This window comes from Chryseobacterium sp. MYb7 (genome assembly GCF_002979455.1).
Taxonomy (GTDB): domain Bacteria; phylum Bacteroidota; class Bacteroidia; order Flavobacteriales; family Weeksellaceae; genus Chryseobacterium.
The window spans coordinates 57,672-115,342 of record NZ_PCOU01000016.1 but is presented as its reverse complement, the minus strand read 5'-3'; the positions used below and the strand labels follow the sequence as shown (position 1 = coordinate 115,342).

Sequence of the window (57,671 nt, the reverse complement as noted above, 5' to 3'; positions counted from 1 at the left end):
GTTAAGAACAAGTTCTGTCGTTTCACTGAACTGACCATCATTGTTATAATCAATATAAGCTTTAATAATGTGAGAATTGTTGGTTCCGGGAGCTACAGTAAGGGTTGTTGCTGAGTTTTGAGGAATCGTAGTTTTGGATATTCCTGAGCAGTAAGTCCCTGTAAAGTTTTCATAAAAATTATTGACTGCCTGTTTGTAATTGCTTGAATAATTATTGATGTTTCCGAATTTTACAGAAGTAATTCCTACGTTGTATCCTCCTGGATTGGTGATAGAAGCAGGGGTACATGCATTCGTTAAAGTAGAACTGTTATTAATAGTTGCAGTAGAAGCAACCTGTGAGTTGATTAGTGACTGTCTGTACTGTAAAAGCTGAGCTGTTGCTCTGTCAGCCTGTCCTTGTGTAAATAAATTTCTGAAGCAGTAGGTATACGCCATCACATTTCTTTCCCCTCCATTATATAACTGGCTTGTACAAGGGTTAATTTGTCCCGTCTGGCATGATTGAGGAACTGTTGAGTGGTAAAGACTTTTCATGGGTTCCGTATCACAAACAAGATCTCCCTCTAACGTACAGTCGGCATTGACAGGGCAATCTCCTGTAGTTTCATTGTATCCCTGATGGGTATGTCTAAGCCCCAGAGCATGCCCAAATTCATGTGCTAATGTCTGTGCATTCACAGCAGAAGCACTTGTCGCCATAAAAGCGTAATCATTGCTTCCTCCAGGATAATAGGCGAAACCGTTCAGTCCTCCGGCATTGGAAGTCAGTTTTTTAACCACATAAATATTGTAATATTTTGAAGTATCCCACATTCCCATTGTAGTAATCTCAGAAGCGGTTACAGCATTGGTGGTATTATCATTATTAACCCCTCCGCTTACATATTTAGGAAGACCAGAAGCATTGATTCTGTTGATCCCGTTGGTTGCGTTGCAGCTAGGATCTTTAGTGGCGAAAACAAACTTTACAGGCAGAATAGCACTTGTTCCCGACATTCCACTGGTAGAGTTTCCTGCAAAAACACCGTTGGTATAATTGACCCATGCAATGATATCGGCATCAGACTTATTATTGGTAGTTCCCACAGCGCTTCCGTCCCCTACAACGTGTACAACAATGGGAATTTCATACACCTGATTGTTGAGTTTAGAAGCCAACTTTCCGCTTTTGATCATTTTTGATAACTTCAGATTGAAAGCATCGTCCTGAGCTTTCTCTTCCGGATACCTTTCATAATGTTTTTTCATTAATTCATCGGTTCCGCATTCCTGGAATTTCAAACTTTGTGAATAAAAATTGGAGCAGAATGCCCCTGAAATAAGCAGAAATAATAATTTTTTCATAGTATTTTTCATTTAAGAGTTGTGGATCTAAAAATAAATAAAAAATACACATAAATAATTAAAATTTTTTAAAACTACAAAAAACGAAATTCTGAACCGTCTCAAAGGGCGTGGTATGATCTTCTGTAATACACTGAATTTTTTTAAAACTTCTTTCAAATTTTTCTGATAATGACCCTTCGTCATATTGCTGAATATCCAATCCGCTGCATTTCGTAGGACCGTTTTTGGAAAAAGTTCCGAGGATCAGACAGTTCTTCACACTTTTTTCTGCGATGTCAATATATTTTGAAATCTGTTCCGGTGTTGTAAGAAAATGAAAAGCCGCTCTGTCATGCCAGATATCATAGGTTTCTAAAGGTTCGAAAGTGGTGATATCTGTAGCAATCCATTTTACTTTACTGGCCGATTCTCCCAGTCTTTCCTGTGCTTTCTCCAAAGCTTTGGCGGAAATATCAAGTACTGTAATGTTTTTATAACCTTCCTCAAGGAGAAAATCGACAAGATTGCTGTCTCCACCACCAATATCAATGATGCTGGCATCTTTTCCCAATCCGGAAGACCTGATAAAATCAAGCGATGTCTGAGGTTTTTTCTGAGTCCAGCTTACCTGATCCGGATTCTTGGTTTCATAGACGTTTTCCCAGTGGCTTTTGTTGTCTGAAGATATCATGATTCTTTTAATTGATTATTGATCTCTTCAAATTTATTAATTAATTCATCAAGTTTCCCTTGTTGTTTCTTTATGGTTCTTGGTCTCAGATAAAACCAGTTGAAAGCAATCCATGCCAATGTTACAGCATAGGCAAGAATACCTGATCCAAGAGTCATTCTTGAAGTGTATTCATACATATAAAAGCAAATTCCCAAAAACAGCATGATGAAATACAAGTTGAGTATCGTTGTCTGCATAAACTTCTGCTTGCTTTTTACCACATATAAGCTTTGGAGATATTCATTGTTAGACTGTGTCTGATCAATTTTGTAAAACACCATAAACATTTTGTTATACGCAAACAGGAAAATAACCATGGCTAGAATAACCATTATAATTCCTATTTTTGTGGTAATCATTTCAGGCTGATACCAGTACCAGATGAAAAGGATGAATAATGAAGTTGCTATTAATCCAATATTAGTAAGGATCAGCCTGCGCAGATTGTGGTTTCTGAATTTTTTCAGTTTTCCGAGAAGCTCTTCCATATTGGGTTTGTTGGAAGTCTGCTGCTTCCATATGTTTTTGAAATCTATATTAGTAGCCATTTTCTTTAAACTTTTGCGTTAATTTATCCTTTATCCTGTGAATCTTGACCCTGATATTGGATTCTGAAAGTCCTACGATATGAGCTATTTCCGCTTGTTTTACCTCTTCCAGCTCCAATGAAATAATGATTCTGTCTGTTTCAGGGAGCTCCGAAATAAACTGATAGAGCATTTGTATCTGAGGTTCCATAGACTCCTGCTTTTTCTCTTCCAGATTAATGGGGAGATCTGTTTTAGAAAATTTCTTTTCCTTTTCAATCTGTCGAAGGCAGTTATTGGAGGCAATTCTGAAAATCCAGGTTCCTATGCTGGATTCATTCCTGAATTTAGGAAGCTGCTGCCAGACAATAATAAAGGTTTCCTGAGCAAGATCCTGAGCAAGGTTAGTATCGTTCACGTATCCCATGCACAGACGGAATATCCTTTGCCAGTAGAGTTCATATATCTCTTCAAAAACCATTATTTTTCAGATAAAAAGTGAGTAAGCTGATTAAAATACCATTCTTTGTCATCATACATGATGAAATGTAAACCCTTTGAAGCGTACTGCATATTGGTGTTTTTCAGATTTTTATATTGTTCTTCGATCATGGGCTTTAAATTGACAAAATAAGACTCCAGAAGAATAAGAGAAGGACACTGTATATTTTTTATTTTTTCTCTGAGATCGGTATTGGAAAAATCACAGTACATTTTAGCAAATGTTTTTCGGTCAGATTTCATGCTCCATTCGATTACAGTTTCCTGCATAGAAGGATCTGCCAGAAGACGTGGCATAGCCTGAGTCTGCATTTTACGGAACTGTTCATCATTCATAGCGGTTAATTGAGCAATAGTAGAGGAGCAGTCATTATTTTCTTTGGATGTAAAATTAGGATCAGCCATTGCTGCCAGACACGGCAATGCGTCTACAACTATGATTTTTCCGACAAGTTCAGGATAGTCTGCTGCGATAGCCAGAGCAAGACCTCCTCCCATGCTGTGCCCGATGATTATAGGTTTGTCAATTTTATTATTCTTGATATAGGTGGCAATTCCTTTTTCCCAATCCTTAAAGCTGGCATCTGCCTGTAGTTTTGTTCCGGCAAATCCGGACATCGTTAAAGTATAACAGGTGAAATTTTTTTCAAATTTTGCCGTTGTTTCGTTCCATACATCACCTGAAGAGGCAAATCCCGGAATAAATAGTAGAGACTGATTTCCTTTTCCGGTTTTCTTTACTTCAAAAGGATATGCTGTTTCCTGTCCGAATATATTGCATACCGCTAAAAAAAATAACATGATGATAAGAAGGAATGTGAATTTTTTCATGATTTCTAAAGTTTTAAAGTTTATTTGTCTTTTAGAGACGAGCCTTAAAAAAATGTTACACAAAAATTTATTTTTTTTTGAAAAAAATATTTCTTCTTCTCCGAAATCCCTGTTGTCAGGGCGAAATCATATGAAATTTATTGTAGCAATTTGTTGTTAAATAGTAAAAATTCCAGAAAAATTAATCTAATATTCTTCCGTAAAACCTGCTGATATCAAAATAAAATCCTGGAATCTTATATTTCCCTTTTTCAAATTCCTGATAATCACATTTTCCATTATGACTTTGTGATTGGGTTTCCATTTGAAACCTGTTTAAAAGTACATATTCATCTGTAACGGAAATAACATGAAAACCGGTATCACATTTCAGTCCATCTCCGGATGTAAGAATGGCATTTAATAATCCATGAAAATTTCCGGCAATTTTTTCAGCAGTAACATCATCTTTATTTAAATGATACAAATAAGCCAGATAATTCATAGCACGCAGATCCAGTGGGTTTTCATCCAAAACATCCAGAAATAATTGGATTCCTTTGGACAGATCTTTTTGTGAAATACCTTCTCCGCGATAATATTTGACTACCTCTTCAGCTTTCTTCCCTATTTTATAGGGTTTGTATTCTTTTTGAAAGGTATAACCGAAGTAAAGATGACGGTATTGATTGCTTGTAAGAAGCGTATCGTTCTGTTTTAATCTTTTTAAAAGCTTCGGATAATAGAATTCTGAATTTTTATCCTCAATATTTTTTTGAATCGTAGCATAAACCGGTGCTTTAAATTCCATTTTCTGAGCATGAAGGAAAGTAAGCAGAATTAAAAAGAATAAAGAGAAAAATGCTTTAATATTCATGGTTTGTATAAGGTTGTTACAATTTTTTGACGGGTTAAAAATACGGAATATGTATCAATCGAATAATATTGACTGACTATTTGTAAAAAAAATAATAAAATATTGCCAAAGTGTTATTTTGTGTCAATAAATTTACTAACTTTATTCGGAATTTGAGAGATTACCCCCGGCATTTGAAGGGGTAAATGGAATTTTTAACTAAAAAACTAGAAATATTAATGAGCAGTAGTATCCAAGATGAATTTAAAGTCTTCAAAGACGAATTAAGAAAGTTGAATATCGAAGTACAGAAAGTTGTAAAAGTAGGAAACGGTAGTATGGATTTCCACGAGGTTTTCTACAAATCGCCGAGGTATGAAGAGGTAAAGAGTATATACGTCCAGCGTCATAATCTGGATAGTATGATTGAAAAATTTAAACAGGCCTATCATTAAAAAATAGAACGCGCCGCAGATCCTCTGCGGCGCGCGATTTTTATAAAGTTATCAGAAGCTAATCTTTATCCAGTGTAGAGGTTTTTCTGGTATCTTTCATTCCGATATAAACAACCAAAGAAAAGAGAATACATCCGGTAATATACCAGTAAAAATATTCTTCAGAACCAATCTTTTTAAACCAAAGCGCAATATATTCTGCCGTTCCTCCAAATACTGCAACTGTAATGGCGTATGGCAAACCTACCCCAAGCGCCCTAATTTCGGACGGAAAAAGTTCTGCTTTTACCACGGCATTGATGGAGGTATATCCGCTTACAATAATTAAAGCAGCCATAATCAGAAAAAATGCACTCCATATTGATGTGGTTGTACTCAATGCTGTAAGAAGGGGAACAGTACATAAAGTTCCCAAAATGCCAAAGCCTAAAAGAAGCGGTCTTCTTCCGATTTTGTCGGATAAACCTCCAAATACAGGCTGCAGACAGGCAAAAATAAACAGCGAAATAAATGACACCAATGTAGATTCTTCTTTCGTAAGGTGTACGGTATTGACCAGGAATTTCTGCATATAAGTGGTGTACGTATAAAAAGCCAGAGTTCCTCCTAAAGTTAACCCTACAACGGTAAGCAGCGCTCTAGGATGCTTCAGTAATTCTTTTACAGTTCCTTTTTTCTTTTCGCTGACTTCTTTTTTATTTTCAAAAGCTTCTGTTTCATGAAGGTTGGCTCGGAGGTATAATGCGATAATAGATAGCATCGCTCCGATTACAAAAGGAATTCTCCATCCCCATTCCTCAAGTTGTGCTTCTGTCAGTAATAATTTCTGTAAAATAAGCTGAATTCCCAATGCTATAAGTTGTCCGCCAATCAGAGTAACATACTGAAAACTTGAATAAAATCCTCTTCTGTCCTGTGTGGCCATTTCGCTGAGGTAAGTTGCAGAAACTCCATATTCACCGCCAACGCTCAACCCCTGAAGTAATCTTGCCAATAAAAGTAATAAAGGAGCCAGAATACCTATAGATTCGTAAGTAGGGGTAAGGGCAATCAGTAAAGATCCAAAAGACATCAGAAGAACAGAAAGAGTCATCGCTTTTTTTCTTCCCACTTTATCTGCAATACTTCCGAACATCCACCCACCGATAGGACGCATCAAAAAACCTACTGCAAATATTCCCGCGGTATTCATCAGTTGGGCATTCAGGTCAGAATCCGGGAAAAATGAATGGGAGAAATAAATAGCAAAGGCTGCATATGCATACCAGTCGTACCATTCAACAAGATTTCCGATAGATCCGCCTATGATGGCTTTGATTCTTTGCGCTGTGGTGATTGAGGTTGAGTTCATAAAATGTTTATTTTCCGGAAAAGTTTCTTTAATAATGGCATCCAAGATACAAATTTCAGAAAAAAATAAACCGCTCCGAAAAAGAACGGTTTATGTATTACAAGATTGTGTTTTTTAAAATCTATATCCAATGGAAAGTCCGCTTCTGAAGCCAGCCCACGGACCATCCACTTTTATTCTTGCTCCACTGGCATTGGTTTCTACCGTATACTTTACAAAAGGAATATCCAGATTTTCAATTTCTTTTTTAAGTTGAGCCTGCATATCAGGAGTCAGTACATAATCTGAGGTCATGGTAAAATCACCTTTTCCGGTTCCGTAGTGTGCTCCGGCGATCCAGAAATCCAAGACAAGATTCTGGCTTCTGGTCAGAAAAAACTGAACTCCGACCATTAATCCTCCACTGTTTCCATTAGTATCTCCCTGGCCTCTAAGAGGTATTTGATACGTAATTGAATTAGGACCATTGTAATCATAATAAAAATCAAAAGTATTGGAAGTAACACTTGAATATCTGTAATATGGTGCAAAATAAAATCCTTTTCCATAGCCTTTCCCTATATAAAACCTTGGTTCTATCGTAAAGTTTGTAGCTTTTACCCTAAGATTTTGGAATCTTTTCTCGTCTTTATCTTTCAAAAAGGCATTAATGAAAGGTACTTTTCCTTCTGTCATTGTTCCGAAACCGATGTTCAAAGAAAACCATTGGTTGATAGCTCGCTCATAAGACAGATTGATATTTCTGAATGCGTAGGCCGTGACATTGGTCTTGATAATATTCATCTTCTCAGCCGAACTGTTCTCTATTTCCTGAGCTCCTAATCCGGAAAACAGGAAACACGGAATTAATATGAATGCTTTTTTCATGACTCTATATTTTGTGATGTAAAAAAATACCAGCAAAAAACGGGCTGAATTTAACATAATAAATATAAATTAAAGAAAATTTATTGATAATTCTTTATTGGGTTATGATTATGAATGTAATAAACATCGGAGATTGATTGTCCTAATGGTATAATTCATCCTTAGACATGAAAAAAACGATATATACCATCTTTTTCCTTTGTGGTGCTTTAGCATTTTCACAGGAGAAGAAAAATGATACAGCTGATGCAGCACCCACCAAGGAGATTCAGGAAGTTATTTTGAAATCACAGCGCAAAAAACAGTTTGCGGATAAAGCTGTGTATACTTTTGATAAAGAAGCACTGGAAAAAGCACGATATGCCAAAGATTTATTGAGCACTCTTCCTGAATTACAGCTGGATCCTGTTGCCAATACGATTACCAGTACAAAAGGTGGAACTACTTTATTTCTCATCAATGGTATTGAAGCTACAGACATGCAGATTAGGAGTGTTGCTCCCAGTGAGGTTGTGAAAGTGGAGTATTATGATATTCCTCCAGCGAGGTGGGCAACGAGAGCAGATACGGTAGTGAATATTCTGACAAGATCTACAGAAACTGGATATGTTTTCGGGGCTGATGTTTCTACGGCGTTAAATACCGGATTTGTGAATGGTTCTGCTTACGCGAATTATACAAAGGGGAAAAATAATTTCGGACTGGAATACTCTCTGAATCTTAGAGATTACAATGACAGAAGGGTCAACAGCATCTATGATTATCAGCTGAATGGAAAACATTACCGTTCTGATGAAAACAGAACAGATCATTTCGGATATACTTTCCAGAATGTGGCCTTGCGTTATACCAGACTTGTTCCGGATGATTATGCTTTTCAGGCTAAGCTGAATATGGATATTTTCAGCAGATTTTCAAAAGGAGTGGGGCAAAGTGTTTTTACTGAAGATAATCTGATGGAAGAACATAATATGTTTAAAAATAATGGATCAGACTACGTAATTCCTAAACTGGATCTTTATTATTCTAAAAAAATCGGTGAAAAAGATGAATTGAGTATCAATCTGGTAGGTTCTCATTATACGACGAATACTACAGAAACGGCCAAAGAATGGATCGTAGGTTCAGGATTGTCTGTGTACGACAATGATATGGTTTTGAAGGCGAAACAAACAAGTCTTGTGGGAGAGCTTGCCCACGTTCATGATTTTAAAGCAGGAAAACTTTCATCCGGATATCGCATTTCGAGATCTTCTATTTCCAATGATCTGAATAATCTTGCCGGTTATTCTCAATACAGCGTCAATTATCTGGAGCAGTATTTTTATACAGAATTTGCCGGAAAAGTTGATAAATTCAGCTATCGTATCGGAGCGGGGCTTACCAATATTCACAACAAAAGTGCAGAGAATACTTTTGATGAATGGACCTTCACCCCGAAGGTTATTTTAGCCTATCAGCTTAAAGGAAATCAGAATCTTCGCTTTACAGCAAGTTACAGTCCGATAAGTCCGTGGAGTAATGCTTTGAGTAGTAATGTGGTGCAGCTGGCACCTAATATTGTTCAGCGAGGAAATCCTTTTTTAGAGTCTCAACAGGTGTTTGCCAATAATCTGACTTATTCTTTTAATAATAAGTATTTTGATTTTAATGCAGGTCTGTTTTACCGATATACCGACAGAGTGATCAATCAGTATTATGTTCAGGATGATGTATTGGGAGGGTATGCTCTGACTTATGAAAATGGAAAAAATGGACAAAGGTATGGTATACAGTTAACGGGATCTTATAAGCCTTTTGGAAACAGTCTTCTTGTTATAAAAGCGGTCATCACACCAACTTCCGAGACTGTAAGGACAAGTAAAGGTGCTTTGATTAAAAATGATTATTTAGGAAATTACTTTTCACTTTCTTCGGAATATAAATCGTTCTCAGTACAGTATCAGTTTAATATTCCTGTTTATAGTTTAAGTGGAGCATTTCTTAATACGAATGAAAATCAGAATAATATTTTTATGAGCTACAAACACAAAAACTGGACGTTCTCCACGGGAATGTACTGGATTGGAATGCCTTCGGAATATAAAACGAAAAGTTTACCGGAAAGTTTGGTTGATTATAAAGTTCATACACAGATTATGAACAATAAATCAATGTTTGTGTTGGGATTAAGCTATGATTTCTCCAAAGGTAAAAAGACGGAAATTCAGCGAAAACTTAATAATGAAACAGCTCCTGCTGCTACTTTTTAAAAATAATTTTGAATGTTAATAAGAAATCCCCGCTCATTTGTAGGAGTGGGGATTTTGTTTTATTATTTCTTGATGAATTTTGTATTCTTTTTGTCTGCAGTATTTTTTCCGCTGATCTCAATGAAATAAGAAGCTGGTGGAAGGTCTGAGATCTGAATGTTTCCGGATTTTACCTCTGAAGTTTTAACCAGTTTTCCATCCAGACTGTAAATATTTGCTTTGGAATAATTATCTGTATTTCCTTTGAAACCAATAAAGTCTTTTGCAGGGTTAGGATAAACAACTAGATTTTCTTTTTTTGCTGCATTGCTTATAGAAAGGAATGTCTCGCTTAAAGCCTGCGCACTTGATGTGGATTGGTTGATACCTAATAAAGGAACACTAATGTTTCCGCTGGTCGTGCTAAGTAGCGCATATCTGTGAGAAGCATCGTAATAGGCATAAGCGGTATTGGTAACCGTTCCTATTGGATTAGAATAAATCACATCAAAAGAGGAGTATAAATTAAAATTCTGTGTATACTTTACTCTAAGAACATTACTGTAAGTTTGGTTGCCTACAATTAGGGTTCCGTATGCGTCAGCCTGAGTAGCCAGTGTCCCACTAAACAATCCGTTGGCAACAGATGAAGTGAAAGTTCCTTTAGCATTATCGTTTTGAGCAGGTCCGTAAGCTGTTGGATAATTGTTATAAGTACCATTATCTACATTAAAATTTAAAGTGGCCTGTGGATTTACAATTCCTGTAATTTCCAGTTTGGTTGCAGTTGCTTTATAATAAATTGTGTTTGTGCCGTCTACCATTTTAATGGTTGATCCAGGAAATGTTGTGATTTCAGTTGAAGTTGGAACAGAATAAGTAGTTTGTGAAGAAGCTCCCATTGTAAGACTTCCGTTTGAAAATGTAACGTTAGCCCCCGTTGCAGAGTTATCTACAGTTCCGTTTAACTGATTGTAATTAACAATATCTCCGGAAACAGGATCGTTGGCTGCTTTTGTGAGTGTAATCTGTGCAGAAAGCATAACAGATGTTCCTAAAAGGAAAAAGAGGATAGATTTTTTCATAATAAACTTTTTGCTAAAGTTAATTAAAAACACAATCCGAATTTTAATTTAATTCGTTTTTATCCAGATATTTAAGGAAATCGCCGGCTGATAAAATCAGCCGGCGATTCTGTGCGTTAAAAAACTAAATTTTAGTTGCTCATAATCATTTTACGGTAAGCATAAATATCTTCGATAGTCACGACACTCATCCCTTTTTTGATAGCAAAGTCTACAATTTCAGGAAGTCTTGCCATAGAACCGTCCTCGTTGGTCAGTTCGCAAAGTACGGCATCGTCTCCCAGATTGGCCATTTTTACAAGATCTACACTGCCTTCAGTATGTCCACGTCTTTCAAAGACACCATCTTTTCTGGCAATCAGGGGGAATACGTGTCCTGGACTTGCAATATGCTCTGCCTGGGCATTTGATGCCACAGCGGTTCTGATCGTTGTTACACGATCTTTTGCAGAAACCCCTGATTCTACACCCTCTCTGGCTTCAATAGAAATGGTAAATGCGGTTTGATTTTTTGAATTGTTGTTTTCCACCATCGGACGAAGGTTGAGATGGCGGCTTTTTTCCTCAGAAATACATAAGCAGACGATGCCGCTGCATTCACGGATCAGAAGTGCCATATCCTGTTCTGTAATAGTGGAAGCGGGAAAGATGATATCACCTTCATTTTCGCGGTTTTCATCATCTACTAATAGAATACCTTTTCCCTGTTGTAATGTCTGAAGTGCTTTTTCTACACGTTCTTTGGAGGTTGCTCCGAATTGTTCTAATAATTTTTCCATGTTATTTTACTTTTAAAAGTTAAAATAGTCTTCGGTACATGGAAATGAAATACAACGCAACAAGAATCCATAAGGAATCTTATTGGTCATCTCATTTTCTTCTCTCATCCAGACTTTAACTGTCGGTTCCGGAATTTCACCAGATCAGTCCTTTCAGAAGAAAGGAGTCGCGGACTGTAACCGCCGGTAGGGAATTTCGCCCTGCCCCGAAGAAAACTTATACTAAGTTTTGCTGTATGTTGTAATTTAAATTTTTATTTCATTGAATAGTATTTAACGCACAGACCGCTAATTTCGGGAAGTTTTTTGAATTGGAGAAGAAATTTATGACGAATCACTTACATTATTTTTCTCTACAGACACATTCTTGATTTTCATTTAAATAAGCAATGGTTGCCTTGCACATTTTCTCTAAGGTGTCAATATTGATATCAGAAAGTTTTTTGATATAGATACAGGATTTTCCCATTTTAAATTTTCCCAAGTCATCCAATAAATACTTACTTTCTTCAGTGGGCGAATAAACATACAGCGAAAACTCCGCTTTACGGGGTGAAAATCCAATAAGCGGCATATCGCCTTCATGTCCGCTTGCATATTTATAATGATAACTGCCAAATCCAATGATGGTTGGTCCCCACATTTTAGGCTCAAACTCTGACCATTCACTCATTAATTGTATTAATTGAAAGCTATCAGCTTTCTTTTCATCTTTTTCTACAAATGAGTTAATAAAATCGGTAACGTTTATGTCTGTTTCGGTGGTTTTATTTGCTTTAGCCATAGTTTTTTGTGTTTTTTTAGTTATCATTTTTTAAATCAGTCTCTTCAGAACATCATCTAAAATAACATTGAATTCATCCGGTTTTTCCAGCATAGGATAATGCCCAACTCCCTCAATAGTAACATAATCATAGTTTTTCAAATATTTGCGATTAGCTTCCAGGTCAGTAGGAGAGGCATCAGAATTGATAGCGATAACGGGTATTTGAACTTGCTTTGCAATGGTATTAAAATCAGTTTTATATAAAGGTCTGAGAAGATTGATGGCCATTTCAGGTTCATTCTGAAGAAATTCGTGTTGCAGCCTTTCTTTTACATTAGCAGGAGTCTGCTCAACGAACAGATATTGAGGCAGGAAGTTTTCCACAGCATATTTAAAATCTGTCATGTACTGTGTGAACATAATTTCTTCAGCCTGCTGTTCTGTGAAAGCTTCATCCAGATTTTTCAGGGTATCAATCAGAATTAACGCTTTTACCTGTGGGATTTTTAATGACGCTTCAAGTACATAAGCTCCGGACATAGAATGTCCTACAAGAATAATCTCATTTGAGTTGACAGCATCGGCAACAGCTTTAATATCATCTGCATATCCGGCACTCGTCCATTCCTGTCTGGAAGAATCTGATTTTCCGTGTCCTGCAAGATCCATTTGTACAATATGATATTGGCTATTTAAATATTTTTGCTGGTCTATCCACCATTCAGTATTTCCAAGCCATCCGTGAATGAAGATTAATGTTGTGTTTCCGTTTCCGGATTCTTTGTAATGAATTTTCTGACCGTCTGATGATATTGCGTAGTTTTCCATTTCAAATTTTGGTATTAGTGTGTAATAACAAATTTACAAAATTGCTATGATCATATAAGAATTACAATTGTGGATTAACATGAATTCAAAGTAAAAATGTGGACAGTTTATCCACAAAACTTATCCACATGGTTTTCTATTGTGGAAAATTCACAAAAAATAATATTTGTTGTAATTTAATGAAATATAGATACTTATATTGTTTTTTTTATGATCTAAAAATTTATCCATAGTTTATCCACAAACAAAAATTAAGTAATAAAAAGTTATCCACAAATAGTAAGAAATGTGGATAACTGATTATTTAGAGTGTAAATGATTTGAAACCAATAACTTAATTAAATGGAAATGCTATTCTGAAATTCTCTTTCATACTTATCCACAAAATTGATGGGTTTATTGCTGATCTTTATAAATATTCCAGAAATTAAAATCCGTCATAGGAGCATCCGTAATTCCGATATTTCTTCCCATTGTTACGATTTGTCCTCTGTGATAGGTTCCATGGATAATGGCATGCTGAATATATTCGTACTTGGAAAAATCACACCGAAACCATTGGGATTCTATCTTTACATTTTTTGACAGATCTTCCTCAGATAAGCTTTCCACATAATCTACCAGCATTTGTGAATTGTTTCTTATCGCATTGAAAACATCTTCTTTGCTGGTGGCTTCTGTAGTTTTAGTAAAATCAAAATCATTCTTTTCAGAAATATGACTCCACCAGTATTCCTGAGTTTGCCAGATGTGGTGTAATGTTTTTAAAATAGTCGGAAAACTTGAAATCGTTTCCTGATTCAGCTGTTCGTCGGACTTTGTGGATAACCAGTCGATGTACTTATTAACTACCCAGTTGTTGTACTGTACGGTTTTGTTAACTAATTCTTTTAGGCTCATGATATTAATATTTATTGGGTTTGAAAGATGGTGTTATAATCCGAAATGCCGGTCTTTATTCGTATTCTCAGGATTAATGAGTGCTTTGTTGCTGTAAGTTGCTGCTTCGAAATCACTAATGTTTACTGAAAGAAAAGAAATGTCGGGTAGTAATTCTGAAAGCCTCATGCTAATCTGTCTGGAAAGATGGGCTTTTTGCTCAGCACTTCGCCCTTGCATAATATACCCGAACACATGCAGGAAATTTTTCTTGTCTGCACCTAATTTATAATATTGATAGGTCTGAAGCCTGACTTTAATATCATTGGGAGCAAACAGACCTGTTGCATTAGCTATGCCATAAACGGCTTCCATTAATTCATCAGGTGTTCTTTCCTGAAGAATATCCTGTGAACAATCTATAATAAAATGAGGCATAAATTATATTTTGTGTTTTGATTTTGTGTAAGTTAAAAATAATAAAAAATATCAATGGATGTTAAAAATAAAAACCGTTCTGAAGACGGAACGGTTTGAAAATGTGTATTTTTTACTTTGTAAATGCTGATTTTATGGATTTGATTTTTTGATACTGTATTGTGGTTTTACAATATTTGTCATATCCAGAACAATATCATAAAGACCATCTTCATTGATTGGGAAATCATAGGCAGCAAGGGCAATACTTTTACCATCGTTATTCAGTCCAAGGCTATATCCCCAATCATTATTAAGCCTGAATTTTAAATTGCCCTTATTCAGTTTATAACTTTTCAGGAAATAAATATTAGGATTTTTAGGGTCTGTCTGCAGCGGAATATCTTTCCCGTCCCAGCCGTTCGGAGTTGCATTTCCAATAATTCCCCAGATAAGATTATTGGTATTTCTTTTTGCCGTTTTTACAGTTCCATCCCAGAAATGAATGACGAGGGTATTTATTTTTCCGTTTTGATCCGGTTGAAATGTACAGGTGAATTTTTCATCCAGCTGAAAATATGTTTTGCTTAATGGTAATAAAGCATTTCTGGGATAACCGCCTTCTTTGAAGATCAGTTTTCCTTCGGCACTGTTTATATAAAAATTTGAGTTTTCAGTGGAATAAACACCTTCCAGTTTTTTTAAATCCGCTGCACTCACTTTTGCAATGGCTGGAATGTTATAAGGTTTATTGTACAGAATTTTTTCTGCCAGAGGAATAATAAAATCTGTATGTGATAATTCTGAATTTGACATGACGATAAGACAGATATCATCTTCCAAAACCCTATAATATCTGCTTCTATAGCCAGGCCCGCCACCGTCATGACCTACTCGTTTTTTGTCAAAACCAGTCGTGATCTGAAAACCTAATCCATAGTGATCCTTAAGATAAGGTGTAAAAGCCTTTTCTATGATTTCTTTTTTCAGAATGGTGTAATTTTTAAGCGCTTCATTGAATTTAAAAAGATCTTCCACGGTAGAATACATGGCTCCTGCACCAAAAGGGTGATCTGTTTTAAAGCGTAATGCTTCGTTAGACCCTTTATCAGATAAAAATTCATATCCCCATGCTTTGTTTTCATCAGTCACATTATTGAAATTGAAACCACTGTGATTCATCTTTAAAGGCTTCAGAATATTGTTTTCAATTACTTTATCATAATTCAGACCTGTCACTTTCTTAATGATATAGCCGAGAATATAATATCCGGAATTGGAGTAATCCCAATCTTTACCAGGAGAAAAATTCAAAGGTTTTGCAGAAATATATTTTATAAATGTTCCCTCATCTACAGTATACTCAGAGTTTGTTTCATTGGGAATTCCTGATGTATGGGAAAGCAGATTGGCAATAGTAATGCTGTCGCCTTTCGGAAAATCAGGATAATATTTGGAGAGTTTGTCATTCAAAGATAATTTTCCCTGTTCTTCCAGTTGAAAAATAACGGTTGCAGTGAACATTTTTGTCATAGAGAATGCCCGGTAAATACTGTTATTGGTATTTTTCTCTTTTTTAGGAGCATTTCTGTAGCCGTAGCTTTTTTCAAAAATAATTTTTCCTTTTTCAGCAATCAGAACGGAACCACTGAGCAAGCCCGCTTTTTCATACGTTGAGAATAAGTGTTCCAGTTGTTTCGATTTCTGTGAAAAAAGAGGATGTACCGAAAGCAATACAGCAATACAGGTTAAAATAAATTTCATGTAATTTTTTTTAAATAAGACACTTTTAAGTGTTGTAATATTACATGGGATTTGAAAAAATTATTGATGGAGAGTAGAAGGTGTCTTTATGTAATTTGAATTAAAGTCTTAACACCGCTGATCATAATCATAGAAGCTTTCCCTGTTTCAATAAAATATTTCATGGTTTTTCCATTTTCAAGGATGATCTTTCCGAAAGTATATTTCTCATTTCCATACCCTTTAAAGTTTCCATACAATTCATTTTTTGCATGTATAATAAATCCCGATTCCAAAATTCCGTTTTCTAATGTGATCAATTTCTGAGTTGTCAAAATGCTATAATTGTCTGAATTGATTATTGTAGAACAGATAAGGAGTTCTTCTCCATTTAACTGGATAGAAATGTCTGGATATGCATTAAAAAAAGAATGATTATCTTCATAAAACTTTGCCCATTGAAAGTCATCGTAAGGCTTAATAGTGCTTCTCTTTATTTTTGAGATACAGATATTATGTTTTGATTGATCTGTTTTTTTCATTTTAAGACCACATTTTTTTTATTTCATCTGCTATTTCACTGGCTTTGGTTTCGGTGATCCAGTCTACAATTCTTGTTTCGTTGCCGCTTTGTATAAGAACAACAGAATAGGTTGAGCCACTCAGAGAAAAGCGATAGCGGGTTCCAAACTTATATTTTTCTACTTGAAAATCTTTTACCTGAACCTGATCAATTTCTTTTTTCAGATAAATTTTAGGTTTTGTAAACAGCTTGTTTTTATATCGGACTGTTATTTGTTCAGGTTCAATAGTGAGAATTGTTTTTCCAAAAGTATTCCATAGCCAGAAATATAAGAGAAGTATAAAAAAAGCTGCAAAAGGAGTGGCAGAGGAAAAAAAGTTTAAAACAGCATAAAACCCTTGCTCCTGAAGACTTGTAAGAGGAATAATAATCAGAATAATAAAAGAAAGCATCAATAAACCTAAACCCAATACAATGGTAACTGCCCAATTAGGCTTGTTCTTTATTTTAATAATGATTGGCATGCGTAGACGTATTTATTATACAGTTTTCCTTTCAAATAATAAGGTCTTTTTAAGCCCAAAATTGTTTATCCTAACCGTTGGGGAATCCAGTTCCCAAGTAGGAAGATTATCCGAAAGCTGATCTTTTAATTTTACAATTCCAGGAGTTACTTTGTAATCAAATTCATAGCTTTTTTCATGGGTGATGATTTCCAGTCCGGATTGTCTTTTATTAAAAGGAGAAGGAATAATAAATGAATATACTGAAACTATTTCATTCCATTTTATAAATGCCGTTTCTTTATTCTGCTTGAAGTAAAATCCATCGCTCATGTATTGAAAAATTCCATCAAACTTATGAAGACCGTCCATTTCTTTTTCAAATGACTCATAATCTTTTTCGTCGGGAGAATAGAGCTTAGCTATTGAAAATACCAGAACTACAAAGCACAGAAAAATAATAGCAAATGAAATTTTTTTATCATCAAAAAAGGGATAATAGTAAAGAATAAGAACTAAAATCAGACTGGCGGCTGCAATTATCTTTTTCATGGAAAATATTACTTATTTTTTTCTTCTTAGCTGAAATACATTTCCTTCAGGATCGGTCCCGTCACAAAGCCAGAAAGGGTAGTCCTGAAAAGTTTTGATGTCCCTCATTTTGACTTTTTTTGACACCAGATCATTTTTTGCAGCTTCTATGTCCATATCAATATCAAAAACAATTTTGGTATTGTTGTCAAAAATATGATCCGCTTCTATTTCTTCAAGATACTGATCTCCGATTTTGTGTAAACCAATATAAGCACCTCCGGCATCAAGTAAAGCCCATACAGGATCTTCCTCAATTACTTTCAGATTAAAGTTTTCTACATAGAAAATTTTGAGTAACTGCACATCTTTTACATACAAAATAATCGTACTGAGCTGAACATTCATATCTTCTAAATTTTTAGTTTAAACTTCATAAATAAGCTGTACGACACCGGATTTGAAGACATTGGTCTTGACCAATTTTAGATGTAATCTTTCTTTTAAATCTTCAAAAAGAGGTTTTCCTTTCCCCATAGCAATCGGATGTACGGATATTCTGTAGGTGTCAATAAGGTTGTGCTGAATAAAAGTTTTAATTAAACTTGCACCTCCATACAGCCAAATGTTCTTTCCTCCTTGATTTTTTATTTCTGAGACTTTATCCACAATGTCAGAACTGATAAAAACAGCATTTTCATCTTCCCTGTTTTGACTGGAAAAAACAAATTTATTTTTTGAATGAACCGCTTCCCAAAGTTTTAGTTCTTCCGGACCTGCATTGTCTTCCGGCTGATAATTTCCCCAGGAATCATAGCTTACTCTTCCGTAAAAAATAGTGTCTATCCCTGAAAGAAATCCATCAAAATCCATATCATCGTCCATGATACACCAGTCGGTTTCTCCGTTGGGACCTTCAATAAATCCGTCTAAAGTAGTGGCCAAATCTAATATTACTTTTTTCATGTTTATATAATTATGCTGATGTTTATCTATCGCTTTGTTTTATAAAGTGTAAAGTTTGAATAACCTCTAGAAGTTCTGTCTGGCTTTGTTTCGATAGATTTGTTCCATATAGGTTGAAGCTTATTTTTCCTATTGATCCAGTCTTGAGGCTGTCTATATAAATTCCGGTCATTCCTTTTCCTGCTTTTTTAGGCTCTACTATTTTTGCCTTGTATCCATCAATTTTTTTATAGGTTATTTTACTTTTAATAAAATCTTCTCTAGTGGCATTTTTATCAATAACAATAAATTCTGTTGTATCCGCATTTGGATTAACTGTTAGAAGTTCGTTGAAATCTTTTCTGCTAATAATCGTGACATTTTCTTCTAATGAATAGGAATAAGGTCCGTAATCGTAAAAAATGGAATCATTATTTTTTGTGATAATGATGCCGGCATTGCTATCATAAGAATCCGAGTTTATTTTTTTCCAATCCTTGGGAGCCTGAATTGTAAAGCTGCCAAAGTTCAGTAATTTTGTTTTTTGTGAATTTTCATAACAGCTCAAGAGTATAAAAGAAGTGATAATGAATAAGAATATGTTTTTCATAGTTGGTTATCATTGTTTTTAAAACTTCAGCTTAATTTTTTGTACTTCTGTTGTGTTAGGTTGATCTATTTTATTGGGTAGAACCCAATTTACATACAATTCTTTATTTTCAACATGAATACTGTCAATACAATAATGTGGAAGAATACTGGAGCATTTTTTCTAGTTTTCTCCCAGGAACTGCTTTTCTTTTCCAACAATATTTTCAGCAACTAATTGATAAGGGAGAGAATCGGTTTCATAAATAAGATTACAATTTAGCAGCAGCTTTTTATTCTTGTTTTAATTAAATAAATATTTAATGCACCAATGATCCACCAGACAGGAATTTTTAAAATGATATATAAAACATTAAATCCATCGACAATTGCAAATTTACTATGAACATTACTTAATTCAATTTGAGTAGAGATGATTGGAATAATAATGAAAAAAAATATCCCAATTACTATTTTGCTTATTTTATTCAATTTAAGCAGTTGAGTCTTGCTTAAAATATATAGAATTAGATTAATGACTATTATAATTAGAATGTCAGAATAGTTGAAAAATGTAAAAGGTTCGGCTGGTTCTCTAAAAAAGGTATTCATTTTTCTATAATCGAAGTGTATTATAACTGAATGTTAGTACAAAGGTTCTCCATTCATATCCGTGGTAAGAATTTCACTCATATAATCAAAAAAAGGACGCATTGCCAGCAAAGTTAGAATCGCTTCTTTTTGAAAACTGTCAGATAAAACTTCCTTATCAGTGAACTTTCTCATCACCAGGAATTGCTTTTTTCTGATTAAATCTATAGCTGGGTGATTTTTATCAAAACCCCGTGGTGCCGTTTTTACAGAGTCTCCCTTAAGCTCTCCAAAATATTTCACAAAAGTTTCGTCCGAGATAATTTTTTCAATTTCTGTACTGCTGATTTCAAATTCTTTACGGATGCGAAGTAAATCGCTGGCTTCCGGACCCCAAAAACCACCTCCCACAAAACTATTGCCTGGTTCCAGCTGAATATAATATCCACCTCTCAGCATGGGTTTCGAACGGGAATATCCTACTCCAAAATTGGTTTTATATGGTGTTTGGTCTTTGGAAAAACGAACATCCTTGTAAATCCTGAAAATATGAATTCCTTTCAGCTGATCGTACTCCTGAAGTTCATTATAAATATGTGTAAAAAGAACTTTATTTTCTTTTACAATCTGATCAAACTCAGATTTATGTTTCGCAAACCATTCGCGATTGTTATTTTCTTTTAAGTGGGTGAGAAATTCAAATGCTTTTTTCATATGTTTTATTTTTTCGGAAAACTATATTCTTCGTTTTTCAAAATAGCTTTAATAGCTTCAGAAATTTCAAATAACTTTCCGTTGTAATTGTTTCCTAGTAAGATAATGGTGAATTTTTCATTCAAATTTGAAACTAAGAGGGCTTCATAGCTTCCAGCTCTTCCGTCGTGTATATGCTCAATGAGTTTTTTGTTTTTAAATTTTGCCTCTCCTAAAGCAGATTGGGTTTCCGGTAAATTAAATTGCTGCCCTAGTTCAAAAACAGAATTTTCATTAATTATTTTATTGGAGTGAAGACAATTTGACCATTTCAGCAAATCCTGGGTGGTTAAATACGTTCCGCCAGTTATGGATAAATCTTCTTTGTCTGCAACCAGGTCATTATTAAATCCTTTGGCTATATTTTTTTCATTCTCAAAATTAGTCATCACAGAAGAGTTCATTTTACATGGCTTAAAAATGAACTTTTCCACATATATTTTAAAATTCATCCCAGTCAAACGTTCAACAATAAACTGGCGCAGAAATAGATTGTTATTGTTGTAATCGTAATTTGTACCCGGTTTGAAATCCAGCGAATCAATAAGTTGTAAACCCTCAAAGAGATCTTTGTCATTTTTGATTTTTTTCCAGTTTACATTGGGAATGCCACTCGTGTATTGCAATAGATTTTTTAGGGTGACTTGATCAGCCCATTTGGGTAATTCAGGAATGTATTGGGAAACATGGTCATCCAGCTTCAGCTTGCCCTGTTCCTGCAATTGTAATAAAGCAACAGCGCTAAATTCTTTTGTAATGGAACCAATATTAAATCTATAATGAGTTGTTAGTTCTTTTGCTTTTGAAGCATCGGTAACACCGAAAGAAGCATTGTAAATAGGCTTGTTATTTTTTGCAACTAAAACATTTCCATTAAAAGCCCCAGCCTGATAAACCATCTTCATCAGCGAATCAATTTTCGCTTTCTTTTTGTTTTGTCCAAATGCGTGAAAGGGTAGAAGGAAGAGAATAGTGAAGTATAGAAATAATGTTTTACAATACTGCATGTTTAATTTTTTTCTTTGTTTATTGGTTTTATTTTTTATTTATATCAATATAAAATACCTGCATCCGAATTGATAAGAAAGATTGTTTCAGAAAAAGTATCTGCAATCCTCACAGGTATCTCACCAGTATTTTTAAACACTCCGTTTTTACCTTTTACAAAACCAATATGATGCGCGTTAATCAGATACTCTGCAAATACAATGAAGCTCTTATCATTTTCATTATGATATTCCTCCAGAATTCTTGCTAATGGCCAGATGGAAAACATATTCTTTGTCCAATCCCAATCTTCAAATCCATCCAGCTTTAAATAAAACTCTTTAAAATCATCCGGAAAATGAAAGTCAATCATTTCTTCGGCTGTTTTAATGGATTCTGGTGTTGCGGGTGGACTTAGTTTGATATTTTCATTGGTCCACTTCTCTTTAATTTTATCAATATGGAGATGTATCATCAAAGTGATTATTACCTGAAAATTTTAATCTGCTGCAAAACGCCTTTCTCATCTTTAAAACTAAAAATATAATTTCCAGGTGGTACTCTGGACAGATCTATCGTTTTATTATAATAGGCAAAACCTTTGCTCATCTGCTTTCCATCTGTGGAGTAAACGGCGTATTCAAACTGATTGCTGTTATTTTTATTGCTGATGATAAAACCGTCTCTATGTGCATTGGTATAAACTTTTGTTTCCAACGCACGGTTTTCATTGGTTGTATCTGCGAGTGTGCTATCGCTAATGTCTGCTACCTGTATGCTTTTAATCGCTGATTTGGTTATAGACGTTGTACTTCCGCCAATGATGTATAATTTATTGTTATATACTTCCGCAGCAGCATGTCTTCTGGGAATCATATTGGAAGATAACTGATGGAACTTATTGGTTGTCGTATCAAAATAAGCCAGAAAAGTCTGATTATTATAACCCCCTGCTATAAAAATCTTATCACCGGATACCGCTAATGAATGTCCGGATATCCCGGCAGGCATTGTATATTGATCGGTCCAGCTATTAGTGTTGATATCGTAAACATTGATCAGGCGGGATGAAGTACCATTAAAACCGCCAATGACATATAGCTTATCATTCACAATTTTGCCCTTGGCTTCTCTGGCTGTAGGCATATTAGGTAACGGATGCCATGTATCTGAAGCAATATCATAATACTGGAATCTGTTAGAAAATACAGTGGTTGCAGCCCCGTTGAGTCCACTGCCTCCGAATACATATATTTTTCCATTATGGATGGCAGAACCTGCATTTCCGGTATAGGAACGATTAACAGCTCCTTTTGTTACTTTATGGGTTTCAAGGTCTACAATTTCAAGATGGCTGTTCCCCCAACCGTTAAAAATATAGATTTTATTATCGTAAGTCTCCGAATTAGCAAATTTTTTGGGACTCAGCGTAGCATTGAGAATACTCCACTTATTATCGGTAATATTATATTTTTCGATATAATTGGCGTTGCCACCACTTTCCAGATATCCATTGCTCACATAGATGTTATCATCCACAATGACACTGGTTATGGCACCTCTGCCCACGGACATATTAGCGAGACTTTTAAATTGAAGGGTTTGTGCATGGGTGAACAGTGAGCACAAAAATGAAAGGAATAATAATTTTGTTTTCAATGGTATTAGTGTTTAATATTTAAGTTTCTTTAATTGAATAGGGTGGTTTAAAGATAAGAAAAAGTTGAAAAGAATTTTCTAAAAAACCTATTACTTCACTCGTGTTCTGTATTCCACTACCAGATGTAGCTACCCCCTTAGGTAAGGGGGTAGAGGGGGTTGCATAAGGGGGTAGAGACCCTTACTAAAGGGGGTATACCCACTTACCCAAGGGGCTGGAGGTACTTATAGAAGGGGGTAGAGGGGGTTGTATAAGGGGATAGAGACCGTTCCTAAAGGGGGTATACCCACTTACCCAAGGGGCTGGAGGTACTTATAGAAGGGGCTGGAAGGAGTATGGAAGGGGGTAGAGGTGCTTTATTGCCAGAAATCTGATGACTTTGGATGATTTATGATCATAAGAAATCCGAAGACAATAGGCTTCGGATTTTTTTTTTTTTCATAAAGGCGGGCTGCTTTTCAAAGCAGGCTTATATTTTTATTTCAAATAAATTTTTTCAAGAAGTTCTACAGATTCTGCTTCAGTTAATGGGATCTTTTTATCTGTATTATTGGTTAGATTGAATGAAATCAGATTGTTGTTTCTAACGGCATAGAGTAAATAGGAAGTCTGGTCCTTATGATCATTCTGAGGCATGTTTCTTACAATAATTTTCCAGATGATATAATTTTTTTCTTCGTTTCGCTTTATTTCGGAAACTTCGGCTTTCACTCCATGGGAAGATGCCCAGTAATCATATTCCCATTTGTAAAATGCATTCAGCAATTCTTTTTCTGTTAAGCCTTCTTTATAAAATTCAAATTTTTCAGGCTTTCTTACAGAAATTAATACACTTATTTTTTCGTCTTTATTGCTTAAGTGAAATTGTCCGGATTGTTTAAGGTGGTTTTTATATTCCCATTTTCCAGGGAATTCAAATAACTCTCCATTGATTTGAAAAGGAGTCTTCTTTTGTGCAAAAGAAGAGGTTGAAACCAGTAAAAGAATGAAGATGGAAAAAAGTTTAATGTTTAATTTCATTTTGAGTATAATTTTCTTGAAGGGTGGGTTATTAGTTTTGTTTTTAATGGTTGAAAGTATCAATTATTATTAATTATTTCCTGACTTTCGGATTTTGAAATACCAAAGGATTCAGAAACATTCCAGTTTTCACTTTTACTCAAAGTCACATGTAAGATTTTAATTTCCAGGCCGTTGGTATAATGAAACATTAAAGTACCTTTATTCTCAATCAATGAATTTTTACTATACCAAACCAAAAGACCATTATTGATAGCAGGAAAGGAATATTGTTTTAGTGGAGAGTAATGTACTTCAAACAGACGGTATTCTCCTTCTTTTCTTTTTTTTATATAATCCGAAATCTTACATGGAATGTAATAGCCTCTGTAAGAATCCTGATAAATAGAAGTAGAAGAAACAATATTAGGGTGAAAAAGAGATATGCTTAGTTCATTACCGTGACTCCAAAAAGAAAAAATTTGTTCTCTTTCAGTTGCCCATCTGCTATCAAAAATACTATTTACACTGGCAATAAATAATTCTCTTGGTTTCCAGAGCTGAAGATATTTTCTGATGATTTTTTCACAGTTGGCAATGAAAACAGGATCATCATTTTCATCTTTGGTTATAAAATCCATTATTTTATGTTGAATGAAATTAGTAAAGTACTTATACCAATTTTATTTTTGAATTAGCTGTTCCAGTCTGGCCATCATCTCATCTTTTTCTTTCAACATTCTTTCGTACAGCGCAATTTTTTCTTCGTGTAGTTGCAAAACTTTATCTATAGGATGAAACGAAGGATTATTATTTATACCATTAAGTATAGAGCCATTATCAAATGTATTAGCAATAATATTAACTGCTTGTTCTTCATCCATATTCTCAATAGCTTCCACAGGAACTTTCAGAATCTGGGAAATCTTTTCTAAAATATCCTCTTCAATAGTTTCTTTCTGCTCCAAAAGCGAAATCTTCTTTTGGTTCCAGTCTTCACCAAGATCAAAAGCCAAAGCCTCCTGCTTGATGCCTAACATTTCCCGAAAACGCTTGATATTTCTCCCTTGATGTATTTTTTTGTTTTGCATATTTGTGTACGTTATAGAAACAAATATAAGTAAAAGTTGGGGGATAGGAAATGGGGGAGTGGGGTATTTTAGGCGGGCAGAAATAAGTAATCCGAAGTGGGAGGACTTCGGATTTTGTTTTATTTAAACATTCTAATATAATCCAAATGCCAAAGTCCCAAGTCATATGATATAATCGTACCTAGTAGCGGGGATTTTATCTTGGGATGAAAGGACAATGTATTTGCTATAGAATTACTAATTTTTTATTACTTTTAGTTGTAATTTATAAATTGTTTTAAATCATTGTATGCTTTTTTTGCAAATTGATTATTAGGTTCTACAGACATCCAAAAATTAAGTTTCCCAATTATCGAATATAAGTAATTAGGATTTTTAATTTTATTTCTTCTAATAACATTTAATGCCCCAAATTTTCTTATAAAGTGAACTTCTTGTTTAAGTTTACGTTTATACTGTTTGGGAACTTTAATTGTATTATCTGAAATCGAAATTCCCGTAATAATTCTTTTTGATTTTTTTTGCTGTAAAAAAGTTTTCTCATCATTTGCTTCAAAGCCACATTCACTAATTATCTCTTTTATATATTCTAAATGCTTAGAAGTGATTTTTTTGCCTGAAAATGCTAAGTCATCAGCATACCTTGTATATTTTAAATCAAATTTTTTGGCAAAAGCAAATAACCTCTTATCCAAAGTAATTGCTACTAAATTACTTAATATAGGACTTGTAGGAGCTCCTTGCGGTAAATTTTGATCATAGCAACATATTGAAGCTAAGTAAAAAGATACTTTTTGTGTATAACCAAAAGATTTAAAAATATTTATAACTTGATTTATTGTGATTGATGGGAAAAAATCTTTTATATCAATTTTTAAAAATTCATCTTGATTTACATGTATTTTTGCATTGGTTATAATTGACTTTTTTTTTGTAAACCCTTGTGCGCAAGGATGTATTTTAATATTTTTCAATATGTTATTATAAATCCATCTTTGGCAATCTAGAAGCGCAGGATAGGGAGCTGTAATTTTTCTTGTACCTCCTTTTTTCTTTGGAATTTCAAACTCGCGATAATGAGATATATTGGAATTAACTACAGATGATAAATATTTTGAATTTCTTCCTAATAAAAGTGTAAGATGGAAGAAATCAAATATGATAGGTACTTTATTATTTAAAAGTACTTCTATGTATCTTAAATAATTCTGTTTAATTTCATCATTAATTTTGGCTTTTGTGAAAGACGAATTCCAAAAAAATAGATCTTTTTTACTCATAAGAAATGGAAGGTAATAAGTTAACTACTTTCTTAACTTTAGCTTTGTGATTAATACTGATTATTTTGGAGTAATCTACAAAATAATTTGGATTAATCACCGCGAGTCTCAGCTCTGCTGAGCGAGAACCCTTAAATAAAAAATTTCTAATTTTGTATTTAAGGGTAAAGGATAAAGTGTACCTTATCCTACGAAGCGACTTCACTTCAATTGTACTAGTTTCTTCTATACCTTCCAAATTTATTGCAATTTATTAAAAATTAAAATCTCTTGGAACATAAAAACTATTAATTTTTATCTGGGGGCCTAAAAATTCTTCTTTTATGTCGAATTCTTTTTTTTCGTGCTTTATATTTTTTTTAACTATTGATTCAATTCCTTCTTTTGTGATTTCTATTCTTTCATTAGTTCCAGTAATGTAGTTTGATGCTTTTAAGTTTTCTATTGTCTCAAATAATATTTTTGGAGATACTTTATATCTAGAGTATAAAGTATATATAAATAAACCTTCAGTTGATTTAAATAGGTCGTTTAATATTATTTTTTCTATTTTATTTAGTTTCATTTTAATCCTCTTTCAAAGCGTGTTAACATTGTATTTCTGTTTTTTTCTCCTATATCTTTTGGCCACCAAAAAATAGGGAAAACAGAATTAGGAGTATTGCCTAAACAACTTTCTAATGAATATAATGCCTCTGCTTCATTATATCCAAATGAATAATCTGAAAGATTGAAGGCATTAATTGAATTACACAATTTTTTTTCTAAATCACACATAAGATCTTTTGCTTTGATTAATTGTGAATCTTTAAATCTTTCAGAAATTCCTCTAGGTAATCTTAAAGGACAAAATACTTCATATCCTTCTTTTTCGATTCTTTTTATAGCAGAATCCATGCCTGCAACAAAGCATATTTTAATTTCTAATTTTTCATCTTTAATATCATTTTTTAGTTGTTTCAATCTTCCTAATATTGTTTTACCACTGCCAATAAATTCATCAACTAATATGATTTGATATTTATCATCTTTAAAATTTTTTGGAATTGCTCCAAATCTATTAACCGTTTTTACATTGGACCAACCTTGTTGAAATAAAGGCATTTTAATATTATCTAAAATTTTTTGACTGCTATCAGCTTCATCGTCGTAAGTTATTGCAGCTATCTGGCAGTTTGCCTCATCGAAACCAGAGTCTACAATAATAAAATCAGCAATTAAATTTAAATAATTTGAAAAAACTTTTTGATCAAGAAAATTGAATTCTTTTAACAAATCTATAACTAAATCTTTATGGAGTTTTGTATCACATAACATTATTAATTCTAGCAAACTATCTTCTTTATCACAAAGCCATGGTTGTTTAGAGTATAACCTAAAAATATCATTGAAATCTTCTTTATTAATGTGTTGTTTAATTTTTCGCATAAATACCTCGTAGATAATATCCCAATTTACGGAATGATTGAGTATTATATGTATAAATTATATTGTTTTTTTAAGAAAATGTATTTATTAGAATCACACTTCATATTTATTTTGGATAAAGACAGGTTGCAGAAAGTAGAGTAGTTTATATATTAATTTACCTAGGTCGTTGGCCGTTACATCATTCCTGGTATTCCATCCTCCCGCTCCATACAATACAATTGCACTCTAATGAATATTTTTATAATGAAATTACTTCATAACCGATTCTTGATTCAAGAGATATGTAATCAGAATGATTATTACTAATACAATAAATTTGAGATACTTCTTCTTCTTGAATTTTAACAAATTGAGGTTGGATAGTTGATGGTAATTTATTTGTAATTGTCATAATTCCTTCGATCGAATTATTTTTATCATTCTTTGGCACTACAATTTTAAAAATGAAAGTGTTGTTGTTGTAAATTTTAATTTCCATAGTTTTTTTATTATAAATGTTCAGCTAATTTAATATTTTGAAATAATTATTCCTTACGGGAAACCATATTCCAACAAAAAACCGCTCTACAAAAGCAGAACGGTTTATATATTAAATTTGTCTTAGCGACTTGTTACTACATCATTCCTGGCATTCCACCACCCATTGGCATAGCTGGTTCAGCGCTCTTAATTTCAGTGATAACACACTCAGTTGTTAAAAGCATTCCAGATACAGAAGCTGCATTTTCAAGAGCAACTCTTGTTACTTTAGTTGGGTCAATGATTCCTGCTTCAAGCATGTGAACATACTCGTCAGTTTTTGCGTTATATCCGAAGTCACCTGTTCCTTCTGCTACTTTCGCAACAATTACAGAACCTTCACCACCTGCGTTAGCAACGATTTGTCTTAATGGCTCTTCGATTGCTCTTTTTACGATTTTGATCCCTGTAGTTTCATCTGAATTGATTCCTGTAAGGTTTTCCAAAGCAGAGATTGCTCTTACTAAAGCAACACCACCACCAGCAACGATACCTTCTTCTACGGCAGCTCTTGTAGCGTGTAGTGCATCATCTACTCTGTCTTTTTTCTCTTTCATTTCAACTTCAGAAGCTGCTCCTACATAAAGTACAGCAACACCACCAGCTAACTTAGCTAGTCTTTCCTGAAGTTTTTCTTTATCATAATCAGAAGTAGAAGTTTCCATCTGAGCTTTGATCTGAGCTACTCTTCCTTTGATTTTCGCTTCGTCACCACCACCATTTACAACAGTTGTGTTGTCTTTATCGATGGTTACTTTCTCAGCAGTTCCAAGCATATCTAAAGAGATGTTTTCCATAGTGAAACCTTGCTCTTCAGAGATTACCTGTCCACCTGTAAGGATCGCGATATCTTCTAACATTGCTTTTCTTCTGTCTCCGAATCCTGGAGCTTTTACAGCAGCAATTTTAAGAGAACCTCTTAATTTGTTTACTACCAAAGTAGCTAAAGCTTCACCTTCAACTTCTTCAGAGATGATCAATAGAGACTTACCACCTTGTGCAATTGGCTCAAGAACTGGTAACAATTCTTTCATTGAAGAGATTTTCTTCTCTACTAAAAGGATATATGGGTTTTCTAGTTCAGCTAACATTTTCTCAGGGTTAGTCACGAAGTAAGGTGACTGGTAACCTCTGTCGAACTGCATACCTTCCACAACATCTACCGTTGTATCGATACCTTTAGCTTCTTCTACAGTGATTACTCCTTCTTTTCCAACTTTTCCGAAAGCTTCAGCGATCAAAGCACCGATCGTTTCGTCGTTGTTAGCAGATACAGAAGCTACTTGCTTTACTTTATCTGTAGAATCTCCAACAGCCTGAGACTGTGCTTTAAGGTTTTCAACAACTGCAGTTACAGCTTTGTCGATTCCTCTTTTAAGATCCATTGGGTTTGCACCAGCAGCTACGTTCTTAAGACCTTCTCTTACGATAGCCTGTGCCAATACAGTAGCGGTAGTAGTACCGTCTCCTGCGATATCATTAGTTTTGGAAGCCACTTCTTTTACCATTTGCGCTCCCATATTTTCTACTCTGTCTTCAAGTTCGATTTCTTTTGCAACAGACACACCGTCCTTCGTTACGTGTGGAGCACCGAAAGATTTTTCGATGACTACGTTTCTTCCTTTAGGACCTAAAGTTACTTTTACTGCATTAGCCAATGCATCTACCCCTCTCTTTAGAGCGTCTCTTGATTCAATATCGAATTTTATTTCTTTTGCCATAATTTTAAGCTTTGGGCTATAGGCTTTAAGCAATAAGCTTTTTTTACCTTTAGCAATTAATTATTATTTAATAATTTTTTTCTGAGTTGTATAAGTTTTTGTCTGATTAAATTCAGGGTCGCATTAAGTTTTGCTATTTTATCTTCAGAAGTAAATCCCAAATCACAAGAAAGTAAAAGAAGGTATTCCGTTTCGTTTGTGGAACCTATACTTATTTCTAAAAATCTTGCGAATTCTTTGTCTGTGGATCTTCCACAACCTTCTGCGATATTGGTAGGAATAGAAACGGCTGCTCTTCTTATTTGAGAAGTAAGACCAAAAAGCTCAGATTTAGGAAAATTTTCAGAAATAATATAAATTTCTTTTACCAGTTCATGAGAAATTTTCCAGGTATCATATTTTTTGTAGTCTCTCATTGCCTACTGCTTATAGCTTAATGCTTACTGCTTTTACCCAATGATTCCTAATAAATCAGCTTCTCTTACGATTAAGTAATCTTTACCTTCCAACTTCAATTCAGCACCTGAATATTTTCCATAAAGAACTTTATCACCTACCTGAACTGTTGTAGGCTCATCCTTTTTACCAGGACCTACTGCCACTACAGTACCTTCTTGCGGCTTTTCCTTTGCAGTGTCCGGGATAATGATTCCTGAAGCTGTTTTAGTTTCTGCTGCTATTGGCTCTACCAGAACTCTGTCTGCCAATGGTTTAAAGTTTACTGACATAATATATTTATTTTTTAATTATTTCTGTGTTGTAATTCCCTAAATGTATGCCATGAGACACTGATGGCTGAAATGGCAGACTTTTGTTTCCGAATGTGAAAATTTGGCAGAAAAATTATTTCTTACGGGCTGGAAATCCGAAAAGATAACTCGTAACTACAGGAACTACAAACAAAAGAACGGTAATGGCGGAAACTAAAATTTCCATGGTATGACTGGCTAAAAATTGAGCGAATGCCGTAGCAGGGTAGAAGTGCTCATATAACGATAAACTTAGTTTAATCCCTAAAATAGCAATGACAGCAAAAGCGGCAGTTTCCAGGAAAGGAAATACCTGCATCAAACGAACAAACCACTGTGCAATAAATCTCATGGCTAAAATTCCTATAAATACCCCAAGTGTAATCAGAAGTAAATTATCAGAGAAAGCCACTGCGGCAAAAACATTGTCTATGGAGAAAGCAAGATCCATGACTTCTACAATAGCAACGGTTGCCCAGAATTGTCCCAGCAGCCCGATGGAGTTTTTATACAGCCAGCTGGATTCTTTGTCAGGATTTTCCTCCGGATTTTCTTCATCATTTGTGTTTTTCATCTTTTTGATAAACCAATCAAAAGAAATATAGAGAAGGTATAATCCTCCCAGTGGTTTTAGCCACCAAACGGAAATTAATACAGAAGCAAAAATAAGAGCCAGTCCGCGAAACAGGTATGCTCCAAGGATTCCGTATTTTAAGGCTCTTTTTCTTTGATGTTCGGGAAGATCCATTACGATGGTCGCCAGTACTGCAGCATTATCTACAGAAAGAAGGCTTTCGATAAGGATAAGATTGCCGATGATGGCGATCGATTTTGCAGGGTTTTCTAATATGTCATTGAAGAGGTGTGTAAAATCAGGAAATATCATTTTTTAAAGGAATAGAATTTTGGTTAAGTTTTGAAATAATGGCAGCAGAAACTGTAATGCCTATGAAATTGGTAACCGATCTGGCTTCATTCATAAAGCGGTCTATGCTGTATAACAGAGCAAGATCTGTGGTGGGAATTTTTCCAAACCGGCTTAGGGTAAACATAAGGGCTAGAAAGCCTGATCCGGGTACTCCTGAAGCAGTTTTTGAAGCAATTGAAATGGTGATAAAAAGCCAGAAATAATCTTTTATTGTAAGTGGAATATTATAAAACTGGATAAGGAAAATACATGAAATTGAAAGGTAAATACATGCTCCTGCCAGATTAAAATTGTACCCTAGAGGAATAATAAGACGAAGTATTTTGCGGTCATATCCTTGTGATTCCATTTTATCAAAGATCATTGGAAATGCGGTCTTTGACGACGAAGTTGCTACCACAAGAATGATTTCTTCTTTGATGCTGATCAAAAAATCCCAAAGGTTAATCTTAAAGTAAGCCGTTATAACACCTAATATCCCGAAAATGAAAAATACACAGGTAAGATATACTGTGGCTACAATTTTACTTAATGGCAGCAAAGTATTAATTCCGTATACAGAAATTCCATAAGCGATATTAGAGAAAATGACGATGGGAAGAAAGATGTAAACATACTTGATGAGTTTGAAAAACAGATTTCTTCCCAGGTCTATAGCCTTAAGAATGTTATTCTTTTTCTTTGAAAGACCAATCAGGATACCTGCAGTTATTGATATTAAAAGAAAAAGTACATAGTTGCTAATATGTAAAGGATTTGTTGTTCTTGTTAAAAATCTTTCCGGAAGCGCTTTGTGGGAAGAAATCATAATCCCCGTATTGGCTCCCGGCTTTAAAAGAAGTCCGGATCCGATGCCCAATAAAATACTGATGGAAGTGATGATTAAAAAATAGAGAACCATCTGACTTACAATTTTAAAAGCATTTTTGGTGCTGAAAATATAGCTTACCCCATAAGTTACTGCAATAAAAATAACAGGAATAATCAAAACTTCAAGAAGCGTGAAAAAGTAACTGCTTACTGTTTCCAGATGTTTACTGACTTCCGGAAAATAATAACCGGTTAATGCTCCACAGATAATCGCTGTGAACACATACAGAGTAAGGTTTCTTAAATAGGAGTCTGTAAACGTTTTTTGCTTAGAAGGTTTCATCATTCATTTTTTATAAGGTAAGATTACAAAATTCAAAGATATAATCTTATATAATACCAAGAGCCAATGCACTCAGCAACATTACAATTGATGATCCGATAGCCCATTTTAAAGTGAATTTCAGATGGTCAGAGAATTCAACCCCTGCCAGTGAAACCAACAGATAAGTGGAAGGAACCAACGGACTTAATAAGTGAGAAGCCTGCCCCACAAGACTGGCGCGTCCTAAAATATCAGGAGGAATATTCAGCTGGCTGCCCGTTGCTGTGATGACAGGTAATATTCCAAAATAATAAGCATCGTTGGTAAGGAAAAAAGTAAGCGGTACGCTGAATACAGCGGTGATTACATTCAGATAGCCGCCCCAGGTTTTAGGAACAATACTGATAATGCTGTTTCCCATAGCATTCATAATTCCTGTACCATTCAGGATTCCTGTGAAAATTCCTGCACCGAAGATCATTCCGGCTACGGATAAAGCATTTCCAGCGTGTTTTGAAATAATTTTCTGCTGGTCTTTCAGTTTCGGATAATTAATCAGAGAAGCTATACAGAAGGCAATCATAAAGGCAATGCCCAAAGGAATAATATCAAGAATCATAACGCAAAGAAGGATAATGGTCAGAATTAAATTGACAATAATAAGTTTCGGACGTCTTAATGCAGGGTCATCTTCACCGGCAATATCCTGTCCGCTGTATTTGGTATATTTTCCATGTTTGCTTATTCTTTTTTTCTCTCGAACTCCCAGAATATAAGCAACAAAAAATACCCATACCAGCCCGATCAGCATGACCGGAATCATAGGAACAAATATTTCAGTATGACCCAGCTTAAGAGAACTCATTACTCTGGCGGTGGGACCTCCCCATGGTAGAATATTCATAATACCACCTGCGAGCATAATAATACAGGTTAAAACCAGAGGGTTCATGCCCTGTTTTTTATAAAGTGGGAGTAATGCAGCTACTACAATAATGTAAGTGGAAGAGCCATCGCCGTCTAAAGAAACTAAAGTGGTGAGAAGGGCAGTTCCGATGGTTGTTTTTACAGGATTATCTCCTACAGCCTTTAATATAACATTAACAAGAGGCTCGAAAAGCCCGGTGTCAATCATCAGACTGAAATACAGGATGGCAAAAATCAGCATAACTCCCGTGAGTGCTATTTCTTTGACACCATTTTTCATCATATCTCCGAGATCAGGCCCGAATCCTGCTACTACAGCTATAAGAACCGGAACCAGGACTAAGGCGGTAAGCGGAGTCATCTTTTTGTTCATGATGAGAATCATGAAGATGAAAATCATTAAAAAGCCAAGAAAGGTCAGCATAGTTTTATATAAATATTAATGAGGTTATTGTTGTTTCTTTTTTCTCCAGTCAAAGTTGTTTCTGAAGCCTATAAATCCGTAATTACTTGTTTTTTGGGTTTCCAGCTGATTGATAAAGGCCAGCTCCAAAGCAGAATTTTTTCCTAGTTTTATTCCAAGACCTGCGGTAATACGATTGCTGTCGAAAGGTTCTAATTTGTCAACATTCATTCTTATTTCATTTTTGAGAATGCCGTAGAGCTTTTCTTTTTCTCCTTTTTTATTGAAAGGAATTCTCACAGAGATCAGATACCGGATTCTCACCTCAAATTCATCAGGATTGCTGATAAATCGTTCTTCTACTCTAAGCCGGTTGGAAATTGATGTTCTTCCAATGTAATAATCAGCAGTTACCTGCTGGAAAGGTCTTTTTTCATATCTTATCTTTTTGGAATCGTCAGCATTATAAGATTCGAGGATCAAAAACATAGCTCCTGCAGCGGGTCTGATATTTTCTGCCACTTCATAATCCACATAAGCGTTCACAAGAAAAAGCCTTGTGTCGTAAGCCAGGTCAAAGGAACGATATTGGGTAAGTGCAGTTAAAGTACTTTTATCGGTTAATTTTGCCGACATCAGGTACTGAAACCACATATTATAGTTGTCTTTACTCTGACTACGTAAAAGACCAGTTATCAAGCAAAATGATAAAATTAGCGTTAATTGTATATTAAGTTTCATGTAATATTTGATTAATATTGCGGTTTCTCAAATATATTTATTCAGAAGAGCGGGCTTAGATTTTTTCAATCAATGACAGTTTTTCTCAACGAACTGCATTTTGAGATAAAAAGATATTATATTTGATGCGTTTCAAAATAAGGTATGGAGTATGTTTTTAATCATTAATTTTATAATTATGTTATTGATTATCAGGATTTTATTTAGTGGTAAAATTCTGGAAAGCCTTATGAAGTACCGTTGGAAGTTTTTGTTGAGGTTTCAGCATGTATTTTTCCTTTTCATCTTCATTTTGATGACTTATTTCACCGAAAACTACTTCCTGGATTCCACTCAGCTGGTAGTGAGCATTATTTTGAATACCATTTTCAATGTTGGAATTTATTATCTGGTGTACTATTATTTGGTTCCCCGATTCTATTTATCCAATAAATATCCGGAGTTTATCCTGTATGCTTTAATCTGCTTTTTAGTATCCAGCCTTTTCAGGATTCTGTGGGAGCCAGCCGTTTTTCAGATAGACTTCAGCGAAAAAGGCTACCATGTCGGTTTTCTGTATAATGTGTATATTTCTCAGGGAATAATAATCCTTGTAGGTTCTTTTTTGGGGATTACCAAAGACAAATTTTTAATAGAGCAGGATGTGATCAGCCTTGGTGAAGAGAAAGATCAGCTTTACCTTGATTTGTTGAAATCTAAGCTAAATCCTCACTTTTTGCTGAATACCCTTAATAACATTTATGCGAACAGTTTTACCCATTCAGAAAAGACATCGGATTCTATTTTGCAGCTGAGCAAACTTTTGAAATATATTATTTATGACAGCGGAAAAGAAAAAGTAACCGTTTCCCAGGAATTTTCTTCATTGAAAGCACTTGCCGCTTTATACCAGCTTAAATACAATAATCAACTTGATATTGTGATGGATATTGAAGATCAGGAAGAATTTGACATTGCTGAAATTCCGTCTGCTATATTGCTTACTTTATTTGAAAATGCTTTAAAACATTCAGCGATAGGGGAAGATATTCACGGTTTTATAAAACTGTTCTGTAAAATTGAACGGTCTGAACTGTATTTTGAAATTATAAATTCTGTCGGGAAAGATAGAATTCATGAGGTGGAATCCAATTATCACGGGTTGGGTAATGAAGCAATTATTCATATATTGGAAAAATTTTATATGGAGCAGTATGAATTTTATTCCGGACCGAAAGAAAAAGATCAATATAAAATTGCTTTAACAATTACTATCAATGGCTAATCTGACTATCGTTAATGTAGATGATGAATATCCTGCATTAAAGCTTGTAAAACAATATTGCGATCAGCTTGAAGAGGTTGAATTGCTGGCTTCATTTCAGAAACCGGAAGAAGCACTGGCTTTTCTGAAAGCAAATAAAGTAGATCTTGTGGTTTTCGATATCAATATGCCCGGGATCAACGGAGTTGAACTTTTACAGCAGCTTCCCGATCCGCCACTTTGTATTTTTATTACCTTAGAAACAAAATATGCGGTGAAAGCATTTGAGCTGGATGTTGTTCATTATCTTATCAAGCCTGTAGATTTTGATACTTTTAAAAAAGCAGTCAATAAAGCAAGGGATTTTGTTCAATTTAAAAGCTCGGCTAATAATCAGCAGCAGGAAGACTACATCATGTTCAAATCCAATTATGTGATGAATAAGGTCTTTCTTAAAGATATTCTATGGATACAGGGATTTGGAGAGTATATTGTCCTGATGACGCCTCTGAAAAAGTATATGATTCTGGATAGAATGTCTAATTTTGAAGAGAAATTTCAACATTTTGGGTTTATCAGAATTCACAAGTCTTATATTGTGTTATCAGAGCATATCAATTCTTATAACTCCGGACATGTTTTTTTGAAAAACGGAGATGAACTTCCGTTGGGAAGAACTTATAAAAAGAATTTAAAAGAACATTTAGGATAAAAAATAAAGCCGGAAATTTCCGGCTTTATCTTAAATTGTTATCTGATGACAGACTATGGGCAATATTGTCCCGGTCCTATCCACAGGATACACTGTCCTTTGTAATTGTACTCACAGCAAAAACGTCCTGCTGCTCCGCCATTGATTGATTTCTGAGCATCTCTGCTTAATAATTTAGCATTTTTCATAGTTAGAAATATTTTGATTTGTACATTCCTGAGCATTTAAAGTCAATCAGGATTTTGACATTTGGTGTAAAAGAAGTATATCAAAGATACTATTTTTCTTTATTGTGTGATATATTTTATTGGTGTTTTTTTTAAATAAAATTTTGATTATCAGATTGTAATGAACAGATAATGGAAGGTATAAAAAGAAAAAGCCGGAAATTTCCGGCTTTATTCAAAATTGTATCAGATCATCGAACTAAGGACAGTTTTGTCCCGGCCCAATCCATAAAGTACATTTTCCGTTGTCGTCGCGTTCGCAGCATACAAGTCTGGCAGCAATTCCGCCATTGATTGTTTTTTGAGCATCTCTGCTTAATAATTTTGCATTTTTCATAAGTAATATTTTGATTTGTACGTTCCTGAACATTTAAAGTCAATCAGGTTTTTGACATTTGGTGTTTATGGTGATTCAAATATAAAACTTTTTAATTCAGGTTGTTATGTTTTTTGTAGATGAAAATAAGATGTTGGTATCTGGATTTAAGTAATTTATGGAGCTGTTTCTAAATACATTTTTCTTCCTGCCATTTCTATATCCTGCTTTACAATTTTCCTTGTTGCTGCATCAATATAATAGGTTACTGCGGTAGCTCTATTGCTAATGTCATCATTGGTTTTTACTGCCCAAACTGGTTTTCCTTTATATTCTGTTTTTTGAGTATCCAGAATGTAGGCTTTCATCATCCCTTTTTTCTCAGATTTGGGGTTATAATCGAAAATAGAAATCTCGGCAGTATAGTGTTCTTTCAAAGGAAGATATCTGATCAGCATGGCATAGCTGCTGCTGTCAAAATAGGGATCTGCAGGAATTTCGATCACGTCTTTTTTCTGAGATTTCTTATCCAGATAATATCCGGTGACCTTATCTTTTTCAGACTTGAGAACCATGTCTCTCATTGAATTGTAAGAAGAGTGGTAGACTGGGCTGAAATTGGAAGTTTTTACAAGAGTAGAATCCGTCCATTGAGCATCCGGAGCCTGTTTCATTTTTACAGTAGTTCTGATAAGAAGATCTGCTTTGTTGAGTTTTTTGATCTCAGTAATAATGCTTCCTATTTCTATTTTTGTGCCTGCATTTTCAGCAAACCATACCGCTTCAGAAGTTTCATTCTGGATGAGTTTTGAATTGATCCCGGTATTTTCAGGAGTAAGTAGTTTCTGGGGAAAAAAATTAGCACTACTTAGTATTAAAAGGAAAAGAATAGTTTTCATGATCTTTTTAATAATAAGTAGTGCTGTATTTGTTAAAAGTTACAACCTTTTGGCTTTTAACTCTTTCCGGCGGCCTGCATTGGGTTGACCTTTCCGGTGGAGCCTCCTCTTACAGAACCCGCTTCCTGTTTTTGTTTAAAGAGCTGGAATTTTGAAGTTTCAGCACCGGATCCGGCACTGGTCCATAAATTATTAGTTGTATCAATATCAGCAGTTTCTCTCATCGGATCAAGCTGAATAGATTTTATTTTTTTATCAAAATAATAGGTTTTGGAAACCTTTTGCTCGTTCAGTCGCCAGATCTGTGCGGCAGACTTGTCATATAATTTGGAACCATCTTCAAAAGTAAATTCAAGGATGATAGGCATTACCAATCCGCCCTTGTTCACAAAATCAATCTGATATTCTGTAATATTCTTGAACTTTTCTTTATCCTTGGTATCTAAAGGAAGGCCTGCCTCTGTTTTGATGGTGTATTCCTTATTATTATCTACCTTTTCCTGACCTCTGTCATATCTGTAATAGAAATCCTGAGCGTCCTTATCACCGTCAACATAGAATTTGATATTCTTGTCTTCTCTGTTTCTGATTTTTGAAAGATCTTCAAAACTGCTTACCAAAGGTTTCTCTACCTGATATTTTACTTCCGCCGCAGCTTTTGGATCTGTTTCAAGGTTTGGAACAGCTACTGTTACTTTATCAATAGCGATATCTACAGGATCTGTACCGTAGAACCACCCTCTCCAGAACCAGTCAAGATCTTCACCACTGGCATCTTCCATTGTACGGAATAAATCTGCAGGTTCAGGATGTTTGAATGCCCATCTTTTTGCATAGGTTTTAAAAGCTTTGTCGAAAAGCTCTCTTCCCATGATGGTTTCACGAAGAATATTCAATCCTGTAGCAGGTTTTGAATAGGCATTCGGACCATATTGAACAATATTCTCAGAGTTACTCATGATAGGCTCCAGCTGATCTTTCGGCAGTTTCATATAATCTACGATCGTCCATGCCGGTCCTCTTTTGGAAGGGAATTTATTATCCCATTTTTCTTCTGTAAGATACTCCGTAAAGGTATTCAGACCTTCATCCATCCATGCCCACTGTCTTTCATCAGAATTAATGATCATAGGGAAGAAGTTGTGACCCACTTCGTGGATGATTACCCCAAGCATTCCATTTTTGGTTCCTTCAGAATAGGTTCCGTCTTTCTCCGTTCTTCCGAAATTGAAACAGATCATAGGATATTCCATTCCGTTGGAAGCCTCTACAGATTGCGCTACAGGATAGGGATAAGGAATTGTAAATTCCGAATAAGTTTTTATGGTATGAGCTACAGCCTTTGTGGAAAACTTTCTGTAAAGACCATAAGATTCTTTTGGATAGAAGCTCATTGCCATTACCTTATTATTGTTCTCAGGAATCGTTACACGCATTCCGTCCCAGACAAATTTTCTGGAAGAAGTCCATGCAAAATCACGAACATCTTTTGCTTCGAAAACCCATGTTTTTCTTTGTTTTGAATGATTTTTCTCTGCTTTTTTAGCTTCATCCAACGTTACAATTTCAATAGGCTCAGCTGCATTTTCAGCCTTTTTATATCTTGATAGTTGATCAGAGGTAAGCACCTGATCATAGTTTTTACATTCTCCGGTTCCTCCTACAATATGATCAGCAGGAACATTCATAGAAACTTTAAAATCTCCGAAAACCAAAGCAAACTCACCTCTTCCGGTAAACTGATGGTTTTGCCATCCCTGGAAATCACTGTACACACACATTCTTGGATACCATTGTGCCATCGTATACAGATCATTGCCGTCTTCAGGGAAGTTTTCATAGCCGCCTCGGCCTCCCATCTTAATTCTGTTGGAAATATTGTAATTCCAGTCTACTTTGAAAACGAATTTTTCCCCTTTTTTCAAAACTTTAGGAAGATCAATACGCATCATCGTCTTGTTGACGGTATACTTCAAAGGATTTCCTGAAGCATCAGTTACTTTTTCAAGACTTACTCCATAGCCATTGTCTTTCACGGGAAGCTCAGAAACTTTAAGCTGCTGATCTGTGGTGGAAGGACGAAGAACAGATGAAGCGTCGTATCCGGCGTTTCTGATGCTTGAATGTTCATTTTCATCAAGCTGCAGCCAGATATAATCCAGTTCATCAGGAGAGTTGTTGTAATAGGTAACTGTTTCTGAACCTTTCAGATTTCTTTTATCCTCATCCAGATAGGCGGAAATGTTATAATCGGCTCTGTTTTGCCAGTATCCGTGTCCCGGAGCTCCTGAAGCCGTTCTGTAGATGTTGGGTGTTGGTAGAATTGTTCCCAGCTGCTCAAACCTGTTACCATGATTGCTGCCTGGGTTATTCTGAATATTTTGTGCGGTGAAACCTGTATATGCAAATACAGAAATTGAAAGTATAACAACTTTTAGTTTCATAACCGAAAAGGATTTATTAATGATCAAATATAGGAATAAGCTATTGAAATAATATCAATATTTAACTTTTAAAAAGGAATTCTTTCCAATGTCATTTTTAAGGAAAGAGCAAATACTCCGGAAGAGACAAAAAGAATCCAGTCTTTCTTATTCACTTTAAAAATGTTAAGCAGTATAAACAGAATAATTAAAATAGCAGAAACAATTACAATCTGCCCAAGTTCGAGACCTATATTGAAGCCTAATAGTGGTAATGCAATGCTTTGACTTTTTGCAATCATTACTCTTGCTGTATTGGCGAATCCCATTCCATGAACAAGTCCGAAGATGAGAGCAAGGTAGTAATTGGCGCGCATCAAAGTCTGCTTCTGGTTTTTCATAATAATATTATCCAAAGAAGTCACAACAATAGTCAGAGGAATCAAAAACTCAACCCAAGCGGAAGGAACTCTGAAGACATCCAAAATACTTAAAGCCAATGTAATGGAATGCCCGATAGTAAATGCAGTAACAAGAATCAGGATTTTTTTCCAGTCATTGTAAGAATAAACAGCAATCAAAGCCAATACAAACAGCTGGTGATCTAAGGCATCCAGAGAGATTATATGCTCCCATCCAAGGTGTAAATAAAAAAGAAAATCCTGCATTTTGATTAAAATATTTTATATTTTGAATATTTTGTTAAAATTTAATTAATTCAATAGTTATTTTCATGTTTTTACTTTAATAATTACTAATATGGTGAATTATTTATTTATAAAATAAAAATTGTATAATTGTAGATCTAAAAAAATGAAAATGGATATTAAAAAATTATTCTTTACAAAAGTACACATTTCGCCCGGAGGAACGAAGCTTCTTCGAAATGCTACTGTAGCATTTTTGGGGTTGTATTCCTATGCTTTTTATGGGCAAGTACAAAAATTAGACTCCAGATTTGATATTTTATTGAAAAATAAGGAGAGCATTGCCAATGGAAGAGTTGTAAAAGAATTGGAACGCCCCGATATGAAACTTGATCAACATTTGGTGGTGACTTCAAAAGGAGCACAAACCATGTATTCATGTATTATTTATACTAAAGAACCGGAAAAACTGAAAGCTGACGGTTTTCTGGTACAAAGCCAGCTGCCAACTTTCTCTACAGCGTTAGTTTCCATAGAAGATATTGAAAGACTGATGACATTACCCTATGTGACTTCAGTAGCCGCACCTGCATTCGATGAACTTCATAATGATGTAAGTAGAGCTCAATCCGGAGCAAGTCTTTTGCAGGATGGAGTTTTCAATAATACGGCTTATAACGGTACCGGTGTCCTAGTAGGGATTTATGACAGCGGAATAGACTGGAAGCATCCTGATTTCCGAAAAGCTGATGACCAGACCAAAAGCAGAATTGTTTCCATATGGGATCAGACATTAACGGCGCAATTTGGAGAGACTACTCCTACAGGATTTTCTACAGGGGTAGAATACACAAGAGCACAGATTGAAGATGAACTGGATGGAACACCTACAGGCTACGTTCGCGAAAATGATACCAATGGACATGGAACTCACGTTTCAGGTACTGCTGCAGGAAATGGTTCCTGTTTTACAGATAAAAGACATAAAGGATTCTCGTCTGATGCGGATATTGTCTTTGTAAAAGGAGGTAATGGATCTTTTCCTACAACCAATACAATTAATGCTTTAACCTACTTTAAAAACGTAGCAACAGCTCTCAATAAACCTATTGTTGTCAATATGAGTATCGGTGGTCAGAGCAGTGCCCATGACGGAACTTCCAGCCATGAAGTAGCAGTAAATAACTTTACTACTTCGGGGGCAGGAAGAGTAGTCGTGATTTCTGCAGGTAATGATTATGGAGCTAATCTTCACAGAAAAGTAGATATAGCAGCCAATGCGGCACAGACCTATACTTTTACAGTAGCAAGTAATACTTCTGCGGCATCTGTATTTTCATTTATTATGTATGCTAATGATAATTCTCCTGTTACAGCAAAGCTAACAACTCCTGATGGACAGGTGTATACCCAAAATATAAGCACTACAACCACTCATAGTATATTGGGAGGAGATCTTACAGCTACGATGTATAATTATTGGGGAAATGATAATAACAAACGATATGTTCAGCTGGTAGTATCCAGAGTTTCAGGAACTACGAATGCTCAAGGGAATTATACATTAGAAATTACCAACAACGGCACACAGCAGATAACAACCCATGGCTGGTTGTATAGCCAGGGAGTGGCAACAACATTACAAAACGGAGATAATGAATATATTGTAGGATCACCAGGAAATGCTTCTAATGCTATTACTGTAGCCTCATATATGGGAAGAGCGAGTTGGTATAGCGGAACAAGCGGTTATTTTACGCTTACTCCTCAGGAGTCCATTTCTTCATTCAGTTCACAGGGGCCAAGAGTGGATGGTGTTCAAAAACCGGAGATCGCAGGTTCTGGTCAGAATGTAATTTCTTCAAGATCCGCCGATTCAGCTCCTGCTGCTACAGATATTATTGCAGGAACTACTTATTATGTGAAAAACCAGGGAACCAGTATGTCTTCACCAGGAGTTGCAGGAGCAGTAGGTTTATTGCTTCAGGCCAATCCTACATTAACTGCAGCACAGGTGAAATCACGTCTTACAGCTAATGCAAGAATGGATGGTGCTACCGGAGCAGTTCCTAACATGAGATGGGGATATGGTAAACTAGATATTTATAAAGCAGTTACTGATGAATTAGGATGCGTGAAATCTAATTTTGAGACTATAGGTTATGATGAACCTTATATTATTGCAAATACAGAATCTAATTATTATTTTGATAATATAGCCCTTGCGGTAAGATATACGCCAACATTAACAGGGAAATTGGGCGGGTTTTCATTCTTAACCGGAACTTCAATACCTTCAGATATTCCGGTCGATATTCAGATCAGAAAAGTGAATGCCAGCGGAAATCCAGGAGATATTATTGCTACTAAAACCATCACGTCGTGGCTTAATAATACGCAAAAATTCACATGGAATTATGTGAATCTTTCCGATCTAAATGTACAAATGGTAACCGGAAAAGAATTTTATATTGTTGTAAATGGCTTAGGAGGAAGAATTGCCATGAAAGCTGAAAATGCTGTGGTGAATAACAGGTCTAAGACATCTACAGATGGTACCACATGGACTTCAAGAACATTTGACCTTAAAATGAGAGCCGTAATTTATGAAAATGTAGCTGAAGTAAAGAATTTAGCCACTTCCAATCAAACGAAAGCAAATACCGTAGCTAATGGAAACAATTATTTCACTAATGCCTGCCAGCTTATTGCAAGAGTGGAGAAAGAAACAGCAAGTACAGTAACAGGAAATGTAACTTCAAAAGTATGGGTGGATAATGCACAGCCAAACTATGTGGCAAGAAGATATGAAATCAATTCTGATGCAAACACAACTACAGCAACCGGAAAAGTAACTTTATACTTCAAACAGGCTGATTTTGATGCTTATAACCTGACAAGCGGAGTGAAACTACCTACTTCACCTACTGATGTTGCCAATAAAGCCAATCTTCTTATTGAAAAATATACTGGAACAAGTACAACAGGTACTACGGCTTCTTTTGGAGGATCTGCAACAATTATTACTCCTGATATTGCAGATATTATCTGGAATGATACCTATCAGTACTGGGAAGTAAGCTTCCAGGCAACAGGTTTTGGCGGATATTTTGTTAAAACAGGAACTACATTAGGAACAGCAGACATTAAACTGAATTCAGAAGTGAACATCACTCCGAATCCTGCGAAAGACTTTGTAAATGTAGTTTTGGGCAGACATTCTAAAGGAACGGTAACCATTTATGATGTTTCAGGGAAATTGATAAAAACTGTAAATGTAGATACCCATTCAGGTAGAATTAATGTTTCGGAACTGGTAAAAGGAACTTATCTGTTTACCATTGTATTGGAGGATAATACAAAAATTACGAAAAAAGTAATTAAAGAATAAGACTTCATTATCAAATTCAAATAGTAAAGCAGCAGTTTCTATAACTGTTGCTTTTTTTATATTTGCTGTAAAATAAAATTCATGTCGGGTAAGTTTTTTTGGAGTTTTCTTTTATCATTAACGGTGGTTTTTCAGAGCTTTACGAGCAGTGAAGCTTTTCACCCCTATCATGTAGGTTCTGTAGAAATTAATTATAATTCGAAATCCAGAACATTTGAAGTGACGGGAAGATTCTTCCTTGATGATATGGAAAGTGGTTTGGGGAAAAAATATGGGGGAACTTTCCATTTTAATGATGAAAAGTATAAGGCAAAACTGAATGAGGCATTACAGAAATACTGTTCAGAATATTTCAAATTGAAAGCCGATAACAAATTTTTAAAGGTTAATTATATTGGCTGCGAAGAAGATCAGGAATCTGTAAATGTTTTTCTGGAATCTGAACCCGTTGCCACGCCTAAAAAAGTAGAAACTGCAGTTAGTTTTCTCTATAATCTTTTTGATGATCAGATCAATATAGTCCATATCATTGTGAACGGCCAAAGAAGCAGTGAAAAACTTACCTATCCTAACCGTTATTTATACAAAGTGTTTTGATTTAATCTTATTATTTTGTTCATAATAAAGTTCATTTGTTAAATTAAGATAATTAATATTTAATTAATTTATGTATTGTTTTAATCAGTATATTTGATATATTATTGCAAATGATTCAGTTTATATAAATTTAATTTATTATTAATATAAAATGACTTTTTATGAAAACAAAATTTTATTACCCATTTGTATTCCTCTTTGGCTCTTTTTCATTTGTAGCGGGTCAAGTTGGGATTAATACAACAACTCCTCAATCTACATTAGATGTAACAGGAAATGGTGTTTCCACAACTTCAAAAGATGGGGTGATGGCACCAAGAATTACTCGGCAGCAGCTTGCCGCAAAGGCACCAAGTACGTATGGCTCAAATCAGTTAGGTGCTATAGTGTATGTAACTGATGCTACAGCTCCGTTTGGAACTATTCCTAGTGTGGCTCAAACCATAGAGATTACAGCTGCCGGTTATTATTTTTTCAATGGAATACTTTGGAAAAATGTAACTGATGGAGCGGTAAATCTTTATAACTCTGATGGAACACTTACCGGAACGCGAACGGTAACACAAGGCGCGAATCCATTGACCTTTACATCAACAGCTGTCAACGGATTCTCTGTAGATGGAACTACGCTTTCCGTAGATGCCGCTAACAATAGAGTTGGGATTGGATCTGCTGCACCACAAACCAGTGCTCATATATTGAACACAGGAACAGGCGGAACTGCTGTAACAGCTGCTAATACTACTAATATGGCATTGCGGTTAGAGAACAATGTTAATGGTCAAGCTGTGATCCAACACCTTTTAGCAAAAGATGCCTCTGGTGCTACCAAACAATCAGTAATGGGACTTAATCCTACTATTGTGGGGGGGAATGGTATTTTTCTTCTTAGTCGAGACGGAGGTGTTAACGATATGGTAATGGACCTTGTCAATGGTAATTTTGGGATAAATGCAATTCCTACTGCTACTGAAAAACTTACAGTTATTGGTAACTCACACATAACTACTACCGGAACCGGCGGAAATGTTGTAGCAAATACTAACACAGCCAATATAGCATTGAGGTTAGAAAACGCGGGTAACGGTCAGTCTGTGATCCAGCACCTTCTGACAAAAGATGCTTCCGGTACAGCTAAAGAGACGGTGATGGGAATTAATCCCACCGTTAATACAAATGGAATTTTCCTCCTTGCCCGAACCAGTGCTAACGACTTTGTAATGGATCTTGCAAATGGTAATTTCGCGATGGGTGCACTTCCTACCACTACCGAAAAACTTACGGTTAATGGTAATTCACACATAACTACTAATGGAACGGGAGGGACTGTAGTAACAACATCCAATACGACCAATATGGCATTGAAGTTAGAGAATAGTGGTAACGGCCAGGCTGTTATCCAGTACCTTCTGGCAAAAGATGCTTCCGGTACTAACAAGGAGGCGATAATGGGAATTAACCCTACTACTGGTGGTGGAAATGGTATTTTCCTTATTAGCCGGACCGGTAGTAATGACCTGGTAATGGACCTGGTAAATGGAAACTTTGGATTGGGTACTACTCCTACGGGTACTGCAAAGCTAACTGTTGCCGGAAATATTGTGGCATCAGGTACAATTACACCATCAGATATCAGGATAAAAAAAGATATTGTTGATAATGCCTATGGATTAAAAGAAATCTTAAATCTTCGCACTATTAATTATAAATATAAAGATGAGAAACTGAGTAAAGACAAAAAAATAGGATTTATAGCCCAGGAGGTTAAGGCAGCAATGCCAGAACTAGTGAATGTTGATAATGATGAAATGAAAACACTAGGTGTGAATTATGCTGAAATGACTGTTGTTCTTACTAAGGCAATGCAGCAACAGCAGCAGCAAATTAATAAAATGCAAGAAATGCTAAAAATGCAGCAGGAAGAAATTAATTCTCTAAAAGCACAAATTAAAAAATAGACACAATCCTATAGTTTTAAAAAACTCTTAAGGTGAAAGTTCCCATTTACCTGTTTTTAAATTTAAAATAACGGATTCTAACAGCACAAATACTTAAAACACTTACTTTGGTAAGTGTTTTTATTTATCCTTTTATTGCAATAGTGTATTAATTCCTTTCGCATGAGCTAGCAAGTCAGGAAAAAAATCATCATAACATTGCTGAAGATGATTTTTGTTCTTTAAAAAAGCTTCAAAAACAGGGATATCTTTATCAAGGTATTTAGCTTTATTCAAGACATTCTGAATACTGAATTTAATTCCCCAATCTTCACGGTAATTATAAAGCCAGTCGTCATGCTCCATTTTGACAAGCATTTTTTTGAAATTTTCCGGCAGCCATTGCTCATTAGCGTTCAAAACGCTGTAAACCTTAAGAGAATGTGCTTTCCATTCTGTGAGGGTGTTTAAAGAAAGGTCGTTGGCCACAAAGTAATCCATAGAAACATCCACAAATGCCCCTGCATACAGTCTTACCAAAGGAGCAAATACTTTTTTGGCTTCATGAATGGCAGGATGAGAATCTGTAAACGTATCAATAGCTCTGTGCAGGGTAATTCCGTCCTGAATATCTTTCGGAAAAGTAAAACGATCTCTGTTGCGGATAAAATCTTCGAGAAATTGCCCCACGACCTGCCCGTCGGTAAAAGAAAGAAAGGAATGCGCCAGATAATTCATAACTTAAAGGTATGAATTAAATGTGGATAGTGAAAGGTGAAAAGTGAATTCGCTTCGCTTGTGAATTTTTTAACAACATCTCAATTGACTATTGATTTGCGTAGCAGAATTGACCATTCATGATTAAAAAAGCCTCTCGTGAAAATCCTCAATTTTACTCACCTCTTCGATCTTTATCCCAAATTTTTTCTTCGGAATTTTATTAAGATTGGAAACAAATATTTTTTCATACCCCAGTTTTTCAGCTTCGGTAATTCTTTGTTCCACCTGTGCTATAGGGCGTATTTCACCGCTTAACCCGATTTCTCCGGCAAAACAGTAATGTTCTGAGATCGCAATATCCTCATTCGATGAGAGAACAGAAGCAATGACCGCCAGATCCAGTGCTGGATCATCAGTCTTTATTCCTCCGGTAATATTCAGGAAAACGTCTTTAGCTCCCAGCTGGAAACCAGCTCTTTTTTCAAGAACAGCCAAAAGCATATTCAACCTTTTGGAATCAAAACCTGTGCAGCTTCTTTGAGGGGTACCATACACAGCCGTACTTACCAATGCCTGAATCTCCAGCAGCATAGGTCGGTTTCCTTCCAGAGTTACCGCTACGGAGTTACCGGAAAGCTCTTCAAATTTTTTGGTGATCAGGATTTCAGAAGGATTTTTAATTTCTTTTAATCCTTGAGAAATCATTTCGTAGATACCAATCTCGGAAGTAGACCCGAAACGGTTTTTATTAGCTCTCAATAATCTGAAAAGGTGATTTCTATCTCCGTCGAAATTCAGAACCACATCTACCATATGTTCCAGTACTTTTGGTCCGGCAATCTGTCCGTCTTTCGTGATGTGTCCTACCAGAAATACGGGAGTGTTATTTTCTTTGGCAAATTTGATGATCTCATTGGAACATTCCCGGATTTGAGATACTGTTCCGGGAGAACTTTCGATCAACTGGGATTGCAGTGTTTGAATGGAATCAATAATCATAAAATCCGGTTCCAGTTTCTTGGCTTCATGAAGAATTTTCTCCAATGAAGTTTCGGTAAAAAGATAGCAGTTGGGATTTAAAATATCCGTCAATCTGTCCGCTCTCATTTTAATCTGAGATGCGCTTTCTTCCCCGGAAACATAGAAGACTTTCTTTTTCATTTTCAAGGCAAGCTGAAGGAGCAGAGTAGATTTTCCTATTCCTGGCTCACCGCCAATCAACGTAACGGATCCTAAAACGATCCCACCTCCTAAAACGCGGTTTAGTTCTTCAGAAGGGGTTCTTATTCTCGGTTCCTCACTTGTTTCCACTTCAACAATATTGATCACATGTTGTTTGGTTTTTGAGAAAGGAGGTGTTTTATGAGAGGGTTTTTCAACCACTTCTTCCACTAATGTATTCCATTCTCCACAGTTTTTACATTGCCCAAGCCATTGTGGATATTGAGTTCCGCAGTTTTGACAGAAATATGCTGTTTTCAGTTTTGCCATACTGCGAAGTTATAAAAAAAGCATTTTTATTTCAGCGTCTAAATGGATTTAATATTAAAAACTAATCCATCAATGGTAGAGATTTCTTTCATATCTTAGCTTTGTTCAATTTAAAATAGTAATGTAAAATATAATTACAATGAAAAAAGTATTTTTATCTTTTGTATTTGTGCTTTTAAGTGCAGTTGCATTTGCACAAGGTACCTGGGAAGCAGACCATATGCATTCTTCTGTCAACTTTAATATTAAGCACATGGGAATTAGTTTTGTACAGGGAAGGTTTGATAAATTCGACGGAAGAGTTGCCACTAGCGGCGCTAGTCTGGATAAGGCAGATTTAAGCTTCTCGGTAAGTGTTGCTACTGTTAATACCGGAGTAAACGTAAGAGACAGACATCTTGTAAGTGAAGATTTTTTTGATGTGGAGAAATATCCTACCATTGAATTTAAAAGTTCTTCGGTTACAAAAGATAAGAACAATAATTATATCGTTAAAGGGAAACTGACTATGAAAGGAGTGGAGAAAGAAATCACGGCTCCGGTTACCTTTGGTGGAATTACGAAGAATAAAGATGGGAAAGAAATCATGGGGATTCAGACAAAGTTTACCGTAAACCGTCTGGATTATGGAATTAAATATGATCCAACAGCAGCTGGTATCGCGAAAGATGTTGAAGTAACGGCTTACTTTGAATTGGTAAAGCAGTAAAATTTCAAAATATAAAAATAAAAAGGGTTTTCCATTTGATCGGAAAACCTTTTTTTATTGGTGAAATCTGATTAAAATTTAAAAAGAATTAGCTTGAAACATTCACTTTTCCGGAAGAAACAGTAAAAATTCCAAAGTCATCAATCAGCATATTCTCTTTCTGAACAGTGTTAAAAGCCATTATTCTGTCCAGCTCCTTCTGTGAGCGCCTTCTCATAATCCAGTCTTTATTCTGATGATTATTCAGAACATAAGCAATCATTTTTAATTGAGGATGCCACGGCTGTCCGGTATAAACAATGTAAGCGTTCTTTTCCGAAATAGAATTCACACCCTGAATCGCTTTACTTGCCATTTCGTTATCTCCAAAAAGTTCAAGAATTCCGGAAACAATAGTGATATTGGGTTCAAAATTCAGTTTCTGATAGGTCTGTGGATCAAAACAGTCAAAATTAGTAAAGCGGATATTCTGATAATTTTTTTCTTTTATGACCTTTTCCCCGATTTCTATATTGGATTTCACAAATTCATTGATTACGATTTCTGCATCCGGATATTTTTCTTTGATATCAAATAAATAATTTCCTGTTCCGCCGGCAATATCCAGTATTTTAACAGATCTTCCCTGGTGTTTCAGGGTCTGTATATTATGTTCCAAAAGCTGCAATAAATGTTGTTTTCTGATGCGGATTCCCTTCCAGCCAATAGCGTTGAGGTAATTTTTATCCATCATTTTTCCGAAACCCAATTTTCCTTTCGGTTGATTCTGGTAAACATAATCCAGCGAAGCCCCGGAATCAAAACCATATTTTAAACCAATAGCCATTCCGTTGCTGATTTTTCCGATCTTTCCCAAAGACAATTTCTGCATTTTAAAATTCAGGTTATTCCCGATATTGTTTTGCAGATCTTTATATTCTTTTACGGAAAATTGATCAGGGGAAAGAGAAGCTTGCTTTATAGGTCTGTTGAAGCATTTTTCAACAAAATCTACAACTTTATCATAGACTTTTTCCTTTCCGGTATCGAATAGAATACCATGGAAAAAATCAGGAAGAACTTCATAGTGTTTCAAATCGGTATCCAGTTTTTCATGGAATATTTTCTGTTCTTTATTAAAAACCACATGATCTTTTTCTGCAGCCAGAATCAAAGTCGGGGTATCTATAGCTTCAGCATCTTCTATCAGCCGTTTTCCGGCTTTTGCCAGATCAATAAGAAGTTCTGCATCAATAGATCTTGAGATCAGCGGATCTGTGTCATAGGCCTTTTGTTGTTCAGGATCATGAGTAAGCATTTTGGATTTTACATAACTTTTAATGATCAGCCCTTTCTTAAGCTTTGTTCCCAACGTAATCATTTCATTAGCAAGAGGAACAATGAGATTGATTTTAAATGCTGGTGCCAGAAGAGCCATTCCAGCGATAGAAGGGGCGAAATCATGCGCCCAGGCAGAAGCCACAACTCCGCCTATACTATTGGCCAGAACGAAAATATCTGAAGTTTTTACATGGTAATGAGAACAGATAAATTTTGAAAATGCATCAAGATCTCTCACGTAATCCATAAATACAGATGAGGTTTGGGTTTTTGTATGGCCATGTCCCCGAAGGTCGAATGCGAAGATATTATATTTTGAAAACTGAGGAGATTGAGCAATATCATTCAGTCTTTCAGAATGCTCGTGTCCGCGATGGATCATGATGATACTTTTCTGGTGGGGCTTATAATTCCACTCACGATAAAAAATTTCGCTGTTGTCAAAACTTTTAAAATGTCCGCTGTTCATAGTTTAAAATTTTTTCAGAAAATCCTCCAGATAGGTATGAATCACAGCATGCTTATTGTGGATTTTCATCATGGTTATTGCTTCTGTAAGAGGTAAAGATAAAATATTTTTGATTACTAAAATCCCGATTACTGAACTTCTGGTGAATCCCATAGTACAGTGGATCAGAATCTTTCCATCTGGTGGAAGCTGTTGATAATGTTCTGTGATTTCCGAAACCAATTTTTGAGTTTCCTTAATATCGAGCATTCCAATATCCAGAAAAGGAGCGGCATGATAATTTGCTTTATCCTTTATAATGGTAAGCTCTTCCATTTCGGCTGATAGGTCATAAACAATGGTTGTTTTGTCAATCTGGAAATCTTTCAGACTTTCATGATCAGGTCTTGATGAAATATATAAACCGGGAATAATTTCCACAGGCGTTCTGTTTTTTCGGAGAAACGTCCAAAATATCTGATACAGGATCAGGTATGGGAAATAAAAAATCTTTTTAAACCATGGAATATTTCCTTTTTTATTTTTTAAAACGAAGATATTATTTTTCTGATAATGATATCCGATGAGAAGAATCATAAAACTTGGCCAAAGTAAAACTAATCCTGCTTTTCCAAAGAATTGACCAGCAAGAATTGCTGCTAAAATGAGAATCCATCCTGATAAAAAATAGAGGTTAGCAACTTGAAAATTTCGGTACTGAAAATCGGTTTTTCTATAAGGAAAGATGATAAAACTTAGATGAGCGAGAATACTTCCAGTGATGACATCAATGAAATGATGCTGATAGGTTGTCAAAGTAGAAATTCCCAGCAGAATAAGCCAAAACATTACCAAAGTTCTTCCTCTTTTTAAATTCCTGAAAACAGACCAAAAAATAAAAGCATAGGCAATATGAAGCGAAGGAGCCTGATTGAACGGAGCATCAAATACTTTTAAAAACTGAAAAGAATATCCCAAAATAGAACTGTCGACCTCAGGTTTTGGCAGAGAAAATTTTAAGGGAAATAATAAGAAACAAATCCCTGCAACAACAGTTACAAAAAGTATTCTTTGGGTCAAAACTTTCAGCTGTTCTTTATTCTGACAGAAAAAAAACACCAGACAGAAAAAGATTCCGCTCGTCATATAAGGAATGATGCTCCACGAAATAAATGGAATGTATTTTTCAAAATCAAAAACAAAAGACGGAACATTTGCCAGTCTCGAAACATACCATGCCGCGAAATTGTAAACCATCATAAATACAATGGCACAAAGAGTGAGAGCGTAAAGTTTCTGTTGTATTGCTAGTCGTTTTTCATCCATTTGGCCTTTCTAAACATGATGATATTTAATAGTGAAGAAGGAAGCAGGGATAATGACCGCATCATCCACTTCATTTTTGAAGGAAAAATAATGAGTTTTTTCTGATTTTCAATAGCTTCAGTAATAATTAGGACTGCAGTTTGTACATCCGTAAGAAATGGTTTTTTGCTTAAATCATTTTGGTTGAGCTGTCTTAATTTCTCAGTGTCAATATATCCTGGTGCAATTGTAGTGACGGAGATTCCAAAAGGTTTTAACGCTCGTCGATACGCATCTGCAATCTGAATGACAGAACGTTTGGTCTTCGTATAAAGACTAGAGTTTTCATATTCAAGCATCCCGGAAACAGAAGCAATCACAGCAATGCTTCCTTTTTGCTGGTTTTTCATTACTTTTCTCGTTGCCTCGAAGCAGTTTACGGTACCCAGAATATTAGTTTGAAGCATTTCTTCAGCCTCTTCATAGGAAATTCTTCCTGCTACATCTTCAGCATAGCTTCCGGCACAGTTGATAAAAATGTCAAGACCATTTTTATCCACAAGAAAAGATTGCAATGTGGATAACATGGCGTTTATATCACAAACATCTGTCTGAAATGCTTTTAAATCCTTAGAATTATTTTCAGTGATTTTGGTAAGATCTCTTCCGCAGATTCCTACACTACATCCTTTAGAAAGATAATGTTTGGCCAATGTATAGCCAATACCCGAAGTTCCGCCTGCGATAAAAACGTTCATAAGTGTTTGGTAGTTTTCATTTTTGTAAAAATAGATTTTAAAAGTGAAAATTGGGTGAATGTTTTTTGATGAAGCTGTCTAAAGTTTTATTTTCTGAAATATTAATTCAATAGGCACGGGCTTTAGCCCGTGATCACAATAGATTACCATGCCATTGGCTTTAGCCGAAACTTAAAACTATGTGTTAAAAACCACCCCGTCAAAAATTCTTTGAATTTTCGCCACCCCACCGGAGGAGGGGAATTTTCATGTTTTCAGTTAAAATATTGTTATCCCTTTTTTATACTTTTCATTGTTTGATCAAACCCATACTGCCATTGTATTTCCATATCTTTTACAAATTGCTGATAGTTTTTCGGGAATGAAAAACTGACTTCAAATTTTTTCCAGTCAATTCCTTTTTTTAGATAATGCCCTTCCAGTTCTTGTTTTATATTGATAGTGTCAATCTGAAGACCGGATAAAAGCAGGTTGGTTTCTGCAAGTCTTTCATTGCCGCTAAATCCAAGGACAGAACGTACAAGTGCTTCTTCTATTGGATTGTAAGACTGTTTTTTTTCGGTAATGATTTCCTGTGCCAGATGTTGGCTTATTTCAGCCGGAACGAGATCTATAGCTCCGCCGGCAAAATATTTTCCCTGAAGAAATGCAGGTTCTACATAAAACATATCGGAAATGGAAGCGCGGGTGCTTTCAAGTAGAGAAAAATTTGTGAAAATTTTGGGAGATTCTTTAACGGCACTGTTTTTAAAGCTCTCAGAATCAGCAATGATTTTTTCAGGATTGATTTTCTTTGTTGTTTCAGGATCTGTAAAAATTGCTTTTTGATATAGTTTTCTTCCATTTCTTTTCTGTCCACAATCTTTTGGGGTAAAAAGAACTTCGGAACCAATAATTACAGTCGGTATTTCTTTTGAAAACTGAACATTTTTGATAGATGGAAAGTATTCAGATAGATCTTGAGGCATTTCCACAAGGTATCGGTTGAAAACATCTTCAATAAAGGGAGCTTTTCTTTTATCCAGCATTTTTTTTAATGAAAAAAGTCCCATTTTTGATAACTTTTTTTGCTCTGTTACGATTGTACCTGAAACAAACTGAAAGTATTCTTCAGACTGCAGATATTCTTTTCTGGAAAGATGATCAGGAAAAGCATTGATGATTGTGGCTGCAAATGATCCGCCACAGGAAGCAATCAGGATGTCCGGTTTGAGATCGAGTTTTTCCAGCGCTGCAAACATCCCTAGATAAATCATCAGTCTTGTTCCGCCTCCTGAAAAGATAACTGCTCTTTTAAATTTTTCACTCATTGCCTTAATTTTTGATCAAAAGAGGAAATAACCAGAAGAATAGAGGAGCGTTAAATACTAAACTGTCTACTCTGTCGAGAAGACCACCATGTCCCGGAAGAAGAGTTCCGGTATCTTTTACTCCTGTTGTTCTTTTTAAATAAGACATAAAAATATCTCCAAAAAAACCTGAAATTCCCAGAACAAGTCCTAAAATACTGTTGGTTAAAATATCAGTTTTAAGTAGAAAATAACCTAGAATATTACTTAAAATAAGGGTAAGAAAAACACCACCAATAAGACCTTCCAGTGTTTTGTTAGGACTTATTTGAGGAGTTATTTTATGTTTTCCGAAAAATTTCCCCATCAGATACTGAAATACATCATTGAGCTCTGTCACAACAACAATGAAAATAATGGCACTCAATCCATCAACGCTGTCTCTTATCCATAACAAATGAGGAAAGGAAAAAAGACAAATTAATAAAGCAACAGAAATTCCATATAGATGTTTTTTAGAAGTTCCCCACAATATAAAGCGAGATGAAATAAGTGTTGATATAAGAAAGCTGTACAAAAAGTAGGTTTCAATATTCAAGAAATAAAGCAGAAAAAACTGTAAAACTCCTATAAAGATCGAAGGAGCAACAGGAGATTCATAAATTTTAAACATCCTTGAAAATTCAAAAAAGCACTGATAACTTATCCACGAAACAAAAACAGTCATGGCAATAGGATGTGAGATCCCCAGCGCAAAAACAATAATGATGTAAATCCATGTTTTTACCCTTAAAGGAACATCTGCAAATTTATTTTCTTCAGGCTTCATTCAGAGATTTCTTAAGTCGGATATAAGTGCTGATCAGAAGTAAAGTAATGATAATTCCAAAAATATATTGGGAAACACCGGAAATGTTTACTTCGAAAAGCATTAACAATCCATAGACTCCTAGAACAAGTGCACGGTCACTTTTCCCCATTGGACCATCATAACGGCGTTCTTTTCCTACGATTTTTCCCATTAATCCAGCAAATTCATTAATAATTCCAAGAACGATAAACACAACGATAAGATATAAACTCTCTGGTTGAAATTTAAGGAGAGGGAAAAATATAATCACATCGGAAACAATATCACCCACTTCATTCAAAACTTCTCCGAGTTTACTGGTCTGATTGAATTTTCTGGCCATCATTCCGTCCAAAGCATTTAAAGCCATCCTCAGAAGTAATCCGGTAGGCAGGCTCAGAAAGAACCATTTCGATATATCTGCATTCCAGAAAAAGATTCCAATAACTATGGATAAAAGAATAGAGCTGATAGTAATCTGATTGGCTGTGATTTTATTTCTGTGAAAAAATAATAAAACAGGCGTGAGAAGCTGTTGGAATTTTGGTTTTAATTTATATACGGAAATCATGATGGTTATAGCTTTGTTTCATTTGCTTATATCAAATATAGATAAAAATTTTTATCAGGTTTTATGATTGTTTGAAGGATGTTTTATCATTTTCAAAATGCAAAAGATTGCTTTGTATCTCTTTTTCCCATAACTTTGCACAAACCTAATCTAATGAGTAAAAAGAATACAAAGTACATCTTTGTGACAGGAGGTGTAACTTCATCTTTGGGAAAAGGAATCGTGTCTGCTTCTCTGGGACTATTGCTAAAATCACGCGGTTTTAACGTAACGATCCAAAAACTAGATCCTTATATCAATATCGACCCGGGAACTTTGAATCCTTATGAGCACGGAGAGTGTTATGTGACTGAAGATGGTGCAGAGACGGATCTGGATTTAGGCCACTATGAGCGTTATCTTGATGCTCCTACATCCCAAAACAACAACGTTACTACAGGAAAAATCTACCAGACTGTAATTGAAAAAGAAAGAAAAGGAGATTTCCTTGGAAAAACAGTTCAGGTAATTCCTCATATTACTAACGAAATTAAACGTAGAATTAAAATGCTTTCCAAGCAGAACTACGATATCATTATTACTGAGATCGGAGGAACTGTAGGGGATATTGAATCTTTACCTTATATTGAAACTGTTCGTCAGTTAAAATGGGAGTT

The 57,671-nt window shown here is 35.2% G+C and carries 61 protein-coding genes and 1 riboswitch (2 of these 62 cut by a window edge); of the genes, 9 read left to right on the top strand and 52 right to left on the bottom strand.

The window, feature by feature from the left end; genetic code table 11:
• The 6 genes from CQ046_RS14010 to CQ046_RS13985 form a co-directional block, all read right to left on the bottom strand.
• Positions 1–1,347, bottom strand: the 5' portion of a protein-coding gene (locus CQ046_RS14010; protein ID WP_165790519.1) for a M43 family zinc metalloprotease. Its footprint begins 435 nt before the window's first position; the window shows 1,347 of its 1,782 coding nt (coding positions 1–1,347); its start codon is at positions 1,345–1,347; its stop codon lies beyond the left edge, outside the window.
• A gap of 58 nt (positions 1,348–1,405) precedes the next feature.
• Entirely contained in the window at positions 1,406–2,020 is a 615-nt protein-coding gene (locus tag CQ046_RS14005) for a class I SAM-dependent methyltransferase (RefSeq protein ID WP_105702868.1), read from the bottom strand.
• Complete coding sequence (locus CQ046_RS14000; protein ID WP_105702867.1) at positions 2,017–2,610, bottom strand: hypothetical protein; 594 nt, start codon at positions 2,608–2,610, stop codon at positions 2,017–2,019. Before CQ046_RS14000 ends, CQ046_RS14005 begins: the two co-directional genes overlap by 4 nt.
• Positions 2,600–3,070 (bottom strand): RNA polymerase sigma factor, encoded by a 471-nt coding sequence (locus tag CQ046_RS13995; RefSeq protein WP_105702866.1) that lies wholly within the window; start codon positions 3,068–3,070, stop codon positions 2,600–2,602. The genes CQ046_RS14000 and CQ046_RS13995 overlap by 11 nt, the downstream gene beginning before the upstream one ends.
• Positions 3,070–3,921, bottom strand: a complete 852-nt coding sequence (locus CQ046_RS13990) for an alpha/beta fold hydrolase (RefSeq protein WP_105702865.1) — start codon at positions 3,919–3,921, stop codon at positions 3,070–3,072. Before CQ046_RS13990 ends, CQ046_RS13995 begins: the two co-directional genes overlap by 1 nt.
• Before the next feature lie 181 nt (positions 3,922–4,102).
• Entirely contained in the window at positions 4,103–4,777 is a 675-nt protein-coding gene (locus CQ046_RS13985; protein ID WP_105702864.1) for a DUF4919 domain-containing protein, read from the bottom strand.
• 218 nt (positions 4,778–4,995) lie between these two features.
• Here CQ046_RS13985 and CQ046_RS13980 point away from each other — a divergent pair, with 218 nt between their 5' ends.
• Positions 4,996–5,211: a hypothetical protein gene (locus CQ046_RS13980; RefSeq protein ID WP_034696179.1), complete on the top strand. Its 216-nt coding sequence runs from the start codon at positions 4,996–4,998 to the stop codon at positions 5,209–5,211.
• A gap of 58 nt (positions 5,212–5,269) precedes the next feature.
• Here the strand turns inward: CQ046_RS13980 and CQ046_RS13975 are convergent, their stop codons facing one another.
• Both CQ046_RS13975 and CQ046_RS13970 read right to left on the bottom strand, forming a co-directional pair.
• On the bottom strand, positions 5,270–6,562 hold the full coding sequence (locus tag CQ046_RS13975) for an MFS transporter (protein WP_105702873.1): 1,293 nt from the start codon (positions 6,560–6,562) through the stop codon (positions 5,270–5,272).
• 114 nt (positions 6,563–6,676) lie between these two features.
• The gene (locus CQ046_RS13970; protein WP_228406957.1) at positions 6,677–7,429 is read right to left on the bottom strand and encodes a DUF3575 domain-containing protein; all 753 of its coding nucleotides are present in this window, start codon (positions 7,427–7,429) and stop codon (positions 6,677–6,679) included.
• Positions 7,430–7,596: 167 nt separating this feature from the next.
• Between CQ046_RS13970 and CQ046_RS13965 the strand changes: the two genes are divergently transcribed.
• On the top strand, positions 7,597–9,681 hold the full coding sequence (locus CQ046_RS13965; protein ID WP_105702861.1) for a TonB-dependent receptor domain-containing protein: 2,085 nt from the start codon (positions 7,597–7,599) through the stop codon (positions 9,679–9,681).
• Between the two features lie 62 nt (positions 9,682–9,743).
• Here CQ046_RS13965 and CQ046_RS13960 read toward each other — a convergent pair whose 3' ends face one another.
• The 31 genes from CQ046_RS13960 to CQ046_RS13800 all read right to left on the bottom strand — a co-directional run bounded on the left by CQ046_RS13960 (position 9,744) and on the right by CQ046_RS13800 (position 35,075).
• Positions 9,744–10,745 (bottom strand): T9SS type A sorting domain-containing protein, encoded by a 1,002-nt coding sequence (locus CQ046_RS13960; protein WP_105702860.1) that lies wholly within the window; start codon positions 10,743–10,745, stop codon positions 9,744–9,746.
• Between the two features lie 131 nt (positions 10,746–10,876).
• On the bottom strand, positions 10,877–11,524 hold the full coding sequence (gene ribB / locus CQ046_RS13955; protein ID WP_105702859.1) for a 3,4-dihydroxy-2-butanone-4-phosphate synthase: 648 nt from the start codon (positions 11,522–11,524) through the stop codon (positions 10,877–10,879).
• A gap of 92 nt (positions 11,525–11,616) precedes the next feature.
• A riboswitch (FMN riboswitch) is annotated at positions 11,617–11,742 on the bottom strand.
• A gap of 125 nt (positions 11,743–11,867) precedes the next feature.
• Positions 11,868–12,335, bottom strand: a complete 468-nt coding sequence (locus CQ046_RS13950; protein WP_317047021.1) for a DUF1801 domain-containing protein — start codon at positions 12,333–12,335, stop codon at positions 11,868–11,870.
• A gap of 3 nt (positions 12,336–12,338) precedes the next feature.
• Positions 12,339–13,118 (bottom strand): alpha/beta fold hydrolase, encoded by a 780-nt coding sequence (locus CQ046_RS13945; protein ID WP_105702858.1) that lies wholly within the window; start codon positions 13,116–13,118, stop codon positions 12,339–12,341.
• Positions 13,119–13,514: 396 nt separating this feature from the next.
• Positions 13,515–14,018: a DinB family protein gene (locus CQ046_RS13940; RefSeq protein ID WP_105702857.1), complete on the bottom strand. Its 504-nt coding sequence runs from the start codon at positions 14,016–14,018 to the stop codon at positions 13,515–13,517.
• A gap of 33 nt (positions 14,019–14,051) precedes the next feature.
• On the bottom strand, positions 14,052–14,435 hold the full coding sequence (locus CQ046_RS13935) for a 5-carboxymethyl-2-hydroxymuconate Delta-isomerase (RefSeq protein WP_105702856.1): 384 nt from the start codon (positions 14,433–14,435) through the stop codon (positions 14,052–14,054).
• 132 nt (positions 14,436–14,567) lie between these two features.
• Positions 14,568–16,178, bottom strand: coding sequence for a serine hydrolase (locus CQ046_RS13930; protein ID WP_105702855.1), 1,611 nt, complete (start codon positions 16,176–16,178; stop codon positions 14,568–14,570).
• An 86-nt stretch (positions 16,179–16,264) separates the two neighbouring features.
• The gene (locus tag CQ046_RS13925) at positions 16,265–16,699 is read right to left on the bottom strand and encodes a hypothetical protein (protein WP_105702854.1); all 435 of its coding nucleotides are present in this window, start codon (positions 16,697–16,699) and stop codon (positions 16,265–16,267) included.
• A 1-nt stretch (position 16,700) separates the two neighbouring features.
• Complete coding sequence (locus CQ046_RS13920) at positions 16,701–17,204, bottom strand: hypothetical protein (protein WP_105702853.1); 504 nt, start codon at positions 17,202–17,204, stop codon at positions 16,701–16,703.
• A gap of 15 nt (positions 17,205–17,219) precedes the next feature.
• Positions 17,220–17,735 carry a hypothetical protein gene (locus CQ046_RS13915; protein ID WP_105702852.1) on the bottom strand — a complete coding sequence of 172 codons (516 nt, stop codon included), beginning with the start codon at positions 17,733–17,735 and terminating at the stop codon, positions 17,220–17,222.
• Positions 17,736–17,747: 12 nt separating this feature from the next.
• Complete coding sequence (locus CQ046_RS13910) at positions 17,748–18,122, bottom strand: VOC family protein (RefSeq protein ID WP_105702851.1); 375 nt, start codon at positions 18,120–18,122, stop codon at positions 17,748–17,750.
• Positions 18,123–18,140: 18 nt separating this feature from the next.
• Entirely contained in the window at positions 18,141–18,680 is a 540-nt protein-coding gene (locus tag CQ046_RS13905) for a dihydrofolate reductase family protein (protein WP_105702850.1), read from the bottom strand.
• Between the two features lie 22 nt (positions 18,681–18,702).
• Entirely contained in the window at positions 18,703–19,269 is a 567-nt protein-coding gene (locus CQ046_RS13900; RefSeq protein WP_105702849.1) for a hypothetical protein, read from the bottom strand.
• Positions 19,270–19,892: 623 nt separating this feature from the next.
• Positions 19,893–20,552: a DUF2461 domain-containing protein gene (locus tag CQ046_RS13890; protein ID WP_185126192.1), complete on the bottom strand. Its 660-nt coding sequence runs from the start codon at positions 20,550–20,552 to the stop codon at positions 19,893–19,895.
• 5 nt (positions 20,553–20,557) lie between these two features.
• Complete coding sequence (locus CQ046_RS13885) at positions 20,558–21,598, bottom strand: serine hydrolase domain-containing protein (RefSeq protein ID WP_105702846.1); 1,041 nt, start codon at positions 21,596–21,598, stop codon at positions 20,558–20,560.
• Between the two features lie 44 nt (positions 21,599–21,642).
• The gene (locus CQ046_RS13880; protein WP_105702845.1) at positions 21,643–22,053 is read right to left on the bottom strand and encodes an SMI1/KNR4 family protein; all 411 of its coding nucleotides are present in this window, start codon (positions 22,051–22,053) and stop codon (positions 21,643–21,645) included.
• A gap of 11 nt (positions 22,054–22,064) precedes the next feature.
• On the bottom strand, positions 22,065–23,153 hold the full coding sequence (locus CQ046_RS13875; RefSeq protein ID WP_105702844.1) for a T9SS C-terminal target domain-containing protein: 1,089 nt from the start codon (positions 23,151–23,153) through the stop codon (positions 22,065–22,067).
• 562 nt (positions 23,154–23,715) lie between these two features.
• The gene (locus CQ046_RS13870) at positions 23,716–24,258 is read right to left on the bottom strand and encodes a hypothetical protein (protein ID WP_123906620.1); all 543 of its coding nucleotides are present in this window, start codon (positions 24,256–24,258) and stop codon (positions 23,716–23,718) included.
• A 59-nt stretch (positions 24,259–24,317) separates the two neighbouring features.
• Positions 24,318–24,878, bottom strand: a complete 561-nt coding sequence (locus tag CQ046_RS13865) for a hypothetical protein (RefSeq protein ID WP_105702842.1) — start codon at positions 24,876–24,878, stop codon at positions 24,318–24,320.
• 42 nt (positions 24,879–24,920) lie between these two features.
• Positions 24,921–25,328 carry a helix-turn-helix transcriptional regulator gene (locus tag CQ046_RS13860; protein WP_105702841.1) on the bottom strand — a complete coding sequence of 136 codons (408 nt, stop codon included), beginning with the start codon at positions 25,326–25,328 and terminating at the stop codon, positions 24,921–24,923.
• A 254-nt stretch (positions 25,329–25,582) separates the two neighbouring features.
• The gene (locus CQ046_RS13855; RefSeq protein WP_105702840.1) at positions 25,583–26,608 is read right to left on the bottom strand and encodes a retron St85 family RNA-directed DNA polymerase; all 1,026 of its coding nucleotides are present in this window, start codon (positions 26,606–26,608) and stop codon (positions 25,583–25,585) included.
• 253 nt (positions 26,609–26,861) lie between these two features.
• The gene (locus tag CQ046_RS13845) at positions 26,862–27,173 is read right to left on the bottom strand and encodes a hypothetical protein (protein WP_105702838.1); all 312 of its coding nucleotides are present in this window, start codon (positions 27,171–27,173) and stop codon (positions 26,862–26,864) included.
• Positions 27,170–28,036 carry a hypothetical protein gene (locus CQ046_RS13840; protein ID WP_123906619.1) on the bottom strand — a complete coding sequence of 289 codons (867 nt, stop codon included), beginning with the start codon at positions 28,034–28,036 and terminating at the stop codon, positions 27,170–27,172. Before CQ046_RS13840 ends, CQ046_RS13845 begins: the two co-directional genes overlap by 4 nt.
• A 241-nt stretch (positions 28,037–28,277) precedes the next feature.
• Positions 28,278–28,517, bottom strand: a complete 240-nt coding sequence (locus tag CQ046_RS13835; protein ID WP_105702836.1) for a hypothetical protein — start codon at positions 28,515–28,517, stop codon at positions 28,278–28,280.
• A 136-nt stretch (positions 28,518–28,653) separates the two neighbouring features.
• A complete protein-coding gene (groL, locus tag CQ046_RS13830; protein WP_105702835.1) occupies positions 28,654–30,279 on the bottom strand; it encodes a chaperonin GroEL in 1,626 nt (541 codons plus the stop codon).
• A 56-nt stretch (positions 30,280–30,335) separates the two neighbouring features.
• Positions 30,336–30,695 carry a four helix bundle protein gene (locus tag CQ046_RS13825; RefSeq protein ID WP_105702834.1) on the bottom strand — a complete coding sequence of 120 codons (360 nt, stop codon included), beginning with the start codon at positions 30,693–30,695 and terminating at the stop codon, positions 30,336–30,338.
• Positions 30,696–30,728: 33 nt separating this feature from the next.
• Positions 30,729–31,007 carry a co-chaperone GroES gene (gene groES / locus CQ046_RS13820; RefSeq protein WP_034696138.1) on the bottom strand — a complete coding sequence of 93 codons (279 nt, stop codon included), beginning with the start codon at positions 31,005–31,007 and terminating at the stop codon, positions 30,729–30,731.
• 115 nt (positions 31,008–31,122) lie between these two features.
• Positions 31,123–31,914, bottom strand: coding sequence for a TerC family protein (locus CQ046_RS13815; protein ID WP_105702833.1), 792 nt, complete (start codon positions 31,912–31,914; stop codon positions 31,123–31,125).
• Positions 31,901–33,109, bottom strand: coding sequence for a cation:dicarboxylate symporter family transporter (locus tag CQ046_RS13810; RefSeq protein ID WP_185126194.1), 1,209 nt, complete (start codon positions 33,107–33,109; stop codon positions 31,901–31,903). Before CQ046_RS13810 ends, CQ046_RS13815 begins: the two co-directional genes overlap by 14 nt.
• A gap of 46 nt (positions 33,110–33,155) precedes the next feature.
• Positions 33,156–34,442, bottom strand: a complete 1,287-nt coding sequence (locus tag CQ046_RS13805; RefSeq protein WP_105702831.1) for a CitMHS family transporter — start codon at positions 34,440–34,442, stop codon at positions 33,156–33,158.
• A gap of 24 nt (positions 34,443–34,466) precedes the next feature.
• Positions 34,467–35,075, bottom strand: a complete 609-nt coding sequence (locus CQ046_RS13800; protein WP_228406956.1) for a DUF2490 domain-containing protein — start codon at positions 35,073–35,075, stop codon at positions 34,467–34,469.
• Positions 35,076–35,340: 265 nt separating this feature from the next.
• On the opposite strand from CQ046_RS13800, the gene CQ046_RS13795 reads away from it, so the two are divergent.
• Positions 35,341–36,426, top strand: a complete 1,086-nt coding sequence (locus CQ046_RS13795) for a sensor histidine kinase (protein WP_228406955.1) — start codon at positions 35,341–35,343, stop codon at positions 36,424–36,426.
• Positions 36,419–37,117 carry a LytR/AlgR family response regulator transcription factor gene (locus CQ046_RS13790; protein ID WP_105702829.1) on the top strand — a complete coding sequence of 233 codons (699 nt, stop codon included), beginning with the start codon at positions 36,419–36,421 and terminating at the stop codon, positions 37,115–37,117. The genes CQ046_RS13795 and CQ046_RS13790 overlap by 8 nt, the downstream gene beginning before the upstream one ends.
• Before the next feature lie 53 nt (positions 37,118–37,170).
• Here CQ046_RS13790 and CQ046_RS23985 read toward each other — a convergent pair whose 3' ends face one another.
• The 5 genes from CQ046_RS23985 to CQ046_RS13775 form a co-directional block, all read right to left on the bottom strand.
• Positions 37,171–37,305 carry a hypothetical protein gene (locus tag CQ046_RS23985; protein ID WP_262484685.1) on the bottom strand — a complete coding sequence of 45 codons (135 nt, stop codon included), beginning with the start codon at positions 37,303–37,305 and terminating at the stop codon, positions 37,171–37,173.
• Positions 37,306–37,543: 238 nt separating this feature from the next.
• Positions 37,544–37,681 carry a hypothetical protein gene (locus tag CQ046_RS23585; RefSeq protein ID WP_165790518.1) on the bottom strand — a complete coding sequence of 46 codons (138 nt, stop codon included), beginning with the start codon at positions 37,679–37,681 and terminating at the stop codon, positions 37,544–37,546.
• A 155-nt stretch (positions 37,682–37,836) separates the two neighbouring features.
• Positions 37,837–38,559: a hypothetical protein gene (locus CQ046_RS13785; protein WP_105702828.1), complete on the bottom strand. Its 723-nt coding sequence runs from the start codon at positions 38,557–38,559 to the stop codon at positions 37,837–37,839.
• A 56-nt stretch (positions 38,560–38,615) separates the two neighbouring features.
• Positions 38,616–41,003, bottom strand: coding sequence for a M1 family metallopeptidase (locus CQ046_RS13780; protein WP_105702827.1), 2,388 nt, complete (start codon positions 41,001–41,003; stop codon positions 38,616–38,618).
• A gap of 68 nt (positions 41,004–41,071) precedes the next feature.
• Positions 41,072–41,650, bottom strand: coding sequence for a HupE/UreJ family protein (locus CQ046_RS13775; RefSeq protein WP_105702826.1), 579 nt, complete (start codon positions 41,648–41,650; stop codon positions 41,072–41,074).
• A gap of 151 nt (positions 41,651–41,801) precedes the next feature.
• Here CQ046_RS13775 and CQ046_RS13770 point away from each other — a divergent pair, with 151 nt between their 5' ends.
• From CQ046_RS13770 to CQ046_RS13760, 3 genes are all read left to right on the top strand, one after another.
• The gene (locus CQ046_RS13770; RefSeq protein ID WP_165790517.1) at positions 41,802–45,020 is read left to right on the top strand and encodes a S8/S53 family peptidase; all 3,219 of its coding nucleotides are present in this window, start codon (positions 41,802–41,804) and stop codon (positions 45,018–45,020) included.
• Positions 45,021–45,101: 81 nt separating this feature from the next.
• A complete protein-coding gene (locus CQ046_RS13765) occupies positions 45,102–45,617 on the top strand; it encodes a DUF6702 family protein (RefSeq protein ID WP_105702824.1) in 516 nt (171 codons plus the stop codon).
• 161 nt (positions 45,618–45,778) lie between these two features.
• Positions 45,779–47,575, top strand: coding sequence for a tail fiber domain-containing protein (locus CQ046_RS13760; RefSeq protein WP_105702823.1), 1,797 nt, complete (start codon positions 45,779–45,781; stop codon positions 47,573–47,575).
• Positions 47,576–47,707: 132 nt separating this feature from the next.
• On the opposite strand, the gene CQ046_RS13755 is transcribed toward CQ046_RS13760, so the two are convergent.
• Together CQ046_RS13755 and radA are read right to left on the bottom strand one after the other, a co-directional pair.
• Positions 47,708–48,292: an ACP phosphodiesterase gene (locus tag CQ046_RS13755; protein WP_105702822.1), complete on the bottom strand. Its 585-nt coding sequence runs from the start codon at positions 48,290–48,292 to the stop codon at positions 47,708–47,710.
• Positions 48,293–48,415: 123 nt separating this feature from the next.
• A complete protein-coding gene (radA, locus tag CQ046_RS13750) occupies positions 48,416–49,765 on the bottom strand; it encodes a DNA repair protein RadA (protein ID WP_105702821.1) in 1,350 nt (449 codons plus the stop codon).
• 139 nt (positions 49,766–49,904) lie between these two features.
• Between radA and CQ046_RS13745 the strand changes: the two genes are divergently transcribed.
• Positions 49,905–50,474, top strand: a complete 570-nt coding sequence (locus tag CQ046_RS13745) for a YceI family protein (protein ID WP_105702820.1) — start codon at positions 49,905–49,907, stop codon at positions 50,472–50,474.
• A gap of 88 nt (positions 50,475–50,562) precedes the next feature.
• Here CQ046_RS13745 and CQ046_RS13740 read toward each other — a convergent pair whose 3' ends face one another.
• The 6 genes from CQ046_RS13740 to CQ046_RS13715 all read right to left on the bottom strand — a co-directional run bounded on the left by CQ046_RS13740 (position 50,563) and on the right by CQ046_RS13715 (position 57,015).
• Positions 50,563–52,263 carry a bifunctional alpha/beta hydrolase/class I SAM-dependent methyltransferase gene (locus CQ046_RS13740; protein WP_105702819.1) on the bottom strand — a complete coding sequence of 567 codons (1,701 nt, stop codon included), beginning with the start codon at positions 52,261–52,263 and terminating at the stop codon, positions 50,563–50,565.
• Positions 52,264–52,266: 3 nt separating this feature from the next.
• A complete protein-coding gene (locus CQ046_RS13735) occupies positions 52,267–53,568 on the bottom strand; it encodes a phosphatase PAP2 family protein (RefSeq protein ID WP_105702818.1) in 1,302 nt (433 codons plus the stop codon).
• Complete coding sequence (locus CQ046_RS13730) at positions 53,550–54,305, bottom strand: SDR family NAD(P)-dependent oxidoreductase (protein ID WP_105702817.1); 756 nt, start codon at positions 54,303–54,305, stop codon at positions 53,550–53,552. The genes CQ046_RS13735 and CQ046_RS13730 overlap by 19 nt, the downstream gene beginning before the upstream one ends.
• A gap of 269 nt (positions 54,306–54,574) precedes the next feature.
• On the bottom strand, positions 54,575–55,615 hold the full coding sequence (locus CQ046_RS13725; RefSeq protein WP_105702816.1) for a patatin-like phospholipase family protein: 1,041 nt from the start codon (positions 55,613–55,615) through the stop codon (positions 54,575–54,577).
• A 4-nt stretch (positions 55,616–55,619) separates the two neighbouring features.
• Positions 55,620–56,423, bottom strand: a complete 804-nt coding sequence (locus tag CQ046_RS13720) for a phosphatidate cytidylyltransferase (RefSeq protein ID WP_105702815.1) — start codon at positions 56,421–56,423, stop codon at positions 55,620–55,622.
• On the bottom strand, positions 56,413–57,015 hold the full coding sequence (locus CQ046_RS13715) for a CDP-alcohol phosphatidyltransferase family protein (protein ID WP_105702814.1): 603 nt from the start codon (positions 57,013–57,015) through the stop codon (positions 56,413–56,415). The genes CQ046_RS13720 and CQ046_RS13715 overlap by 11 nt, the downstream gene beginning before the upstream one ends.
• 153 nt (positions 57,016–57,168) lie before the next feature.
• On the opposite strand from CQ046_RS13715, the gene CQ046_RS13710 reads away from it, so the two are divergent.
• Positions 57,169–57,671, top strand: the beginning of a protein-coding gene (locus CQ046_RS13710; RefSeq protein WP_105702813.1) for a CTP synthase. 1,105 nt of this gene lie beyond the right edge of the window; the window shows 503 of its 1,608 coding nt (coding positions 1–503); it begins with the start codon at positions 57,169–57,171; its stop codon lies beyond the right edge, outside the window.

Coding starts and splice junctions, on each gene's coding strand:
- CQ046_RS14005 (WP_105702868.1), bottom strand. CDS start 2,020: ATGATATCTTCAGACAACAAAAGCCACTGGGAAAACGTCTATGAAACC.
- CQ046_RS14000 (WP_105702867.1), bottom strand. CDS start 2,610: ATGGCTACTAATATAGATTTCAAAAACATATGGAAGCAGCAGACTTCC.
- CQ046_RS13995 (WP_105702866.1), bottom strand. CDS start 3,070: ATGGTTTTTGAAGAGATATATGAACTCTACTGGCAAAGGATATTCCGT.
- CQ046_RS13990 (WP_105702865.1), bottom strand. CDS start 3,921: ATGAAAAAATTCACATTCCTTCTTATCATCATGTTATTTTTTTTAGCG.
- CQ046_RS13985 (WP_105702864.1), bottom strand. CDS start 4,777: ATGAATATTAAAGCATTTTTCTCTTTATTCTTTTTAATTCTGCTTACT.
- CQ046_RS13980 (WP_034696179.1), top strand. CDS start 4,996: ATGAGCAGTAGTATCCAAGATGAATTTAAAGTCTTCAAAGACGAATTA.
- CQ046_RS13975 (WP_105702873.1), bottom strand. CDS start 6,562: ATGAACTCAACCTCAATCACCACAGCGCAAAGAATCAAAGCCATCATA.
- CQ046_RS13970 (WP_228406957.1), bottom strand. CDS start 7,429: ATGAAAAAAGCATTCATATTAATTCCGTGTTTCCTGTTTTCCGGATTA.
- CQ046_RS13965 (WP_105702861.1), top strand. CDS start 7,597: ATGAAAAAAACGATATATACCATCTTTTTCCTTTGTGGTGCTTTAGCA.
- CQ046_RS13960 (WP_105702860.1), bottom strand. CDS start 10,745: ATGAAAAAATCTATCCTCTTTTTCCTTTTAGGAACATCTGTTATGCTT.
- ribB (WP_105702859.1), bottom strand. CDS start 11,524: ATGGAAAAATTATTAGAACAATTCGGAGCAACCTCCAAAGAACGTGTA.
- CQ046_RS13950 (WP_317047021.1), bottom strand. CDS start 12,335: ATGATAACTAAAAAAACACAAAAAACTATGGCTAAAGCAAATAAAACC.
- CQ046_RS13945 (WP_105702858.1), bottom strand. CDS start 13,118: ATGGAAAACTACGCAATATCATCAGACGGTCAGAAAATTCATTACAAA.
- CQ046_RS13940 (WP_105702857.1), bottom strand. CDS start 14,018: ATGAGCCTAAAAGAATTAGTTAACAAAACCGTACAGTACAACAACTGG.
- CQ046_RS13935 (WP_105702856.1), bottom strand. CDS start 14,435: ATGCCTCATTTTATTATAGATTGTTCACAGGATATTCTTCAGGAAAGA.
- CQ046_RS13930 (WP_105702855.1), bottom strand. CDS start 16,178: ATGAAATTTATTTTAACCTGTATTGCTGTATTGCTTTCGGTACATCCT.
- CQ046_RS13925 (WP_105702854.1), bottom strand. CDS start 16,699: ATGAAAAAAACAGATCAATCAAAACATAATATCTGTATCTCAAAAATA.
- CQ046_RS13920 (WP_105702853.1), bottom strand. CDS start 17,204: ATGCCAATCATTATTAAAATAAAGAACAAGCCTAATTGGGCAGTTACC.
- CQ046_RS13915 (WP_105702852.1), bottom strand. CDS start 17,735: ATGAAAAAGATAATTGCAGCCGCCAGTCTGATTTTAGTTCTTATTCTT.
- CQ046_RS13910 (WP_105702851.1), bottom strand. CDS start 18,122: ATGAATGTTCAGCTCAGTACGATTATTTTGTATGTAAAAGATGTGCAG.
- CQ046_RS13905 (WP_105702850.1), bottom strand. CDS start 18,680: ATGAAAAAAGTAATATTAGATTTGGCCACTACTTTAGACGGATTTATT.
- CQ046_RS13900 (WP_105702849.1), bottom strand. CDS start 19,269: ATGAAAAACATATTCTTATTCATTATCACTTCTTTTATACTCTTGAGC.
- CQ046_RS13890 (WP_185126192.1), bottom strand. CDS start 20,552: ATGAAAAAAGCATTTGAATTTCTCACCCACTTAAAAGAAAATAACAAT.
- CQ046_RS13885 (WP_105702846.1), bottom strand. CDS start 21,598: ATGCAGTATTGTAAAACATTATTTCTATACTTCACTATTCTCTTCCTT.
- CQ046_RS13880 (WP_105702845.1), bottom strand. CDS start 22,053: ATGATACATCTCCATATTGATAAAATTAAAGAGAAGTGGACCAATGAA.
- CQ046_RS13875 (WP_105702844.1), bottom strand. CDS start 23,153: ATGTCCGTGGGCAGAGGTGCCATAACCAGTGTCATTGTGGATGATAAC.
- CQ046_RS13870 (WP_123906620.1), bottom strand. CDS start 24,258: ATGAAATTAAACATTAAACTTTTTTCCATCTTCATTCTTTTACTGGTT.
- CQ046_RS13865 (WP_105702842.1), bottom strand. CDS start 24,878: ATGGATTTTATAACCAAAGATGAAAATGATGATCCTGTTTTCATTGCC.
- CQ046_RS13860 (WP_105702841.1), bottom strand. CDS start 25,328: ATGCAAAACAAAAAAATACATCAAGGGAGAAATATCAAGCGTTTTCGG.
- CQ046_RS13855 (WP_105702840.1), bottom strand. CDS start 26,608: ATGAGTAAAAAAGATCTATTTTTTTGGAATTCGTCTTTCACAAAAGCC.
- CQ046_RS13845 (WP_105702838.1), bottom strand. CDS start 27,173: ATGAAACTAAATAAAATAGAAAAAATAATATTAAACGACCTATTTAAA.
- CQ046_RS13840 (WP_123906619.1), bottom strand. CDS start 28,036: ATGCGAAAAATTAAACAACACATTAATAAAGAAGATTTCAATGATATT.
- CQ046_RS13835 (WP_105702836.1), bottom strand. CDS start 28,517: ATGGAAATTAAAATTTACAACAACAACACTTTCATTTTTAAAATTGTA.
- groL (WP_105702835.1), bottom strand. CDS start 30,279: ATGGCAAAAGAAATAAAATTCGATATTGAATCAAGAGACGCTCTAAAG.
- CQ046_RS13825 (WP_105702834.1), bottom strand. CDS start 30,695: ATGAGAGACTACAAAAAATATGATACCTGGAAAATTTCTCATGAACTG.
- groES (WP_034696138.1), bottom strand. CDS start 31,007: ATGTCAGTAAACTTTAAACCATTGGCAGACAGAGTTCTGGTAGAGCCA.
- CQ046_RS13815 (WP_105702833.1), bottom strand. CDS start 31,914: ATGATATTTCCTGATTTTACACACCTCTTCAATGACATATTAGAAAAC.
- CQ046_RS13810 (WP_185126194.1), bottom strand. CDS start 33,109: ATGAAACCTTCTAAGCAAAAAACGTTTACAGACTCCTATTTAAGAAAC.
- CQ046_RS13805 (WP_105702831.1), bottom strand. CDS start 34,442: ATGCTGACCTTTCTTGGCTTTTTAATGATTTTCATCTTCATGATTCTC.
- CQ046_RS13800 (WP_228406956.1), bottom strand. CDS start 35,075: ATGTGGTTTCAGTACCTGATGTCGGCAAAATTAACCGATAAAAGTACT.
- CQ046_RS13795 (WP_228406955.1), top strand. CDS start 35,341: ATGTTATTGATTATCAGGATTTTATTTAGTGGTAAAATTCTGGAAAGC.
- CQ046_RS13790 (WP_105702829.1), top strand. CDS start 36,419: ATGGCTAATCTGACTATCGTTAATGTAGATGATGAATATCCTGCATTA.
- CQ046_RS23985 (WP_262484685.1), bottom strand. CDS start 37,305: ATGAAAAATGCTAAATTATTAAGCAGAGATGCTCAGAAATCAATCAAT.
- CQ046_RS23585 (WP_165790518.1), bottom strand. CDS start 37,681: ATGAAAAATGCAAAATTATTAAGCAGAGATGCTCAAAAAACAATCAAT.
- CQ046_RS13785 (WP_105702828.1), bottom strand. CDS start 38,559: ATGAAAACTATTCTTTTCCTTTTAATACTAAGTAGTGCTAATTTTTTT.
- CQ046_RS13780 (WP_105702827.1), bottom strand. CDS start 41,003: ATGAAACTAAAAGTTGTTATACTTTCAATTTCTGTATTTGCATATACA.
- CQ046_RS13775 (WP_105702826.1), bottom strand. CDS start 41,650: ATGCAGGATTTTCTTTTTTATTTACACCTTGGATGGGAGCATATAATC.
- CQ046_RS13770 (WP_165790517.1), top strand. CDS start 41,802: ATGGATATTAAAAAATTATTCTTTACAAAAGTACACATTTCGCCCGGA.
- CQ046_RS13765 (WP_105702824.1), top strand. CDS start 45,102: ATGTCGGGTAAGTTTTTTTGGAGTTTTCTTTTATCATTAACGGTGGTT.
- CQ046_RS13760 (WP_105702823.1), top strand. CDS start 45,779: ATGAAAACAAAATTTTATTACCCATTTGTATTCCTCTTTGGCTCTTTT.
- CQ046_RS13755 (WP_105702822.1), bottom strand. CDS start 48,292: ATGAATTATCTGGCGCATTCCTTTCTTTCTTTTACCGACGGGCAGGTC.
- radA (WP_105702821.1), bottom strand. CDS start 49,765: ATGGCAAAACTGAAAACAGCATATTTCTGTCAAAACTGCGGAACTCAA.
- CQ046_RS13745 (WP_105702820.1), top strand. CDS start 49,905: ATGAAAAAAGTATTTTTATCTTTTGTATTTGTGCTTTTAAGTGCAGTT.
- CQ046_RS13740 (WP_105702819.1), bottom strand. CDS start 52,263: ATGAACAGCGGACATTTTAAAAGTTTTGACAACAGCGAAATTTTTTAT.
- CQ046_RS13735 (WP_105702818.1), bottom strand. CDS start 53,568: ATGGATGAAAAACGACTAGCAATACAACAGAAACTTTACGCTCTCACT.
- CQ046_RS13730 (WP_105702817.1), bottom strand. CDS start 54,305: ATGAACGTTTTTATCGCAGGCGGAACTTCGGGTATTGGCTATACATTG.
- CQ046_RS13725 (WP_105702816.1), bottom strand. CDS start 55,615: ATGAGTGAAAAATTTAAAAGAGCAGTTATCTTTTCAGGAGGCGGAACA.
- CQ046_RS13720 (WP_105702815.1), bottom strand. CDS start 56,423: ATGAAGCCTGAAGAAAATAAATTTGCAGATGTTCCTTTAAGGGTAAAA.
- CQ046_RS13715 (WP_105702814.1), bottom strand. CDS start 57,015: ATGATTTCCGTATATAAATTAAAACCAAAATTCCAACAGCTTCTCACG.